The sequence below is a fragment of the Actinoplanes sp. NPDC020271 genome, assembly GCF_044388125.1.
In the GTDB taxonomy this organism is placed as follows: domain Bacteria; phylum Actinomycetota; class Actinomycetes; order Mycobacteriales; family Micromonosporaceae; genus Actinoplanes.
The window spans coordinates 1-57,671 of record NZ_JBIRWQ010000010.1 but is presented as its reverse complement, the minus strand read 5'-3'; the positions used below and the strand labels follow the sequence as shown (position 1 = coordinate 57,671).

At 70.5% G+C, this 57,671-nt stretch carries 48 protein-coding genes (1 of these 48 running past the window's edge); 26 read left to right on the top strand and 22 right to left on the bottom strand.

Going from position 1 to position 57,671, the window contains the following annotated elements:
* The 3 genes in view from ACH442_RS22720 to ACH442_RS22710 are tightly spaced (at most 10 nt apart) and all read right to left on the bottom strand, a layout consistent with a single transcriptional unit that may run on beyond the window.
* Positions 1–1,222, bottom strand: partial view of a S9 family peptidase gene (locus ACH442_RS22720; protein WP_396340079.1) — the 5' portion only. The gene continues 527 nt to the left of window position 1, outside the view; only the first 1,222 of its 1,749 coding nucleotides appear in the window; the start codon lies at positions 1,220–1,222; the stop codon falls past the left edge of the window.
* Positions 1,223–1,232: 10 nt separating this feature from the next.
* Entirely contained in the window at positions 1,233–3,020 is a 1,788-nt protein-coding gene (locus tag ACH442_RS22715) for an N-acetylglutaminylglutamine amidotransferase (RefSeq protein WP_396340277.1), read from the bottom strand.
* Positions 3,020–5,587, bottom strand: a complete 2,568-nt coding sequence (locus tag ACH442_RS22710; protein WP_396340078.1) for a glutamate--cysteine ligase — start codon at positions 5,585–5,587, stop codon at positions 3,020–3,022. The genes ACH442_RS22715 and ACH442_RS22710 overlap by 1 nt, the downstream gene beginning before the upstream one ends.
* A gap of 170 nt (positions 5,588–5,757) precedes the next feature.
* On the opposite strand from ACH442_RS22710, the gene ACH442_RS22705 reads away from it, so the two are divergent.
* Positions 5,758–6,828 (top strand): NAD-dependent epimerase/dehydratase family protein, encoded by a 1,071-nt coding sequence (locus tag ACH442_RS22705; RefSeq protein WP_396340077.1) that lies wholly within the window; start codon positions 5,758–5,760, stop codon positions 6,826–6,828.
* Between the two features lie 223 nt (positions 6,829–7,051).
* Positions 7,052–9,193 carry a bifunctional SulP family inorganic anion transporter/carbonic anhydrase gene (locus tag ACH442_RS22700; protein ID WP_396340076.1) on the top strand — a complete coding sequence of 714 codons (2,142 nt, stop codon included), beginning with the start codon at positions 7,052–7,054 and terminating at the stop codon, positions 9,191–9,193.
* A 239-nt stretch (positions 9,194–9,432) separates the two neighbouring features.
* Here the strand turns inward: ACH442_RS22700 and ACH442_RS22695 are convergent, their stop codons facing one another.
* The 5 genes from ACH442_RS22695 to ACH442_RS22675 all read right to left on the bottom strand — a co-directional run bounded on the left by ACH442_RS22695 (position 9,433) and on the right by ACH442_RS22675 (position 13,591).
* Positions 9,433–10,581, bottom strand: a complete 1,149-nt coding sequence (locus ACH442_RS22695; RefSeq protein ID WP_396340075.1) for an amidohydrolase — start codon at positions 10,579–10,581, stop codon at positions 9,433–9,435.
* On the bottom strand, positions 10,578–11,795 hold the full coding sequence (gene kynU, locus ACH442_RS22690; RefSeq protein ID WP_396340074.1) for a kynureninase: 1,218 nt from the start codon (positions 11,793–11,795) through the stop codon (positions 10,578–10,580). Before kynU ends, ACH442_RS22695 begins: the two co-directional genes overlap by 4 nt.
* On the bottom strand, positions 11,792–12,643 hold the full coding sequence (gene kynA, locus ACH442_RS22685; RefSeq protein WP_396340073.1) for a tryptophan 2,3-dioxygenase: 852 nt from the start codon (positions 12,641–12,643) through the stop codon (positions 11,792–11,794). Before kynA ends, kynU begins: the two co-directional genes overlap by 4 nt.
* A 33-nt stretch (positions 12,644–12,676) precedes the next feature.
* Positions 12,677–12,952 (bottom strand): YchJ family protein, encoded by a 276-nt coding sequence (locus ACH442_RS22680; protein WP_396340072.1) that lies wholly within the window; start codon positions 12,950–12,952, stop codon positions 12,677–12,679.
* Between the two features lie 129 nt (positions 12,953–13,081).
* Positions 13,082–13,591: a methyl-accepting chemotaxis protein gene (locus tag ACH442_RS22675; protein ID WP_396340071.1), complete on the bottom strand. Its 510-nt coding sequence runs from the start codon at positions 13,589–13,591 to the stop codon at positions 13,082–13,084.
* A gap of 187 nt (positions 13,592–13,778) precedes the next feature.
* Here ACH442_RS22675 and ACH442_RS22670 point away from each other — a divergent pair, with 187 nt between their 5' ends.
* The 7 genes from ACH442_RS22670 to ACH442_RS22640 all read left to right on the top strand — a co-directional run bounded on the left by ACH442_RS22670 (position 13,779) and on the right by ACH442_RS22640 (position 26,257).
* On the top strand, positions 13,779–14,774 hold the full coding sequence (locus tag ACH442_RS22670; RefSeq protein WP_396340070.1) for a LacI family DNA-binding transcriptional regulator: 996 nt from the start codon (positions 13,779–13,781) through the stop codon (positions 14,772–14,774).
* A gap of 262 nt (positions 14,775–15,036) precedes the next feature.
* Positions 15,037–16,419, top strand: coding sequence for an ABC transporter substrate-binding protein (locus ACH442_RS22665; RefSeq protein ID WP_396340069.1), 1,383 nt, complete (start codon positions 15,037–15,039; stop codon positions 16,417–16,419).
* A 56-nt stretch (positions 16,420–16,475) separates the two neighbouring features.
* Positions 16,476–17,414 (top strand): carbohydrate ABC transporter permease, encoded by a 939-nt coding sequence (locus ACH442_RS22660; RefSeq protein ID WP_396340068.1) that lies wholly within the window; start codon positions 16,476–16,478, stop codon positions 17,412–17,414.
* A gap of 14 nt (positions 17,415–17,428) precedes the next feature.
* A complete protein-coding gene (locus ACH442_RS22655; protein WP_396340067.1) occupies positions 17,429–18,316 on the top strand; it encodes a carbohydrate ABC transporter permease in 888 nt (295 codons plus the stop codon).
* A gap of 73 nt (positions 18,317–18,389) precedes the next feature.
* Positions 18,390–19,943: a glycoside hydrolase family 13 protein gene (locus ACH442_RS22650; RefSeq protein WP_396340066.1), complete on the top strand. Its 1,554-nt coding sequence runs from the start codon at positions 18,390–18,392 to the stop codon at positions 19,941–19,943.
* An 82-nt stretch (positions 19,944–20,025) separates the two neighbouring features.
* Positions 20,026–22,320, top strand: coding sequence for a discoidin domain-containing protein (locus tag ACH442_RS22645; protein ID WP_396340065.1), 2,295 nt, complete (start codon positions 20,026–20,028; stop codon positions 22,318–22,320).
* Between the two features lie 115 nt (positions 22,321–22,435).
* Positions 22,436–26,257 carry a discoidin domain-containing protein gene (locus tag ACH442_RS22640; RefSeq protein WP_396340064.1) on the top strand — a complete coding sequence of 1,274 codons (3,822 nt, stop codon included), beginning with the start codon at positions 22,436–22,438 and terminating at the stop codon, positions 26,255–26,257.
* A 384-nt stretch (positions 26,258–26,641) separates the two neighbouring features.
* Here ACH442_RS22640 and ACH442_RS22635 read toward each other — a convergent pair whose 3' ends face one another.
* Both ACH442_RS22635 and ACH442_RS22630 read right to left on the bottom strand, forming a co-directional pair.
* The gene (locus ACH442_RS22635; protein WP_396340063.1) at positions 26,642–27,667 is read right to left on the bottom strand and encodes a Gfo/Idh/MocA family protein; all 1,026 of its coding nucleotides are present in this window, start codon (positions 27,665–27,667) and stop codon (positions 26,642–26,644) included.
* 97 nt (positions 27,668–27,764) lie between these two features.
* On the bottom strand, positions 27,765–28,616 hold the full coding sequence (locus ACH442_RS22630; RefSeq protein ID WP_396340062.1) for a hypothetical protein: 852 nt from the start codon (positions 28,614–28,616) through the stop codon (positions 27,765–27,767).
* Positions 28,617–28,743: 127 nt separating this feature from the next.
* Here ACH442_RS22630 and ACH442_RS22625 point away from each other — a divergent pair, with 127 nt between their 5' ends.
* Positions 28,744–29,604, top strand: coding sequence for a methyltransferase domain-containing protein (locus ACH442_RS22625; protein WP_396340061.1), 861 nt, complete (start codon positions 28,744–28,746; stop codon positions 29,602–29,604).
* Positions 29,605–29,705: 101 nt separating this feature from the next.
* Here the strand turns inward: ACH442_RS22625 and ACH442_RS22620 are convergent, their stop codons facing one another.
* The 4 genes from ACH442_RS22620 to ACH442_RS22605 all read right to left on the bottom strand — a co-directional run bounded on the left by ACH442_RS22620 (position 29,706) and on the right by ACH442_RS22605 (position 34,738).
* A complete protein-coding gene (locus ACH442_RS22620; RefSeq protein ID WP_396340060.1) occupies positions 29,706–31,193 on the bottom strand; it encodes a glycoside hydrolase family 130 protein in 1,488 nt (495 codons plus the stop codon).
* Entirely contained in the window at positions 31,190–32,254 is a 1,065-nt protein-coding gene (locus ACH442_RS22615; RefSeq protein WP_396340059.1) for a glycosyltransferase, read from the bottom strand. The genes ACH442_RS22620 and ACH442_RS22615 overlap by 4 nt, the downstream gene beginning before the upstream one ends.
* A 156-nt stretch (positions 32,255–32,410) precedes the next feature.
* Positions 32,411–33,577 carry a glycosyltransferase gene (locus ACH442_RS22610; RefSeq protein ID WP_396340058.1) on the bottom strand — a complete coding sequence of 389 codons (1,167 nt, stop codon included), beginning with the start codon at positions 33,575–33,577 and terminating at the stop codon, positions 32,411–32,413.
* Between the two features lie 159 nt (positions 33,578–33,736).
* On the bottom strand, positions 33,737–34,738 hold the full coding sequence (locus ACH442_RS22605; RefSeq protein WP_396340057.1) for a glycosyltransferase family 4 protein: 1,002 nt from the start codon (positions 34,736–34,738) through the stop codon (positions 33,737–33,739).
* Between the two features lie 82 nt (positions 34,739–34,820).
* Between ACH442_RS22605 and ACH442_RS22600 the strand changes: the two genes are divergently transcribed.
* Positions 34,821–36,527: an alpha-glucosidase gene (locus ACH442_RS22600; RefSeq protein WP_396340056.1), complete on the top strand. Its 1,707-nt coding sequence runs from the start codon at positions 34,821–34,823 to the stop codon at positions 36,525–36,527.
* Here ACH442_RS22600 and ACH442_RS22595 read toward each other — a convergent pair.
* Positions 36,517–36,663: a hypothetical protein gene (locus ACH442_RS22595; RefSeq protein WP_396340055.1), complete on the bottom strand. Its 147-nt coding sequence runs from the start codon at positions 36,661–36,663 to the stop codon at positions 36,517–36,519. The two genes, ACH442_RS22600 and ACH442_RS22595, sit on opposite strands and share 11 nt — an antisense overlap.
* Before the next feature lie 60 nt (positions 36,664–36,723).
* Positions 36,724–38,280, bottom strand: coding sequence for a CocE/NonD family hydrolase (locus ACH442_RS22590; RefSeq protein ID WP_396340054.1), 1,557 nt, complete (start codon positions 38,278–38,280; stop codon positions 36,724–36,726).
* Between the two features lie 84 nt (positions 38,281–38,364).
* On the opposite strand from ACH442_RS22590, the gene ACH442_RS22585 reads away from it, so the two are divergent.
* Positions 38,365–38,991: a TetR/AcrR family transcriptional regulator gene (locus tag ACH442_RS22585; RefSeq protein WP_396340053.1), complete on the top strand. Its 627-nt coding sequence runs from the start codon at positions 38,365–38,367 to the stop codon at positions 38,989–38,991.
* Between the two features lie 117 nt (positions 38,992–39,108).
* Positions 39,109–41,163, top strand: coding sequence for an N-acetylmuramoyl-L-alanine amidase (locus ACH442_RS22580; protein WP_396340052.1), 2,055 nt, complete (start codon positions 39,109–39,111; stop codon positions 41,161–41,163).
* Here the strand turns inward: ACH442_RS22580 and ACH442_RS22575 are convergent.
* Positions 41,151–42,347, bottom strand: coding sequence for an FAD-dependent monooxygenase (locus ACH442_RS22575; RefSeq protein ID WP_396340051.1), 1,197 nt, complete (start codon positions 42,345–42,347; stop codon positions 41,151–41,153). The genes ACH442_RS22580 and ACH442_RS22575 overlap by 13 nt on opposite strands.
* 104 nt (positions 42,348–42,451) lie before the next feature.
* Between ACH442_RS22575 and ACH442_RS22570 the strand changes: the two genes are divergently transcribed.
* From ACH442_RS22570 to ACH442_RS22550, 5 genes are all read left to right on the top strand, one after another.
* Positions 42,452–43,342, top strand: a complete 891-nt coding sequence (locus ACH442_RS22570; RefSeq protein WP_396340050.1) for a TetR/AcrR family transcriptional regulator C-terminal domain-containing protein — start codon at positions 42,452–42,454, stop codon at positions 43,340–43,342.
* A 58-nt stretch (positions 43,343–43,400) separates the two neighbouring features.
* Complete coding sequence (locus ACH442_RS22565) at positions 43,401–43,967, top strand: hypothetical protein (RefSeq protein WP_396340049.1); 567 nt, start codon at positions 43,401–43,403, stop codon at positions 43,965–43,967.
* A gap of 61 nt (positions 43,968–44,028) precedes the next feature.
* The gene (locus ACH442_RS22560; protein WP_396340048.1) at positions 44,029–44,661 is read left to right on the top strand and encodes a bifunctional 4-hydroxy-2-oxoglutarate aldolase/2-dehydro-3-deoxy-phosphogluconate aldolase; all 633 of its coding nucleotides are present in this window, start codon (positions 44,029–44,031) and stop codon (positions 44,659–44,661) included.
* Positions 44,658–45,641 carry a sugar kinase gene (locus ACH442_RS22555; RefSeq protein ID WP_396340047.1) on the top strand — a complete coding sequence of 328 codons (984 nt, stop codon included), beginning with the start codon at positions 44,658–44,660 and terminating at the stop codon, positions 45,639–45,641. The genes ACH442_RS22560 and ACH442_RS22555 overlap by 4 nt, the downstream gene beginning before the upstream one ends.
* Before the next feature lie 375 nt (positions 45,642–46,016).
* Entirely contained in the window at positions 46,017–46,433 is a 417-nt protein-coding gene (locus tag ACH442_RS22550; RefSeq protein WP_396340046.1) for a PRC-barrel domain-containing protein, read from the top strand.
* A gap of 53 nt (positions 46,434–46,486) precedes the next feature.
* On the opposite strand, the gene ACH442_RS22545 is transcribed toward ACH442_RS22550, so the two are convergent.
* A complete protein-coding gene (locus tag ACH442_RS22545; RefSeq protein WP_396340045.1) occupies positions 46,487–47,188 on the bottom strand; it encodes a MerR family DNA-binding transcriptional regulator in 702 nt (233 codons plus the stop codon).
* Between the two features lie 61 nt (positions 47,189–47,249).
* On the opposite strand from ACH442_RS22545, the gene ACH442_RS22540 reads away from it, so the two are divergent.
* From ACH442_RS22540 to ACH442_RS22525, 4 genes are all read left to right on the top strand, one after another.
* Positions 47,250–47,702 carry a DUF6194 family protein gene (locus ACH442_RS22540; RefSeq protein WP_396340044.1) on the top strand — a complete coding sequence of 151 codons (453 nt, stop codon included), beginning with the start codon at positions 47,250–47,252 and terminating at the stop codon, positions 47,700–47,702.
* A 68-nt stretch (positions 47,703–47,770) separates the two neighbouring features.
* Complete coding sequence (locus ACH442_RS22535; RefSeq protein WP_396340043.1) at positions 47,771–48,355, top strand: isochorismatase family protein; 585 nt, start codon at positions 47,771–47,773, stop codon at positions 48,353–48,355.
* 7 nt (positions 48,356–48,362) lie between these two features.
* Positions 48,363–49,247: a GlxA family transcriptional regulator gene (locus ACH442_RS22530; protein ID WP_396340042.1), complete on the top strand. Its 885-nt coding sequence runs from the start codon at positions 48,363–48,365 to the stop codon at positions 49,245–49,247.
* Positions 49,244–49,909 carry an HAD family hydrolase gene (locus tag ACH442_RS22525; RefSeq protein ID WP_396340041.1) on the top strand — a complete coding sequence of 222 codons (666 nt, stop codon included), beginning with the start codon at positions 49,244–49,246 and terminating at the stop codon, positions 49,907–49,909. The genes ACH442_RS22530 and ACH442_RS22525 overlap by 4 nt, the downstream gene beginning before the upstream one ends.
* On the opposite strand, the gene ACH442_RS22520 is transcribed toward ACH442_RS22525, so the two are convergent.
* The 4 genes from ACH442_RS22520 to ACH442_RS22505 all read right to left on the bottom strand — a co-directional run bounded on the left by ACH442_RS22520 (position 49,900) and on the right by ACH442_RS22505 (position 53,786).
* Positions 49,900–50,703 carry a pectate lyase gene (locus tag ACH442_RS22520; protein ID WP_396340040.1) on the bottom strand — a complete coding sequence of 268 codons (804 nt, stop codon included), beginning with the start codon at positions 50,701–50,703 and terminating at the stop codon, positions 49,900–49,902. The two genes, ACH442_RS22525 and ACH442_RS22520, sit on opposite strands and share 10 nt — an antisense overlap.
* Before the next feature lie 73 nt (positions 50,704–50,776).
* Entirely contained in the window at positions 50,777–51,754 is a 978-nt protein-coding gene (locus ACH442_RS22515) for an XdhC family protein (protein WP_396340039.1), read from the bottom strand.
* A complete protein-coding gene (locus tag ACH442_RS22510; RefSeq protein WP_396340038.1) occupies positions 51,747–52,313 on the bottom strand; it encodes an NTP transferase domain-containing protein in 567 nt (188 codons plus the stop codon). Before ACH442_RS22510 ends, ACH442_RS22515 begins: the two co-directional genes overlap by 8 nt.
* A gap of 105 nt (positions 52,314–52,418) precedes the next feature.
* Positions 52,419–53,786, bottom strand: coding sequence for a hypothetical protein (locus tag ACH442_RS22505; RefSeq protein ID WP_396340037.1), 1,368 nt, complete (start codon positions 53,784–53,786; stop codon positions 52,419–52,421).
* Positions 53,787–53,945: 159 nt separating this feature from the next.
* Between ACH442_RS22505 and ACH442_RS22500 the strand changes: the two genes are divergently transcribed.
* From ACH442_RS22500 to ACH442_RS22485, 4 genes are read left to right on the top strand one after another with little or no spacing between them, the layout of a single operon-like run.
* Complete coding sequence (locus ACH442_RS22500; protein ID WP_396340036.1) at positions 53,946–54,860, top strand: hypothetical protein; 915 nt, start codon at positions 53,946–53,948, stop codon at positions 54,858–54,860.
* Positions 54,857–55,309 (top strand): ABA4-like family protein, encoded by a 453-nt coding sequence (locus ACH442_RS22495; protein WP_396340035.1) that lies wholly within the window; start codon positions 54,857–54,859, stop codon positions 55,307–55,309. The genes ACH442_RS22500 and ACH442_RS22495 overlap by 4 nt, the downstream gene beginning before the upstream one ends.
* Before the next feature lie 5 nt (positions 55,310–55,314).
* On the top strand, positions 55,315–56,496 hold the full coding sequence (locus ACH442_RS22490) for a sensor histidine kinase (RefSeq protein ID WP_396340034.1): 1,182 nt from the start codon (positions 55,315–55,317) through the stop codon (positions 56,494–56,496).
* Positions 56,493–57,119: a response regulator gene (locus ACH442_RS22485; protein WP_396340033.1), complete on the top strand. Its 627-nt coding sequence runs from the start codon at positions 56,493–56,495 to the stop codon at positions 57,117–57,119. The genes ACH442_RS22490 and ACH442_RS22485 overlap by 4 nt, the downstream gene beginning before the upstream one ends.
* Positions 57,120–57,671 lie beyond the last annotated feature (552 nt).

The window sequence follows — 57,671 nt, the reverse complement described above, 5'->3', positions numbered from 1 at the left end:
CGTTGACGAAGGTGTGGCCGAAGCCGGAGGAGCCGCGCACGTTGGGCGCGAACACCGCGATGCCGCGCTGGACGAGGGACTGGAAGAGCGGCCCGTGTCCGGGGCGTTCCTGTGCTTCGGGGCCGCCGTGCAGCCAGATGACGGCCGGGTGCGGGCCGGGGCCGGACGGCGTGAACAGCCAGCCGGTCAGTGTGAGCCCGTCGTGCGCGCTGAGTTTTTCCAGCGTCGGGTGCACCGCATCGGGGTCGGCCGGTTCGGCCGAGATCGGTCGCAGACCGGATCCGTCGCGGGCGCAGGTCCAGACGCCGTGCGGGCGGCCCGGGCCCTCGGCGGTGAAGGCCAGCGACGAGCCGTCGAAACTCCAGGTCAGCCCGGAGACCACGGGGGCCGGCAGCGGCACTTCGACCGGGATCGGTGATCCGGTGTGGTCGAGGTCGATCAGCGACAGCGCCGATTCGCCGCCGCGAACGTTCCACAGCACTGCCGCGGTTCGCCCGTCGGCGGTGACCGCGAAGGTTTCGACTTCGGCGTCGGCGGCGGCGGCCAGCACCTCGGTGGTGCCTCCGGCGACCCGTACCAGCGCCGGGAACTCCCCGTCCTCGCTGCGCGCGTAGACGCACCCGCCGCCGGGGCTGAAGACTGCCTGTTCGCCCCGGCAGATCACCTCGCCGGGCACCGACTCGATCCGGCGGTCGCCGCGCGGGCCGCGCCGGAGCAGAACCGACCGCCCGGCCGGGTCGACGTCACACAGCGAGATCAGGTCACCGGAGGCGATCTTGCTCCGGGTCCCGGCGACCACGTCGATCAGGATCGCGTCGGTCAGGTTCTCGGTGAGCGCCAGCACCGGCCGCCCCGGCAGCCACCGCATGTTGTCGGCGGTGTCCGCGCCGAACCCGGCCACCTGGTGCGGGTCCGACCCGTCCGGCCGGACCAGCCAGATCTCGTGCCGGGGCGCGCCGCCCGGGGCGACCTGGCAGGCGAGCCAGCCCCCGCCGGACGACCACGCCACTTCGCTGACCGGTTCGTCGAACGCGATCCGGAAGGCCAGCTCGCTGTCGACCGGCTGCACCCAGACGCCGGGTGTGCCGGCCCGGTCGGAGACGTACGCCGCGTGTCGCCCGTCCGGTGACAGCGTCACCGACCAGTTCCCGGCGACTGCCGAGGTGAACAGCGAGAACGCCGGCAGCACGGTCACGTCGACCCGGTGGAGCTGGCCCTCCAAGACGTACCTCCTAAAGCTTCTTGTCCTGCAACCACATCTCCAGCAGCGCGAGTTGCCACAGCTGGTTGGCCCCGAGGGTGGTCCGCGGCGTGTTCGGGTCGGCGAGCAGCGCCTCGACGTACTCCGGCCGGAACAACCCGCGGTGCCGCGCCTCGGGGGCGTGCAGCGCGTCGCGCACCTTCGCCAGCATCTCGCCCTCCAGATGCCGGATCCCGGGAACCGGGAAATAGCCCTTCGTGCGGTCGATCACCTCGTCGGGCACGAGGCCACGGGCGGCGTCCTTGAGCACCCCTTTGCCGTCCGACGCGAGTTTCAGCTCGGGTGGGCAGGCCGCGGCGAGCTCGACCAACTCGTGATCGAGGAAGGGTACGCGAGCTTCGAGGCCCCACGCCATGGTCATGTTGTCGACCCTTTTGACCGGATCGTCGACGAGCATCACCTGCGAGTCGATCCGTAGTGCGGCATCGACCGCGGTCTCCGCGCCGGGCCGTCCGAAGCTTTCCGCCACGAACTCGCGCGCGTGGTCCCGGTCGAGGTGCCAGGCCGGGTTGAGCTGCCGCGACAGGTCGCTGTGCGGCCGGTCGAAGAACTCTTGCGCGTACGCCTCGACAGCCCGTTCCCGGGCGATCCCGGCGAGTGGCGGGTACCAGCTGTAGCCGGCGAAGATCTCGTCCGCCCCCTGCCCGGACTGCACCACCGTGACCTGTTTCGCGACATCTTCACTGAGCAGGTGGAACGCGATGCAGTCGTGGCTGACCATCGGTTCACTCATCGCCGCGACGGTGCGGTCCACGGCCGGGAGGAAACGATCGTGTCCGATCCTGATCTGGTGGTGCTCGGTGTCGAACTGCTTGGCGATCAGGTCCGAGTAGACGAACTCGTCGCCGCTCTCCCCGCCGGCCGGCTCGAACCCGATGCTGAACGTGGTCAGCCCGTGTTGTCCCTGCTCGGCCAGGAGCGCCACGATGAGGCTGGAGTCGAGGCCGCCGGAGAGCAGCACGCCGACCGGCACGTCGGCGACCATGCGCCGTCGCACGGCGAGATCGAGCTTCTCCCGCACGGCGGCCGCGAATTCATCAGGGGCGATCGACGCCGTACGCCGGAAGTCCGCCTCCCAGTAGCAGCGATCCGTGACCGCGCCGTCGGCCCGGATCACCCGTACCGTCGCGGGCGGCAGTTTCCGGATCCCGGAGAGGATGGTCCGCGGCGCCGGCACGACCGAGTGGAACGTCATGTAGTGCTGCAATGCCACCTTGTCGATGGTGGTGTCCACCCCGCCGGCCGCGAGCAGCGCCGGCAGCGTCGACGCGAAGCGCACCCCGCCCGGCGTCTCGGCCAGGTAGAGCGGCTTGATCCCGAGCCGGTCGCGGGCCAGCACGACCGTCCCCGAGTCGTGCTCGGCGACCGCGAAGGCGAACATCCCGAGGAAGTGCGTGACGCAGTCCGCGCCCCACCGGTGGTACGCCTTGAGGATCACCTCGGTGTCCGAGGTGGAGAAGAAGCGGTAGCCGTGCCCCTGCAGTTCCTCCCGCAGCTCACGGTAGTTGTAGACACAGCCGTTGAAGACCACGGTCAGCCCGAGTTCGTCGTCGGTCATCGGCTGCGCGCCGTTCTCGCTCAGGTCGATGATCTTCAGCCGCCGGTGGCCGAGAACGATCCGCTGGTGCTCCCAGACGCCCTCGCCGTCCGGGCCGCGGGACGCCATCGAGGTCAGCATCCGGCGGACTGATTCCACGTCGGCGGCTCGATCGCCGTACCCGCGCTTGGAGTAGATCAGTTCTCCGGCTATGCCACACATCATTCGCCTCCCAATAGCCAGGTGTCCTTGGACCCGCCGCCGCGCGACGAGTTGACGATCATGGAGCCGGCCGGGGCCACCCGGGTCAGCGCGGCCGGCGCGACGACGGGCTCACCGGCGCCGCTGAAGACGAAGGCGCGCAGATCCACGTGCCGCGGCGCGAGCTGGTGCCCGTCGAAGACCGGGTGGGTGGAGAGCCGGACCAGCTCCTGGGCGACCCAGCGGTGCGGGGCGGTCCGGATCTGCCGGCGCAGCGCGTCCAGCTCGTCGGCGGTGGCGTGCGGGCCGATCACGATCCGGTCCCCGCCGTAGCCGTCGACCGGCTTGCAGACCAGCTCGTCCAGCCGGGACAGCACCTCCGACAGCTGGCCCGGAAGCCCGCACAGGTAGGTCGGCACATCCGCCAGCAGCGGTTTCTCACCCAGGTAGAACTCGATCATCTTCGGCACGTACGCGTAGACGGCCTTGTCGTCCCCGATCCCGTTCCCGAGGGCGTTCGCCAGCGTGACCGTCCCGGCGTGCAGCGCGGCCACCAGGCTCGGACCCAGCGGCATCCCGTCCGCGCCGGGGGAGTGCACCAGGCTGTCCTCGCCCATCCGCAGGTAGACGACGTCGACCGGGTACCGCTTGCCGTCCCGCAGCCGGTGCACGCGGCCGCCCTCGACGAACAGCTCGGTGCTGCGGACCACCGGGACACCCATCGCCTCGGCCAGCATCCGGTGCTCGAACCAGGCCGAGTCGTCCGGGCCCTGACTGAGCACGACCAGCGCCGGGTCGTCCAGCGGGGACGCGGCCAGCAGCGCCTCCTTCAGCAGGCGCGGGGTGTCCTCGACCGGGATCAGGCCGGCCGGGCGCGGCAGTTCGGGCAGGATGCTCTCGGTCAGCCGGCGGTTCTGCATCGCGTACGCGATCCCGGACGGCACCCGCAGGTTGTCCTCCAGCACGCACCACTTGCCGTCCGCGTCCCGGACCAGGTCGACGCCGGCCACCTGGGCGCGGATCGCCGCGCCGGACACCAGCGCGCCACTGGCCCGCAGTTCGGGGGAGCCGTCGATCACCCATTCCGGCACGACGCCGTCGGTGACGATCTGACGCTGGTCGTAGACGTCGGCCAGGAACGCGTTCAACGCCCGTACGCGCTGGGTCAGCCCCGTCTGCAGGCTCGCCCAGTCGTCGGCCGGGACCACGCGCGGAACCAGGTCGAACGGGAAGAGCCGGGTGGCCGCCTCGCCGGCGACACTGAACGTGACCCCGTTGGCCCGCTGCTCCTCGTCGCGCGCGTCCTCGCGGTGCCGCAGACCGGTCGCGCCGAGCGCGGTCAGCACCGGGACGATCCCGGTGTACTCCGGCATGACCTCGCCCGGGAACGCCTCGTCGCCCGCGGCCGCGTACGGGCTGACCCCGCCGAGCGTCACCGGGTCGCTCGTCGCGGCGCCGCCCCGCGTCTCGGCCACCAGCAGGTCGACGACGTCGGCGATCCGGCCGCGCCGGGCCAGGGCACGCCGCTGGCGGGATGCCGAACTGCCGGTGCTCAACGCCCGTACCGACAGATCGAAGACCTGCTCCCAGTCGCCGAGGGCCTCCAGGTGCGGGCGCAACTCGCCGACCAGGTGCTCGACCGCGACGGCGGCGGGCACGGGCACCGGCGAGCGGGGCAGGTCGAGCAGGTCGCCCTCCAGGCCGGAGCGCGCCGCCCGCCACATCGCGGCCCGGTGCAGCGGCGGACGGGCCGGAGGCAGCGGCTTCCCGGCCCGGTGTTCCTCCTGGGCGCGGTGGACCAGGGCCCGGAACAGGCCGGCCAGCAGCACCACGGTGTCCACGTCCGGGCAGGCGTCGGTGACCCGCAGCTCCACGGTGGGCACGTGCGCGGACGGGCGCACGTCGAAGTAGACCATCTTCGGGTCGCTGATCGTCCCGGACGCGATCAGGTCGTTGACCAGCATGTCGAACTCCTCGGCGGAGTGCAGCGCGCCGCTGTCCCCGGCGGTCGGCCAGCGCGTCCAGACCAGGGAACGGGAGCTGGCGTACCCCGAGTCCTCACCCATCCAGAACGGGGAACTGGTCGAGAGGGCCAGCAGCACCGGCAGAGACGGCGAGACGCGCTGCGCGACCGAGACCGCCTCGTCCCGGTCGGGCACGCCGACGTGCACCTGGGCCCCGCAGATCAGCTGCTCACGGACGAGCATCTGGTACTCGCTGAGCATCCGGCGGTACCGGGTCGTCGGGGTGACCTCCAGCGCGTCGACGTCGACCAGCGGGACCGTTCCGGCCGCGACCAGGCCGAGCCCGAGTGACTCGGCCACCCCGATCGCGGCACGGCGCCGGGCCGTGATGCCCTCACGCAGACCGTCCAGGGTGGTGCTGACCGGCGTGTTCGTCTCCACGACCGAGCGGTGCAGCTCGGCCGAGAAATGCTCCGGGTCGAGCCGGTCGAGCACCTCGGGCGCCCGCGGTACGAGCTCGCGCGTGGCCAGGTCGACCACGTGCAGCTCCTCCTCGGCACCGAGAGTGAGCGAGTCGGGGGCGTCGGGCGTGGGGGATTTCAGCGCCGGAAGGGACTCCGTCATAGCGACCGCCTTCATGTGGTGAACTCCGCCCAGCGTTTCGATCGGTTGTGGCAGATGTGTGACGTGCCCATTTCCGGCGCTCGCCAAGCATCGTGATCGCCCGGTGCCGAGGAGCCCCCGTCGCTACGGGTAACCTCCTGGGTCGGCACCCACAACCAGCGGAGGTCCTGATGGGCAGCGTCGTCGTCATCACCGGCTCGGCCGGTCTCATCGGATCGGAGTCGGTCCGTCACTTCGCCGCCCTCGGCATGGACGTGGTCGGTGTCGACAACGACATGCGCGGCTATTTCTTCGGCGCGGACGGCTCCACCAAGTGGAACCTGGACCGCCTCACGAAGGACCTCGGCGCCAAGTACACGCACTATTCGCTGGACATCCGCGACCGCGAGGGCCTGGGCCGGCTCTTCGCGGAGTACGGGAAGAACATCGGTCTGGTCATTCACGCCGCTGCGCAGCCGAGCCACGACTGGGCCGCCCGCGAGCCGTTCACCGACTTCGACGTCAACGCCGTCGGCACGCTCAACATGCTGGAGGCGGCGCGCCGGCACGCGATCGAGGCGCCGTTCATCTTCACCTCGACCAACAAGGTGTACGGCGACACGCCGAACTCCCTGCCGCTGATCGAGAAGGCGACCCGCTGGGAGCTGCCGGAGGACCACAAGTGGTTCGACGGCATCGACGAGACCATGTCGATCGACAGCAGCCTGCACTCGATCTTCGGCGCCAGCAAGGTGGCCGCCGACGTCATGGTCCAGGAGTACGGGCGCTATTTCGACATGCCCACTGCGGTGTTCCGGGGTGGCACGCTGACCGGTCCCGGTCACTCGGCGGCCGAACTGCACGGCTTCCTGGCGTACGTGATGCGCTGCGTCATGGAGGGCCGGCTCTACAAGATCTACGGCTACAAGGGCAAGCAGATCCGCGACGCGATCCACTCGCACGACCTGGTCTCGGCGTTCGAGGCGTTCCAGAAGGCGCCGCGGGTCGCCGAGGTCTACAACATGGGCGGCGGCCGGCACTCGCACTGCAGCGTGCTCGAGGCGTTCAGCATCGCCTCGGAGATCACCGGCATCGAGGCGAACACCGAATACGTCGACGAGAACCGGATCGGCGACCACCAGTGGTGGGTCAGCAGCACCGCCCGCTTCGAGGAGCATTACCCCGAGTGGAAGCTGACCTACGACGTTCCGGCGATCCTTCGCGAGATGTACGAGGCGAACCAGGACGTCTGGAAGGCATAGCGCGCGCGGAGGGTAGCGCAGCAGTCAGGCATAGTTTCCGGATCTGTTCCACGAAAAGGGCCGCGAGGCCCTTTTCCCATTTCCGGGGCACGTTTATCGCGGCGGCGCACACGGTGTGCGACTTTCTCCCGCTGGCTGAGAATGTGTCGGCAAATCGCTGTGGTTTACCTGGAAGTACGCGTCTCCTAATCCGCAGTTAATGATTTTTGAGTATTTTTACCTAATGTCCGACTTGACGCAGTTGTTGCGCCGGGACTTGCCGGCGTCCATCGTCGTTTTCCTGATCGCCATCCCGTTGTCCCTGGGTATCGCCGCGGCATCCGGAGCCCCGCTGCTGGCGGGGTTGGTCGCCGCGGTTGTCGGCGGCATCGTCGCAGGCGCCCTCGGTGGCGCCCCATTGCAGGTCAGCGGCCCGGCCGCCGGTCTGACCGTGATCGTGGCCGGAGCCGTGGCGGACTTCGGGTTCGCCGGCACCGCCGCGATCGTGGCCGCCGCCGGAATCGTCCAGATCCTGCTCGGCGTCTCCCGCCTGGGACGCGCCGCCCTCGCCCTCTCGCCCGCCGTCGTGCACGGCATGCTGGCCGGTATCGGCCTGGTCATCGCCCTCGGCCAGGTCCACGTGCTGCTCGGCGGAGCACCGCACAGCAACGCCTGGGACAACCTCCGGCAGTTGCCGGCCCAGATCGTCGACCACCACGGGCCGGCCGCTCTGCTCGGTCTGCTCACCGTGGGCATCCTGGTGCTCTGGCCGCGGGTGGTGAAGGTCTCCGTGCTGCCGGCCGCCCTGGTCGCGGTCGTCGGGGTGACGACGCTCGCCGCGGTCTGGGGCGCCGACGTGGTCCGGGTCGACCTGCCGGAGGAGCCGCTCGCGGAGCTGATCACCCCGGCCTGGCCGGACGCGCCGATTCACCGGATCACCGTCGCGGTGTTCACCATCGCGCTGGTCGCCAGCGTGGAGTCGCTGCTCTCCGCGGTCGCCGTGGACAAGATGCACGACGGGCCGCGCGCCCGGCTCGACAAGGAGCTGGTCGCTCAGGGCACCGCCAACACCGTCTCCGGCCTGCTCGGCGGTCTGCCGGTCACCGGCGTGATCGTCCGCAGCTCGACCAATGTCGCGGCCGGCGCCAGGACCCGGGCGTCGGCGATCCTGCACGGCGTCTGGATCGCGGTGTTCGTGCTGCTCTGCGCGTCGCTGCTGGAGATGATCCCGATGGCCGTGCTCGCCGCGGTGCTGATCGTGGTCGGGGTGAAGCTGATCAACCTCGCGCAGATCCGCACCTACGCCCGGCACGGGGAGCTACCGACGTACGCGGTGACCGCCTTGGGGGTTGTCTTCGTCGACCTGCTCACGGGCGTGGCGCTCGGCATGGTGACCGCCGCGGTCCTCATCCTCTGGCGCCTGACCCGATGCGAGATCCGCACCGTGCAGCGCGGACCGGACGCGTGGCTCGTCACGATCAGCGGCACCCTCGCGTTCATCGAGTCGGCCAGACTGACCCGCGAGTTCGGCGCGATCCCGCCCGGCGGGGACGTCGAGGTGGAGTTGCACCTCGACTACCTCGACCATGGTGCCTTCGAGACGATCAAGAGCTGGGAATCGGCGTACGTCCGGTCCGGCGGCCGCGTCCACATCCACGAAGTGCACGACTCGTGGTTCCACCGGGCCACCTCCGGGCGCCTCGGCGGTGGCAAGAGCACCCCGCGCCTGCTCGGCTCGTGGTCCCGCTGGCAGGGCATCAACGAGCAGCGGCGCGACGCGATGGCGGCCGGCATCGCCGAGTTCGAACGCAGCGTCGCCCCGATGGTCCGCCCGCACCTGGCCGCCCTGGCCCGCGACGGGCAACGCCCCGAGCAGCTCTTCATCACGTGCGCGGACTCCCGCCTCGTGCCGAACCTGATCACCGCCAGCGGACCGGGCGACCTGTTCTGCGTCCGCAACGTCGGCAACCTGGTCCCGGCGTACCGGCCGGGTCCGTCCTCGCCGCCGGGTGACTCCTCGGTCGGGGCGGCCGTCGAGTACGCCGTCGACGTCCTCGGCGTCACCACGATCACGGTCTGCGGCCACTCCGGCTGCGGCGCGGTCCGGGCGCTGATGTCCGGCGCGACGGCCCCCGGGTCCGCGCTCGGTGACTGGCTCGGCCTGTCCGGCGCCGACTTCTCCGACCCGGCCGACGAGGAGCGCTGCTGCACCGAGAACGTGGTCCAGCAGCTGGCGAATCTGCGGACCCACCCCGTGGTCCGGGCCGCGGAGTCGGCCGGTCGCCTCCGCCTGACCGGCATGTACTTCGACCTCGCCGAAGCTCGGATGTACGAGGTCGACCCCGTCCTCGGCGTCCGCCGCCCCGTCGAGACCCCCGCCGCCTGACCACCCCGCCACGCGAGGTAGGTGCTGGTCGGCGGGGTGCCGCGACTCACCGCCCCGGCCGGTTCCCATCGTGGTTGTCCGTCCTTGAGCACCACGGTGCGGGCCGGCCGGGAGCCGGCGCGGGCGGGCGGCCCGGATCCCCGGATTCTGTCCCGGATCACGCGGGGCTGCGGCGTGGCCCGGCCGGCACCGGCACCACCTGCACCTCGCCTCGCTCCCCGTGACCCGCGGGACGGAACCTAGCGGGGGTGGACCGTGTCGTCGAGGACTCGGGCGGTGGCCAGGGAGTCGGCGAACGTGTCGGGGGACAGGTCGAGGCCGCCCGGGATCCAGGTGATCCCGGGGCCGGTGGGTTCGGTCATGGACGTGAGGATCTCGTCCGGGGTGAGGCCGGCCGCCCGCAGCGCCCGCAGCTCGCGCGGGTTGACGCCCGGGACCAGCGGGCCGTTGCCGAGGTCGGTCCCGTAGCGGACGGTTCCGCCGTGTTCGACGAAGCGCCGCAGGTTGCCGACGGCCACCTCGCGGGCCGGGTCCGGGTCACCCCAGCCGTGGATGTCCAGGGTGCTGATCCAGGTCATCCGGGCGGCGCAGGCGCGGATCAGGCTGTCCGGGAGGGGTTCGGTCCACGGGGTGTGGGCCAGCAGGTCGGCGCCGGCGTCGAAGGCCGCGGCCACCGTGCCGGGGCCCTCGGCGTGGATGACCACCGGCAGTTCGGCGGCGTGCGCCGCTTCGACCAGGGCGCGCAGCGTGGGCTGGGGCAGCATCGGGCCGGCGGCGTGGGCGGTGACCTTGATCAGGCCGGCTCCGGCGGACCAGGCCTCGGCCACGGCGGTGCCCGCGTCGGCGGGAGAGATGATCTCCCGCCGGCTTCCGGCGGGCGCCCAGGCGCGGTCGCTCGGATAGCCGCCCGGCGCGATCAGGAACGGTCCCGCATAGCGGATCCGGGGCAGCCGCGGATTCCCCGAACCGGCGAGCTTCTGCACCTGCGCCGGGTTGCCGCCGAGGTCCCAGACGCCGGCGACACCACCGGCCCGGACGGTGGCCAGGTCGACCAGGGCCGAGTGCACGTGGGCATCGACCAGCCCCGGGAGGAGCGCGCCGGGGAAACGGCGGACCCCGTCGGGCGGGGCCAGCTCGGCGGGGACGGGCTTGACCACTCCGTCCGGGGCGACGCGCAGCGCCACGCCTTTGCGGACGCGGCCACCCCACCAGATCGCGTCGGCGGTCAGCCAGTCGACACGGGACTCCGGCACCCGGGTCACGGTCGGCCGGGGCTCGCCGGGGAGCGCGGCCCGGGCCGTACGGGCAAAGCAGTTGTCGCCGCCGCAGCCCGCACCGCCGCAGGGGCTCGGGGCGCAGGAGCCGGCGGGCGTGGGTGGAGTGGTCACCGGTGCTTCTCGACGAGGTCGCGGAGGACGGCAAGACCCTGATGGACCTCGGTGAAGCTGGTGCTCAGCGGCGCCGGCCCGATCCGCAGCCCGTCGGGCCGGCGGTAGTCGGGGATGACACCGGCCGCCCAGAGCGGTTCCAGCAGCTGTTCGAAGCCGGGCCGGCGCAGCGTGATGTGGCCGCCGCGGCGTTCCGGGTCGCGCGGGCTGACGATCTCGACGCCGAGCGGGACCAGCCACTCGTCGGCCAGTTCCAGGACGAAGTCGGTGAGCAGTAGCGACTTGGCCCGGACGGCGTCGATCCCGGCCGACGCGAGCATGTCCAGGCTGGCGTGCAGCGGGACCATGGCGAGGATCGGCGGGGTGCCGCTGAGCAGGGCACGGATGCCGGACGCGGCCTCGTAGCCGGGGCCCATCTCGAATGCCGCGCGGTGGCCCATCCAGCCCTGGATCGGCTGGCGCACCGAGTCCTGCAGCGACGAGCGCAGGTAGGCGAACGCGGGCGCGCCCGGCCCGCCGTTGAGGTACTTGTAGGAGCAGCCGACGGCCAGGTCCACGCCCCACGCGTCGAGTTCGATCGGCACCGAGCCGGCCGAGTGGCACAGGTCCCACAGGGTCAGCGCGCCGGCCTCGTGCGCGATCCGGTTGATCCGCGGCACGTCGGCGAGCCAGCCCGACCGGTACGCCACCTGCGAGAACAGGACGAGCGCCGTGTCCTCGTCGAGCACGTCCCGAAGTTGATCGGGCAGAACGCCGGCGGTGGGGTCCGTGGAGATCCACACCAGGTCCAGGTCGCGCTCGGCGGCGATGCCCTCCAGCACGTACCGGTCGGTGGGGAAGTTGTCCGTGTCCAGGACGACCTTGCGCCGGCCGGGTCGCGCGTCGACCGCGGCCCGTGCCAGCTTGTAGAGCAGCACCGTGGTCGAGTCGGCGACCACGGTCTGGCCGGGCGCGGCACCCAGCGCGATCGAGCCGAGCCGGTCACCGAGGGTGAGCGGCCACTCCAGCCAGCCGTCGGTCCAGCCCTGGATGAGCCGCCCGCCCCACTGGTCGCGGACGAAGTCGTCCATCAGCTCGGCGGTCGCGGCCAGGGGCCGGCCCAGCGAGTTGCCGTCGAGGTAGGAGACGACCGACGGCGCCGGCAGGAACCTGTCCCGGAACGACGCCAGCGGGTCGGCGGCGTCCAGGGCGGCGGCCCGATCGAGCAAGGTCAACGGGGGACTCCGATCTCGGTGCGTACGGCATACAGCTCCGGGAAGAATGTCAGATCGAGAGCCGCCTTCAGGAAGTTGACCCCGCTGGAGCCGCCCGTCCCGCGCTTGAAGCCGATCGTGCGTTCCACCGTCTTGAGGTGCCGGAAGCGCCAGAGCTGGAAGTTCTCCTCCAGGTCGACGAGTTCCTCGCAGGCCTCGTAGGCCTCCCAGTGCTGCTCGGCCTTCTCGTAGATCGTCGTGAAGACCGGGACGAGTTCCTCGGTGAACGACCACGCCTCGGTGACGTCCCGGTCCAGGACCGCCGCGGGGACCGGGTGCCCGTGCCGGGCCAGGTAGCGCAGGAACTCGTCGTAGACGCTGGGCGTGCCGAGCAGGTCGTCGAGCAGCGCGTGGGCCTCCGGCTGGTCGTGGAAGATCTGCAGCATCCGGCGGTCCTTGTTGCCGAGCAGGAACTCGACCGCCCGGTACTGGTAGGACTGGAAGCCCGACGACGTGCCGAGGAAGCTGCGGAACTGCGCGTACTCGGTCGGGGTCAGCGTCGCCAGCACCGACCACTGCTCGGTCAGCGTGCGCTGGATGTGCTTGACCCGGGCCAGGCCCTTGAGTGCCGGTCTCAGCTCGTCCTTGGCGAGATGCGCCAGCACCGCCCGCAGCTCGTGAATGACCAGTTTCAGCCAGAGCTCGGACGTCTGATGCTGCAGGATGAAGAGCAGCTCGTCGTGGTGCTCGGGCACGCTCACCGGGTGCTGGGCGTTCAGGATCTCATCGAGGTGCAGATATGCCCCGTACGAGAGATTGACCTTGAAGTCCTTGACGATCCCGTCCTCGATCGGCCGCACTGCCGACATGGTGATCACCTACCTCTGTTTCAGAACAGGAGATCACACCGGGCTGTGGTAGACCCAGCGGGCGTTGTGCCGGACGAACCTGCTCGTCTCGTCCAGCACGCCCGGGGTGCCGTCCTCCCGGAAGTGCGCACGGAACGTGACCGTTCCCTCCGCGTCGAAAAGCGTGCCGCCGGTGCTCTCCAGCACCTCGAGGCGTACCCACCGCAGGCCGGGATCACTCTCCAGGGTGGCCGGGCGGGTGTCCGGATGCCAGGTCGCCAGCACGTAATCGGTCAGGTCGAGGGCGAACGCGCTGAAGCGCGACTTCATGAGATCTCGCGGGTTCTCCGCCGGCTTGCCGTCGTGCAAAGGACCACAACATTGCGCGTACGTCGGTGAGCCGCACGGACATGCCCTCGCGCGCGGTGTTCGCTTGCCTGCCATGCCGGACAGTCTTCCTCAGCCGGCCTGCTGCTCCACGACGATCCCACTGATCACTTTCTGGCAGCGGTCCAGTTCCTCGATGAGGCCCTGCATCTCCTCGATCGCGTCGACCGCGTTCTGCGTGTCGTTGCGGATCCCGCCGACCTGGGTGCCGATCTCACTGGTCGCGGTGGCGGTCTCGTTGGCGAGGTCCTTGACCTCGCTCGCCACGACGGCGAAGCCGCGGCCCGCATCGCCGGCCCGCGCCGCCTCGATGGTGGCGTTGAGCGCCAGCAGGTTGGTCTGCTTGGCGATCGTCGCGATGAGCTGGACGACCTTGCCGATCTCGGTGCTGCTCGCCTCGAGTCGCTGGATCACCTGCACGGCGGTCTCGGCCGCCCGCACCGCGGCCTGGGTGGCGGTGGCCATGTCGTTGCTCACGTTGGCCAACCGGTGCACCGAGTCCCGCTGCCGGTCCTGCGCCGACCAGTCGGTCTGGGCGCCGCCGCCGGACGACCAGCTGTCGTTCTGATCCCAGTCGGTCATGTCGTGGTGATCCCTTTCTTACCGGTAGCTCACAACATCCCATCCGGCGCACCCGTCGCGGAGCGTTTTGCTCGATCTCCCTCCTCAGTGAGGAGTCCTGCAAAATCCAGCAAGCACTGCCGTCGATTTCCGGAGATCCCGCAAATAAAAGTTCGGTTTTTGCAACAAGCTGACGTAGGATTCCGTCGTGACCAAACGTCTTGCCGAGGTGGCGAAGAAGGCCGGGGTCAGCGAGGCGACCGTCAGCCGGGTGCTCAACGGGCGCGACGGCGTCTCCGAGGCCACCCGCGCGTCGGTCCTCACCGCCCTCGACGTCCTGGGCTACGAGCGCCCCACCAAGTTGCGCGGTGAGCGCGCCCGCCTGGTCGGCCTGGTGCTGCCCGAGCTGCAGAACCCGATCTTCCCGGCGCTCGCCGAGGTGGTGACCGCGTCGCTGGCCCAGCGCGGTTTCACCCCGGCGCTGTGCGCGCGCACGATCGGCGGCGTCCCCGAGTCGGATTACGTGGAGATGCTCCTCGATCACCAGGTCTCCGGCGTCATCTTCGCCGGTGGGTCCTACGCGCTGGCCGACGCCTCGCACGAGCACTACCGGCGGCTGACCGACCGTGGCCTGCCGGTCGTGCTGGTCAACGCGGGCGTGGACGAGCTGGGCTTCCCGCGGGTGTCGACCGATGACGCGGTCGCGGTCGAGCAGGCGTTCGGGCATCTGAGGTCGCTCGGCCACGAGCGCATCGGCATGGTGCTCGGGCCGGAGGGGCACATCCCGTCGCGTCGCAAGCTGGCCGCGATGATCCAGGTCGCCGGCTGGGCCGACGATGCCTGGGTGGAGCGTTCCAGCTTCTCCATGGAGGGTGCGCGGGTCGCCGCGACGAAGCTGATCGAGCGCGGCGCGACCGGGATCATCTGCGCCAGCGACGTGCTCGCGCTCGGGGCGATCCGGGCCGCGCGCCGCCTCGGCCGGTCGGTGCCGGCCGACGTCTCGGTGGTCGGGTTCGACGACTCCGCGTTCATGACCTGCACCGATCCACCGCTGACGACGGTCCGCCAGCCGATCGAGACGATGGGTCAGTCGGCCGTCGACATCCTGGTGAGCCAGATCGAGGAGGCCGGCGTGCTGCACGACGAGCTGCTCTTCGAGCCGGAGCTGGTGGTTCGCGGCTCCACGGGGCGGGCCCCGCAGTAAGCGCTGCAAAAACCGGACGGCCGCCCACCGCATCTTGCGGTGGGCGGCCGTTTTTTTGTGCCTGCCGGGCGGAGGAATCCCGGCATACCCAGTCAGACCGCTGGTCGACCACTATCTGCCACTACCTTGTCGTGTCTTTTCAGTGCTCAGTCGAAACCTTGCGGAAACGAGTTCGCCTCGCTACGGTGACTCCACTCACACGCTGAGAAACCAATGCAGATCAATGAACGTCCTGGATAACCGTTCCCGAAGGGATGGACAGATGTCCGCACCGCAGTACCGGAGGGTCGCGGCGTTTGCGCTGGCCGCCGGCCTGGGACTCAGCCTCGCGGCGTGCTCCACCAAGAGCGGCGACGACGACGGCACCAGTGCCGACGGCAAGGTCACCATCACGGTCGACTGCATGCCGGTCGGCACCGAGAAGGACCTGCTGGCCAACTGGAACGCCGACGTCGCCGCGTTCCAGCAGGCCAACCCCGACATCACGGTCAAGAGCGTGAGCGTCGGCACGCAGTGCAACAACCCGCCGGACTTCGCCGCCCGCCTCGCCGGTGGCACCACCACCGACGTCTTCTACGGCTACATGACCGACCTGCAGCAGGTGCTGGACTCCGGTCAGGCCGCGGACATCACGCCGTACCTGAACAAGGACAACATCAGCACCTGGGACGACGTCGACCCGGCGCTCAAGAGCGTCTTCACCGACGGCGGCAAGACGTACGCCGTGCCGGTGAAGAACTATTCGATGGGCCTGGTCTACAACAAGGTGCTGTTCCAGAAGGCCGGTCTCGACCCGGCCAGCCCGCCGAAGACGTGGGCCGAGGTCCGCGCCGCGGCCAAGAAGATCGCCGCCGCCGACCCGAGCGTCGCCGGTTACGCCGACTACAGCGCCGGCAACACCGGTGGCTGGCACTTCACCGCCGAGATCTACTCGCAGGGCGGCCAGGTCCTGAGCGCGGACGGCAAGAAGGCCGACTTCAACAACGCCCAGGGCAAGCAGGTCCTGCAGAACCTCAAGGACATGCGCTACACCGACAACTCGATGGGCAGCCGCCAGCTCCTGCAGTGGGGTGACCTGCTGACCAACGCGGCGGCCGGCAAGGTCGGCATGTTCATCGGCGCGCCGGACACCACCCAGGCGATCGTCTCCAAGTTCAAGGGCAAGTACGAGGACTGGGCCGTCGCCCCGCTGCCCGGTCAGGACGGTCTGGCCAAGGCCACGCTCGGCGGCGGTGAGGGCTACTTCTTCAAGAAGGGCCTGACCGACGCGCAGATCAAGGCCGGGCTGAAGTGGGTCGCCTACGAGAAGCTGACGGTCGGCAAGGGCCAGTTCGACTACCCGCGGGCCAAGCCGCAGAACTACCCGGTCGGCGTGCCGCAGCCGCTGTTGTTCGCCAAGGACAGCGCGACCGCCAAGGCCGAGTTCGACCTGCGCAAGGCGAACGCGAACGTCGACCCCTCGATCTACTCCCAGTTCGAGGCGCAGCAGCTCCCGATCAAGGGTGAGCCGGCCAACGCCCAGGCGATCTACGCGGTGCTCGACTCGGCGATGTCCGGGGTGCTGACCGACCCCAACGCCAACATCGACACGCTGCTCAAGACCGCCGAGGACAAGGTCAACCAGCTGCTGGCCGCCGGCAGCTGATCCGAGCGGGACGGGGGCCCGGGCCCCCGTCCCCCTTCTCTCCCAGGAGTCTTCCCTTGGCGATCATCACCGCCACCCGGCCGGTGGACCGCAGCGCGGCGGCGGCACCGGCCAAGGCCCGCCGCGGCCGCCGGATCCGCGACAACCTCACCGGCTACACGTTCCTGGCCGGCGCGATCCTCTGCTTCGCGGTCTTCACCTGGTACCCGATGGTCCGCGGGATCATCATGAGCTTCCAGCGGACCCGGCGCGGCGTGACCACCTGGGTCGGCTGGGACAACTACACCCGGATCCTCGCCGACCCGAGCTTCTGGCCGGCCTGGAGGAACACCGTCTACTTCACCGTGCTGGCCCTGGTCATCGGGTACGCGGTGCCGTTCTTCGTGGCGATCCTGCTCAACGAGCTGCGCCACGCCAAGGGCTACCTGCGCATCCTGGTCTACCTGCCGGTGATGCTGCCCCCGGCCTCGGCGCTGTTCCTGTTCAAGTTCTACGCGTACGACCCGAGCGACGCCGGCCTGTTCAACGCGATCCTCAGGTTCCTGCACCTGCCCACGTCGCAGTGGATGCAGTCGCCGAGCGCCACGATGCCGGCCATGGTGCTCGCCTCGACCTGGATGAACCTGGGCAGCGCGGTGCTGATCTACCTGGCGTCGCTGCAGAACATCCCCGGTGAGCTCTACGAGGCGGCCGAGCTGGACGGCGCCGGGCTCTGGCGGCGGATCTGGAACGTGACGATCCCGCAGACCAAACTGATCCTCGGCCTGCTCGCGATGATGCAGATCGTCGCCACCATGCAGGTCTTCGTCGAGCCGCTGATCCTCGCCAACGGCGCCGGCACGCAGGACTCGGCGACCACCGTGGCGTACCTGATCTACCAGCACGGCTTCTTCCAGAACGATCTCAACGGCGCCGCGGCGCTGGGCGTGATCATGCTCGGGGCCCTGGCCGTCTTCTCGGCGTTCTACCTGCGCCTGACCACGAAGAACGATTGAGGACGGACACGACGATGGCTCACGACTCCGGCTCCCGCACGCTGATCTCGGCGGCGCAGCTACGGCGCGGCAAGGGCAGGTATCTCTACTGGGCGCTGGTGACGCTCGTCGTCCTCGGGTTCACCCTGGTCTTCATCGGCCCGCTGTACTGGATGGTCACCGGCGCGCTGAAGACCGGTCAGGAGGTGGCGCAGACCCCGCCGACGCTGTGGCCGCGGCACCCGGACTTCAGCAACTACGTCAGCGCCTGGCAGAACCTGAACCTGGGCAAGCTGTTGTTCAACACGTTCTACTACGCGGCGGGCGCGGTGCTGTTCCAACTGGTCCTGGACACCGCCGCGGCGTACGCCTTCTCGAAGCTGCGCCCGGCGCTGGGCAACGTGATCCTCGGCGCGATGCTCGCCACCCTGATGATCCCGACCATCGTCCTGGTCGTCCCGCAGTACGTGACCGTGATCGACCTGCCGGTCCTGCATCTCAACATGCTGGACTCGCCGTTCGCGATCTGGCTGCCGCTGGTCACCAACGCGTTCAACATCTTCCTGCTGAAGCGGTTCTTCGACTCGATCCCGGACGAGCTGATGGCGGCCGCCCAGGTGGACGGCGCCGGTCCGCTGCGCACGCTCTGGTCGATCGTCCTGCCGATGTCGCGCCCGATTCTCGGCGTGGTCTCGATCTTTGCCGTGACCTACGTCTGGAAGGACTTCCTCTGGCCGAAACTGGTCATGCCGTCCCCGGAGACGCGGACGGTCAGCGTCGGCATCTACGCCTTCTCGGGTGGCTCGTCGCAGAACGAGATCATCGCGGCTTCGGTGATCGCGGCGATCCCGACCGTGATCATCTTCCTGATCTTCCAGCGGAACATCATGTCCGGCCTGACCGCGGGCAGCGTCAAGGGCTGAGCCCGGGCCGGGGCCCTCGCTCGACCCGCAAAGCGCAAAAAATGCTGCAATAATACGCAGAAAGTGAGTTTTCGTGTCCGCAAAAGACAGTGCGTGGTGGCGCGACGCGGTCATCTACCAGGTGTACCCCCGGAGTTTCGCCGACTCCGACGGTGACGGCGTCGGCGACATCGACGGCATCCGGGCGCACCTGGGCCACCTCCGCGACCTCGGGGTGGACGCGATCTGGATGAGCCCGTGGTACCCGTCGCCGATGGCGGACGCCGGATACGACGTGGCCGACTTCCGCGACATCGACCCGGCCTTCGGCACGCTGGAGAGCGCGGAGGCGCTGATCGCCGAGGCGCACGAGGCCGGCATCCGGATGATCGTCGACATCGTCCCGAACCACATCTCCTCCGAGCACCCGTGGTTCAAGGCCGCCGTCGCCTCGCCGGACGCACCGGAGCGGGACTACTTCTGGTTCAAGCCGGCCGCCGAGAAGATGCCGACCGGCTGGACGGGGGAGTTCGGCGGGACGACCTGGTCGAAAGCGCCCGACGGCTCGTGGTACCTGCATCTGTTCACCCCGGAGCAGCCGGACCTGAACTGGGAGCATCCGGACGTCAAGGCGGAGTTCGAGGACATCCTGCGGTTCTGGTTCGACCGGGGCGCCGACGGCATCCGGATCGACTCGGCCGCCCTGCTCTTCAAGGACACGACCTTTCCCGAGGTACGGGCGGGGGAGCCCCACCCGTTCCACGACCTCGACGCGGTGCACGACGTGTACCGGGCCTGGCGGCGCGTCGCCGACGAATACCAGGGCCGGGCGCTGATCGGCGAGGTGTGGATGCCGGAGGTGGACCGCTTCACCAACTACCTGCGCGCGGACGAACTGCACGCGGCGTTCAACTTCGACTTCCTCGGGTGCGCCTGGGACCCGGACCTGATGAAGGCCTGTATCGATCGGACGCTGGACGCGCACGCGAAGGTCGACGCGCCACCGACCTGGGTCCTGTCGAACCACGACGTGACCCGGCACGTGACCCGCTACGGCCGCACCGACACCACGTTCAGCTTCGAGAACAACCTCGACGGCACCCCGGTCGACCTGGAACTCGGCACGCGCCGGGCCCGGGCGGCCGCCCTGCTCTCGCTCTCGCTGCCCGGGGCGACCTACGTCTACCAGGGCGAGGAACTGGGCCTCTGGGAGAACGAGAACATCCCCGAAGACCAGATCCAGGATCCGATGTACGCGCGCCGGGGGCACACCCGCGACGGATGCCGGGTGCCGCTGCCGTGGTCGGGCGACGAGCCGCCGTACGGATTCACCACCGCCACTCCATGGCTCCCACAGCCCGCGGAGTGGAAGGACCGCACGGTCCAGGCGCAGACCGGTGACCCCAGCTCGATGCTGGAACTCTATCGCTCGGCGATCCGGCTACGACGTACGCAGAAATCGGGTTTTGCCTGGTTGGACCTCGGCGAGGGGGTGCTCGCCTGGACAAGGGGCGACGACTTCGCGTGCGTGCTCAACCTTTCCGGTGCTCCCGTTCCCCTGCCGGAGCACCGGACCATCCTGCTCGCCAGCGGCCCTCTCGACGGTGACCTCATCCCCCAGGACACCGCGGTCTGGCTGCAGTCGTAGGCGATCGGCGCGCCTCCGGTTCCACCGCCGGGGGCGCACCTGGAGTAACACCCGGGGGCCGGCCACACCAAGGAAGGGACCCATGGCCAACCGCACCGCCCCACTCGCTGTCGCCGCCGCCGTCCTAGCGGCTGCCGTCACCACGATGGTGACCTGGCAATCCACCCCGGCGCAGGCCGCCGGACTCTCCCCGTTCGACGTCGCCGGGCGCGGCGCGACCGTGCCGTTCACCGAGATCGAGGCCGAGAAGGCCGCGACGAACGGCACGTCCACCGGCACCGACCGGACCTACGGCACACTCTCCTCCGAGGCCTCCGGCCGGGAGGCGGTCACCCTCGACGCCGCGGGTGAGTACGTCGAGTTCACCCTGACCAAGCCGGCCAACGCGGTCACCTTCCGGTACAGCGTGCCGGACGGCAGGAGCGGGTCGCTGGACCTGCGGACCGGCTCGACACTGATCACGACCGTGCCGGTGACCTCGAAGTATGCCTGGTACTACGGCTACTACCCGTTCACCAACAACCCGGGGGACGGGCGGCCGCACCACTTCTACGACGAGGCGCGGGCGCTGTTCGAGACGACGTACGCGGCCGGCACCAAGATCCGGATCCAGGTGAGCTCGACCGCGCAGTCACCCAGCTTCACGATCGACCTGGCCGACTTCGAGAACGTGCCCGGCCCGATCGGCAAGCCGTCCGGCGCGATCGACGCGGTCGCCGACTACGGCGCCGACCCGACCGGCGCCACCGACTCCACCGCCAGGATCCAGGCTGCGGTGAACGCCGGCTCGGCCGCCGGCCGGGTCGTCTACCTCCCGCCGGGCAACTACACGCTGTACAGCCACGTGATCGTCGACCGGGTCACCCTGGCCGGGGCCGGCCCCTGGTACACCGTGCTCGGCGGGCGCCACCCGAGCCAGCGCAACCTGGCCGCCGGGATCTACGGCAAGTACACCGGACAGGGCGGCCCGAGCCAGAACGTCACCGTCAAGGACCTCGCGATCATCGGCGACATCCAGGAACGGGTCGACGAGGACCAGGTCAACGCGTTCGGCGGCGCCATGTCGAACTCGACGATCGACAACGTGTGGATGCAGCACACCAAGGTCGGCGCGTGGATGGACGGGCCGATGGACCGGTTCACGATCAGGAACAGCCGGATCCTGGACCAGACCGCGGACGGCGTGAACTTCCACATCGGCGTCACCAACTCGGTGGTCACCAACACGTTCGTCCGCAACACCGGGGACGACGGGCTGGCCATGTGGGCCGAGAACACGCCGAACGTCGGCAACTCGTTCACCCACAACACCGTGGTCGCGCCGATCCTGGCCAACAACATCGTCAGCTACGGCGGGCGGGACATCACGATCAGCGACAACGTGCTGGCCGAGACCGTCACCAACGGTGGTGGCCTGCACGTCGGCAACCGCTACCCGGGGGTGCAGGGCGCGACCGCGGTCGCCGGCACGTGGACGATGGCGCGGAACACGCTGATCCGGACCGGGAACTCCGACTACAACTGGAACTTCGGGATCGGTGCGCTCTGGTTCTGGCCCGACTCGGGCGCGATCAGCGGGGCGACGCTCAACGTGACCGACACCGACATCCTGGACAGCTCGTACGCCGGGATCCAGTGGATCGGGAACAGCACCAGCGGGCTGAACCTGACCAACGTGAACATCGCCGGGGCCGGCACGTTCGCGCTGCAGGCACAGGCACCGGTCACCGCGACGTTCACCAATGTCAGGGCGACCGGGATCGCGCAGAACCCGCCGACGTACAGCTGCGTGGGTTCGGGTCTGGCGATCACCGACGGTGGTGGCAACTCGGGGTGGCAGACGGCCAGTCCCTACTGCGGGCCGTGGCCGGCGCCGCAGTGGAACAACTCCACCACCACGCCGTCGAATCCGCCGACCTCCGCACCGACGCCCAGCACCGGTCCGAGCACGCCGACGCCGACCGGCAACCTCGCGGCCGGCCGCCCGGTGACCGCGACCGGTCAGGCTGACGTCTACGGGCCCGGCAACGCCACCGACGGCAACGCGAACACCTACTGGGAGAGCACGAACAACGCGTTCCCGCAGTCGATCACGGTCGACCTCGGACAGAGCCGCGCGCTCACCCGGATCGTCCTGAAGCTGCCCCCGGCCACGGCCTGGGCCACCCGGACCCAGACGCTGTCCGTCCTCGGCAGCACCGACGGCTCGGCGTACAGCACGGTCAAGGCGAGCACCGGTTACACCTTCAACCCGGCGAGCGGTAACACCGTCACCATCCCGGTCACCACCACCCAGCGCTACCTGCGACTCACCTTCACGGGCAACACCGGCTGGCCCGCGGGTCAGCTCTCCGAGTTCGAGGCGTACGCCGGCTGAGCCGGCCGCGCAGCAGAAGACCCGTAACAGAAGCCCGGTAGTCCCCGCCGGGCGGCCATCCACCAGGTCGCCCGGCGGTCCTCGTATCACCTCTCGAAGGAAGGTGCGCTCCCGCATGTCCAGATTCAGGCTCATAGCCGCCGCGGCGGCCGCGAGCGTAGTCGCGGCGCTCGTCCATGCGCCCGCCGCGCTGGCCGCCGGCCCCGACCTCGCCGCCGGTAAGACGTTCAGCGCCTCCAGCTACACCGACGTCTACCCGGCCGGCAACGCCGGTGACAGCAACGCCAACACCTACTGGGAGAGCAGCAACAACGCCTTCCCGCAGTGGCTGCAGGTCGACCTGGGTACGTCCACCCAGGTCAACCAGGCCGTCCTCAAGCTGCCCCCGGCCACCGCCTGGAGCACCCGCACCGAGACGCTGTCGATCACCGGTAGCACCGACGGCAGCTCGTTCAGCACGCTCAAGGCGAGCGCCGGCTACACGTTCAACCCGGCCTCGGGCAACACCGTGACCGTCGACCTGACCACGGTGAGCACCCGGTTCCTGCGGTTGAACTTCACCGCGAACACCGCGTGGCCGGCCGGTCAGTTGTCCGAGCTGGAGGTCTACGGCCCGGTCAGCGGGGACAGCCAGGCGCCGAGCGCGCCGGGGAACCTGACCTGGACCCAGCCGGCGAGCGGGCAGATCCGGCTGAACTGGAACGCCTCCACCGACAACGTCGGCGTGACCGGTTATGACATCTACGCCAACGGCCAGCTCCGGACGTCGGTGGCCGGGAACGTGCTCACGTACACCGACAGCCAGCCGGACTCGGCGACCGTCGCCTACTACGTCCGGGCCAAGGACGCGGCCGGGAACGTCTCCGGCGACAGCAACACCGTGACCCGCACCGGCGCGACCGGGGACAGCCAGGCGCCGACCACGCCGGGGACGCTGACCTACACGACGCCGGCCAGCGGGCAGATCAGGCTGAGCTGGGGTGCGTCGACCGACAACGTGGGGGTGACCGGCTACAACGTCTACGTCAACGGGGCGCTGAAGACGACGGTCACCGGGACGACGTACACCGACAGCGTGGCCGACACCGCGACCGTGTCCTACTACGTGAAGGCGCGGGACGCGGCCGGCAACGAGTCGGCGGCGAGCAACACCGTGACCCGGACCGGCGCCCCGCAGACCGGCACGAACCTCGCGGTCGGCAAGCCGATCGAGGCCAGCTCGTCGGTCTTCACGTTCGTCGCGGCCAACGCGAACGACAACGACACCGCCACCTACTGGGAGGGCTCGGCCTACCCGGCGAACCTGACCGTCAAGCTGGGTGCGAACGCGACCGTCTCCTCGATCGTCGTCAAGCTGAACCCGGGGACCGACTGGGGGACCCGGCAGCAGACGTTCGCGGTGCTCGGGCGGGAGCAGTCCTCGTCGAGCTACACCACGATCGTGGGATCCACGACGTACACCTTCAATCCCTCGACCGGCAACACGGTGACCGTTCCGGTCTCCGCGACCACCGCGGACGTCCGGCTCTCCTTCACCGCGAACACCGGCGCGCCCAGCGGCCAGGTCGCGGAACTGCAGGTCATCGGCACCGCCGCGCCGAACCCGGACCTGACCGTCACCGGCCTGGCCACCTCCCCGGCGTCGCCGGTGGAAACCGACGCGATCACGCTGTCGGCCACGGTCCGCAACGCCGGCACGGCCGCCTCGGCCGCCTCCTCGATCAACTTCTACCTGGGTACGGCCAAAGCCGGCACCGCCACGGTAGCCGCGCTCGCCGCCGGAGCCGGCACGACCGTCACCACCTCGATCGGCGCGCGCGACGCCGGCACGTACGCGGTCAGCGCGATCGTCGACGAGGCGAACACGGTGATCGAGACCAACGACGCCAACAACTCCTACACCAGCCCGTCGAACCTGGTCGTCGCCCCGGTCAGCAGCTCCGACCTGGTCGCGTCGGTCGTCTCGTGGTCGCCCGGCAACCCGTCGGCCGGTCAGACGGTCACGTTCGCGGCGACACTGAAGAACCAGGGCACCGCGGCCACCGGCAGCGGCGCGCACAACGTCACCGTGACCGTGCTCAACGGGTCGACGACGGTCAAGACGTTCACCGGGTCGTACACCGGCACCCTCGCCGCCGGCGCGTCCTCGCCGTCGATCAGCCTCGGTACCTGGACCGCGGTGAACGGCAAGTACACGGTCCGGACCGTGGTCGCCGCCGACCCCGACGAACTGCCGGTCAAGCAGGGCAACAACACCAGCGAGAAGCCGTTCTTCGTCGGGCGTGGGGCGAACATGCCGTACGACATGTACGAGGCCGAGGACGGCACGACCGGTGGCGGCGCGACGGTCGTCGGCCCCAACCGCACGGTCGGTGACCTGGCCGGCGAGGCGTCCGGGCGTAAGGCCGTGACGCTGAACCAGACCGGGTCGTACGTCCAGTGGACCACCCGGGCGGCGACGAACACCGTGGTCGCGCGCTTCTCGATCCCGGACGGCACCACCAGTTCGATCAACGTCTACGTCAACGGGTCGCTGGCCAAGACCCTGCCGCTGACCTCGAAGTACGCCTGGCTCTACGGCAACGAGACGGCGCCGCAGAACTCCGGCAGCGGGCCGCGGCACATCTACGACGAGGCGAACACCCTGCTGAGCGGGTCGTTCCCGGCCGGCAGCACGATCAAGCTGCAGAAGGACTCGGGCAACAGCGGGACCATCGCGATCGACTTCATCAACCTGGAGCAGGTCGCCCCGATCGCCAACCCGGATGCCTCTCGTTACGTGGTGCCGGCCGGTTTTGATCAGCAGTCGGTGCAGAACGCGCTGGACGCCGCGCGGCAGGACACCACCAAGCTCGGTGTCTACCTGCCCGCCGGTGACTACCAGACGTCGAACAAGTTCCAGGTGTACGGGCGTTCGGTGCGCGTCGTCGGCGCCGGCCCCTGGTACACCCGCTTCTACACCCCGTCGACACAGACCGAGACCGACGCCGGGTTCCGGGCCGACGCCACCGCCAACGGCTCGACGTTCGCGAACTTCGCGTTCTTCGGCAACTACACGATCCGCATCGACGGCCCGGGCAAGGTGTTCGACTTCGCCAACGTCGCGAACGTCACGATCGACAACATCTGGGCCGAGCACGTGGTCTGCCTCTACTGGGGCGCGAACACCGACAACATGGTGATCAAGAATTCCCGCATCCGGGACACGTTCGCCGACGGCGTCAACATGACCAACGGCAGCACCGGCAACCTGGTCGACAACAACGACGCCCGGGCCACCGGGGACGACTCGTTCGCGCTCTTCTCGGCGATCGACGCGGGTGGCTCCGACGAGATCAACAACACCTACTCCAACCTGTCCACCACGCTGACCTGGCGGGCCGCCGGTATCGCGGTCTACGGCGGGTACGCCAACACGTTCAAGAACATCTACATCGCCGACACGCTGGTCTACTCGGGCATCACGATCAGTTCGCTGGACTTCGGGTACCCGATGAACGGCTTCGGCGCCAACCCGCCCACGGTGTTCGACAACATCTCGATCGTCCGGGCCGGCGGCCACTTCTGGGGCGCGCAGGTCTTCCCCGCGATCTGGCTGTTCAGCGCATCCAAGGTGTTCCAGGGCATCCGGGTCAGCAACGTCGACATCGTCGACCCGACGTACTCCGGGATCATGTTCCAGACCCAGTACGACGGCGCCGGCCGGCCGGTGAACCCGATCACCGACACGGTCCTCACCAACGTGACCATCACCGGCGCCCAGAAGAGCGGCGATGCCTACGACGCCAAGAGCGGCTACGGCATCTGGGCCAACCCACTGCCCGAGTCGGGCCAGGGGCCGGCGGTCGGCTCGGCCACCTTCACCGACCTGACCCTGAGCAACAATTACAAGGACATCGAGAACCCGACGTCCACGTTCACCATCACGCGCAACTGATCGGTCGGTCCTGCGTGCCCGCGGTCGTCTTCCGGCCGCGGGCACGCTCGCTTTTCCCGCAGTACGCCCGTGACCCCGCCTGGCCGCAGCCGCCTCGCGCGGCTCGCGGTGTCCGGCTGGTCCCACCGTGATTGATCGGGACGAATAACCACGGTGGGACCAGCCGGAAAGCGGGAGGCGCGCTGAGGGTCCGAGGGCGGCGGAGGTCGCGTGGCGGGGCGCGGGCGGGCGGCGGTGGTCACTCGGCGGCGGTGCTCCGGGCGTACCGAATCGGGGTCTGGCTCGGGGAAAGAAGCGGCCCGCGGCCGGGAAGGGCAGCGGGCCGAGTGGAGGTCCGGACTCGAGAAGCGGCCCGCCGCCGAAGGGCAGCGGGCCGAGTGGAGGTCAGGCGAGGGGGACGGAGCGGCCGGTGGAGGCGCTGACGCGGGCGGCGTCGAGGACCTCCATGGCGCGGACGGTGTCCCACGGGTCGACCGGGAGCGGGCCGTTGCCGAGGACGGCGTCGGCGAAGGCCGGATAGAACGAGTCCCAGCGGCCGCGGCTGCTCTCGACCGGGGCGCCGGTGGTGCCGCGCCACAGGTGGCCCCAGCGGTGCTGGTGTTCGATGCCCCAGCGGTCGCCGAGCTTGGCCGGGGTCTTGCCGGCCTTCAGAAGTTCCTCCTGGCCGTCGAGGTCGGCCGAGATGAACGTGCCGGCCGTGCCGGTGACGCGGAAGCGCGGGCCGGGGCCGCCCTGGCGCCAGCTGCCCCACAGGTGCGACTCGACGCCACTCAGGTGGTGAACGGCCAGGAAGAAGTCGTCGTCGAGCTCGGTCTCGCCGTGCATCTCGGCGTAGACGCGCTGGGCCGGGCCGTGCAGCTTGAGGGCCTGGTCGACCAGGTGGGAGCCGAAGTCGAGCAGGGTGCCGCCGCCGGCCGGCTTGATCCGGCGGTCGGGCGCCCAGCGTTCCATGCGGGACTCGAAGCGGCGGATCGTGCCGAGCGAACCCTTCTCGATCAGCTTCTGGATCGTGAGGTAGTCCGAGTCGAAGCGCCGGTTCTGGTAGACGGTGAGCGGGACCTCGGCGGCCTCGGCGGCCTTGACGACCTCGCGAGCGGTCGGCGCGTCCAGCGTGAACGGCTTGTCGACGACCACGGCCAGGCCCAGCCGGACGGCTTCGAGGGCCAGCTCGGCGTGGGTCGCGGCGGGCGTGGAGATGGCGACGGCGCGCACCCCGTCGGCGGCGAGCGCGGCCAGGGAGTCGTAGGCCCCGACGTCGGGGAGTGTCTCCGCGAGCTGGGCGCGGCGCTCCTCCGAGGTGGTGACGACACCGGCGAAATCAATGTTCGCCGCCGACGCGATCAGGGGGGCGTGGAAGATCCGCCCGCCGCTGCCGTACCCCACCAGCCCGAACCGCACCTGCTCGATCATGCCGGAAGTTTTTCACATCGATTGCCGGACCGTTACGGGTGCACCCGGCAGTTACTTGTGATAACGGCCGCATGACACGCCGTCACGAAATGTGGTATCAGCGGCGCAGTCCCAGTGCGGTGCGCACCACATTCCCGGCCGGGCGGAAGATCTCGTCGCGCATCCAGCGGCCGGTGACCGCGAGGCCGTGGAAGAGCGCGCCGAACGTGTACCGCCAGGCGAACGCGGCCGCGAGCCCGATCGGGCGCAGCAGATAGCGGTAGATCATCCGGGACGCCCAGGTGACGGCGAGCCCGATCGGGCGCAGGACCCACCGGTAGAAGGCGACGACGGTCCACGCGAAGCCCAGCCCGAGCGGGCGCAGCACCCAGCGGTAGAACGCGACGGCGGCCACGGCGATCCCGATGCCGAGGGGGCGAATGATCCAGCGGTACGACGCCCGGACCGTCCACTCGATGGCGACGCCGGACATCCGGAACGCCCAGACGAGCGCGTGCCCGATCGGTGACAGCACCCAGTCGTAGAACGCGGTCAGCAACCACACCAGCCCGCGCCCGACCGGCGACAGCACCCAGCGATAGAGCACCCGCCCGACCGGCACGAGCACCCACATGATCGCCATCGCGATCGGCCGCAACAGGTAGCGCAGCATCATCCGCAGCACCCAGGCGACGCCGGTGACCAGCGCCGCGGCCGTCCAGCGCAGCGCGTGCCAGATCGGCAGCAGCACCCACTGCAGGAACTGCCGGAGCAGCCAGAGCAGCGGCGCCAGCAGGAACGTCCGCAGCAGCCAGCCCAGCGCCCGCACGACCGGCACCAGGACGAACCGCTGGACCAGGACCGCGAGCTCCCAGAGCAGGCGGAAGGGGAACACCACGATCAGGGCGACAGCCCGGATCGGCCAGGTGATCCAGGCCGGCGTCTCAGGTGCCGGCTGGGGTGTGGTCATTCGCGTGCTCCTCGTTCACAGGCCGCCTCACGGTACTGGAACGGATCACAAGAAAAGCAGGTGGAGCCCCCTGTCGGATGCTTGACGAGGGCCAGCGAATCGATGCGCGCCGGAGAACAATCGCGGCATGGAACCCGCGCAGAAGGAACGTACGCCGTTCTCCGACATCGACGGACTGACGACCGAGATGTCGGAGGTCGTGGTGACGGTGCTGACCGAGATGGGCCGGCACTCGGAGATCCGGCGGGTCCGCCGCACCGGGTTCGACGCGCTCCACCCGGCGCCCGGCGCCCGGCTGCTGGACGCGGGCTCCGGGAGCGGTGAGGTCGCCCGCACCCTCGCCGCCGAGGTGGGGCCGCGCGGTGCGGTGATCGCGCTGGACCATTCCGCGGCGATCACCGCGGCCGCGGTCGCCCGGCACGACGACAGCAGCGTGACATACGTGACAGGTGACGTCGGCGCGCTGACCCTGCCCGACGACAGCCTCGACGGAGTGTGGTGCGAGCGGGTGCTGCAGCACGTCGACGACCCGGATCGCGCGATCGCCGAGCTGCGCCGGGTGACCCGCCCCGGCGGGCGGATCTGCCTGATCGACACGGACTGGGACTCGCTGGCGTTCGACGGGGTGCCGGAGGGTCTGCGGGACACCGTCATGTCGTACGTGCGAAAGCATTTCGTCCCTCCGCACCGGGACATGGGACGCACCCTGCGGCGGCGGCTGCTCGGGGCCGGCCTGACCGATCTGACCGCGACCCCGGTGACGTGCCTGTTCGGCAGCCCGGAGTCGGCGGCCGTGGTGCTCCCGATGGTCAGCCCGAGCGTGCCGGCCGACGCCTGGCACACCCCGCCGGGGCTGCGCGAGCAGTGGCTGGGCTCCGTGGAAGCCGCCGGCACCCGCGGCGACTTCCTCGCGGTCCTCACGATCTGGGTAGTAGCCGGGACTGTGCCTGATGGCCTCGCTCCGCTCGGCGGCATTTCGCCCCTTTGAGTCGATGACGAGAGTGCCGGAAAACAACTGCGCTTCGCTTGTCGTTTCCGGCACTCGTCGTCATCGACGGGCGAAACGCGCTGTGGTCACGGCTGGACCAATCACCGCTCCACCGGCTGCATGCGGTGCAGCAGGCGGTCCAGCGGCATGCTGGCGAAGCTGATGCGCACGTCGCTGGAGGCGTACGGCAACCAGAACCGTCCGTCGTGCACCAGCCCGCCGCAGGAGTAGAGCACGTTCGGCACGTACCCCTCGCGCTCGCTCTCGTCCGGGTCGATCAGGCCCTGCGGCAGATCGGCCAGCACCTTGGACGGGTCCTCGAGGTCGAGCAGCATGGCGCCGATCGCGTACCGCCGCATCGGCCCGACCCCGTGCGTGAGCACCAGCCAGCCGGCTTCGGTCTCGATCGGGGAGCCGCAGTTGCCGACCTGGATCAGGTCCCACCCGCGGTGCGGGACGAGCAGCGGGCCGGCCGGCTGCCAGCGGTGCTGGTCGTCGCGGACGGCCAGGCCGAGCGTCTCGCCGTCGGAGCGGCAGAGCGCCATCTTCTTGCCCTTGATGTAGCGCGGGAACAGCGCCATCCCCTTATTGCGCGCGGCCGGCCCGTGCAGCGCGGTCACTTCGAAGTGCCGCAGGTCACGGCTGTAGATGACCCGGCCGGAGATGTTGAACCCGTCGTACGCGGTATAGGTCGCCTGGTACGCCGGCCGCCCGTCCGGGTCGATCACCTGCACGAACCGGGCGTCCTCCATGCCCCGGCTCTCGCTCGGGGTGGCCGGCCACAGCACCCGTTGGTGCAGCGGCATGGTGGCCGGGAACGTGACCGCGTAGTCGTCCATCACGATGCGCCGGATCAGTTCCATCGTCATCGGGGTGGTCGGCCGGGCCTGCAGCTCGTGCGGGAGGTGGCTGAGGACGTCCTCGAACTCGGCGTCGTCGTACCGGTCGGGCAACGCGTTGAGGATGTACGCCGAGCACTCGTTGTCGATGTCCTCGTCTCCGAGCGCGGCGAAGAGCTGGTGTTTCATGTGCTTGGCACCGACCCGGGTGCCGATCGCGAGCGGGCCGTCCCGGTCCTCCAGGCGGAGCGCCGCGCCCGGCCCGATGATCAGGCTGCAGAACCCGATCGACGAGATGTGCCCCTCGCCGATCTGCCGCAGGCTCAGCGCCGCCCGCAGCTCGCCGGGGGCCAGATCGCTCTGGTCGGGGTGCGGGACGATCGACGGGTTGCAGAGCGCCGCCGCCTCGACCGAGAACTCGTGGCTGAAGTAGGCGCCGATCAGCGTCCGCGCCTGCGGCGACAGATCAATTTCCGGCGGTACGCGGTGCTGGACCACCTCGTAGTGGTGCTGGAAGACCGACAGGATGTCGTGGTGCCGGCCGGAGAAACGGTTCAGCACGTCCTCGAGCAGGGCGTTGATGTCGCTCTCGTCGAGCTGCAGCATCCGCTCGATCATGCACGCGGCGCGGTTGTGCGTGGCGTGCGCGTCCTCACCGGGGACGAACAGCTTGATGACGACGCGGCGGCCGTCAGGCTGCATGGTGATGTTGTGGCGGGTGATGTCGGTGGAGTTCACGGTAGCGGTCACGCGGGGGTCCTCCGGCTGGCCAGGGTGCGGGCATGCTGCAGCGTGGAGACGAGCGCGAGAGTGGATTCGGCTCCTTGGTTCAGATTAGGTCCATCCGCCGTCAATCCGTCATAACAACCGCAAGTCTCGCTGTCGTACATCACCGATCCGGTGTCGTTGTCACCCAGGAACCACGTGATCGACTGGAACAGCGGGGCGTCCCAGCGCTCGTCGCCGGTCACCGCGGCCGCCGTGGCGCAGGCGTCCGCGGTCGCCGCCGCCTCGATCGGCTGCTGGTCGTGCCGGTGCCGCGGCTCGCCCGCCCGCCAGCCCCCGACCGGGACGGTCGACAGATGACCGTGGTGCTCCTGCAGGTCACACAGCCAGGAGAGCATCCGCAGGCCGTCGCCGAGCAGAGCCTCGTCGCCGAGCAGATCGCCGGCCGCGATCACCACCTCGGCCAGGGCCGGATTCGCGTACGTCAGTTCGCGTTCCGGCCACACCCACGCGGGATCCGACCCGGGCAGGCCGACGACCGTGGCCGCGTCGCCGAGCAGTTCCGCGGCGAGCCGGTCGCGCGGGTCGGCCCGCAACACCTCGGCCGCGCCCAGCCCGGCGAACGCCATCGCCCGGGGCCAGGTGGAACGCCGCCCGGCGCCGAGACGGAACGCGAACAGCGCCTCCCGCCGGATCCAGGCGGCGCTGCTGCGGGCGGCGGCGGTGCCCAGCCCCCAGAGCGCCCGCCCCCAGCAGTCGCCGAGGGTCGGCTCGTCCTGCCAGCGCCGGTCGTAGCTCATCCGGTTGCGGAACGACCCGTCGGCGTCCTGCGCGTGGGTGAGGAAGGCCAGGTAGCGCTCGGCGGCCCGGAGCAGCTCGGGGCCCGGCCGTGGCTCCCGGCTGACCACGAGCAGGCCGCGGGCGACGTCGTCGACGCAGTAGCCGTGCTCGCGGCGGACGATCGCGGTCCGGGCGTGTTCCAGCAGTCCGGTGTCGTCGGAGAGCCGCAGCACGTGATCGAAGCGCGGCCCGGGAACGTCGGCCAGCCGGATGGGCGGCGGAATCAGCCGCAACCCCTGGCTCATGACCCCACTCCGCTTCGCTCCGCGGCGTCATGAGCCATGACGGGACTGTGCTCGATGATGAGCTCCCTCCGGTCGCTCATGCCGCCACTCCGCTTCGCTCCGCGGCGTCATGAGCCATGACGGGACTGTGCTCGATGATGAGCTCCCTCCGGTCGCTCATGCCGGAATCGTCGCAGTGGCGAGCGGCGCCCGGTCGGCCAGCAGGCGGGCGGCCAGGGACTGGTAGCGGGCGGCCACCGCCGGCCAGCGCAGGGTCGGCCCACCGGCGAGCCCGGCGAGGCGACCGGGCAGCCCCGGCTCGGCCAGCACGTGCCGGATCGCGAGGGCCATCGCCTCCGGGTCCTGGTGCGGCACCAGCAGCCCGGGTCCGTCCGCGAGCAGCTCGACGGCGTGCGGGAACTCGGTCGCGACCACGGGGATCCCGGCGCCGACGGCTTCGATCAGCACCCCCGAGGTGACCTGCTCGGTCGAGTCGTACGGCAGCACCACCGCGTCCGCCGACCGGATCAGCCGGGACAGTTCGGCCGGTTCGAGGTACGCGTCCACCCAGCGCACCGATTCCGTCACGCCGAGCTCCTCGGCCAGGTCCACGAGGGACTTGCGGTACCCGTCGCCCTGCTGTTCCAGCACCTTGGGGTGGGTCCGCCCGGCGACCGTGTAGACCGGCTCGGGTCGCACGTCGCCGACCAGGGCCAGCGCCCGCAGCGCCCATTCGATGCCCTTGCCCGGCCCGAGCAGCCCCCAGGTGAGCAGGTTGGGCCGGTCGTGGTCCTCGCGCGGCACCCCGGCGTGGCTGGCCGCCCCGTGCGGGATCACCGTGATCTTGCGCGGGTTCACCTCGTAGTTGGCGGTCAGGCGCTGCCGGGCGGTGTCGGTCATGGTCACGATCGCGTCGGCGAGGTCGGCGATCTGTTCCAGGACGGCGCGTTGCAGCCGGTCGGGCTGGGTGAGGACGGTGTGCAGAACCACGACGGCGGGGACTTTGAGGGCGCGCAGCAGCGGCAGCACCTCGGCGCCGGCGTCACCGGGGTAGATGCCGTACTCGTGCTGGAGGACCGCCACGTCGAAACGGTTCAGGGCGTCGGCCGAGGCGGCCCAGCCACCGGGCGTGTCGGTGTGCCACGTGTGCACGACCCGCGGTGCGGCCCGGTCGAGTGCGATTCCGCCACCGGCATTGTCCGGGCTGAGCAGGCGGACGACGCCCGATCCGACGGCCGCTCCGGGTGTTCCGGCGGTGAGGTGCGTGGCGAGTGCCGCATTGAATGTCGCCAAACCGCATTGAGTGGGCGGATAAGTACTCAAAAACCCGTATGTCGCGGGCATGACTGGCCTTTCTCTTCTCGGCCGGCTGCCTCCCGCAGCGCGGACACCGCGCGCGGGCAACACTACGGGCACCGCGCGTGAACGGCTCTGAGGCGCTTCGGGAAATAGTCCCCCGTTTAACGCGCAATTCACATGGGGACCGTAACAAGATCAAGCTATTCAGCTGATGATTTTTCGGTAAATCGCCAGATACTCATCGACCATCCGATCCGCCGAGAACCGTTCCCGCGCACGATCCGAGCATGTTTTCCGGTCGAGGCGCGCGACCTCGCCGACCGCGGCGACTGCCTCGTCGATCCCGTCGACCAGGCGGCCGGTGACGCCTTCGTCCACCACTTCGGCCATGGATCCTCTCCGGTACGCCACGACCGGCGTACCGGAGATCATCGACTCCACCACGGAGAGACCGAACGGCTCGGCGAACCGGATCGGGTGCAGCAGCGCCGCCCCGGACCCGAGGATCGCCCCGCGCTCGGCCGGTCCCACCGAGCCCAGGTAGACGACCGAGTCCCCGTCGATCAGCGGTTCAACCTCGGACTCGAAGAACGCCTGGTCCTGCACGATCCCGCAGATCACCAGCCGCCGACCGGCCCGGCGCGCGATCTCGATCGCCAGGTCGGTGCCCTTGTCCGGGTGGATCCGGCCGAACACGACCAGATCGTCGCCGCCGTCCGCGTGGAACGGGAGCCCGCCGAGGTCCACGCCATGGTGCACGGTGGCCAGGTAGTCCAGTTCGGGCGAACGGTCGCTGTCGGAGATGGACACGAACTGCGACCTGGCTCGCGCGTACGCGGGAAGGATGTTCTGTCCGGAGAATCCGTGCACGGTCGTCAGCATCGGCGCCCGGCTGTGCGCGGAGAACGCCAGCGGCAGCCAGTCCAGGTGGTTGTGGATCAGGTCGAACTCGCCCGAGCGGGCCAGCACGTGACTGACGTGGATCGCCTCCCAGACGCGCCCGTCGAGGTCGTCGTTCTCGGCGTAACCGGTCGGGGCGACGCCGTCCAGCGTGGCCCGGGTGACCGAGTCGAGCGTGGCGAAGAGCGTGACGTCGACACCACGCTCGATCAGCCCCTCGGCGAGCAGGCTGGTGATCAGTTCCCAGGGTCCGTAGTGCAGCGGCGGAGTGCGCCAGGCGATCGGCCCCAGGAGCGCCACTTTCATGACAAAGGCTGCTTCTCGGTAATAACCACGTGGTAAGTATGCCCGCCCGATACCGGCCGCGTTCTCGTGTTAGAGAAGAGCAATGACGGATTCGTGGTGGAAGAAGGCTGTCGTCTACCAGATCTATCCGCGGAGCTTCGCGGACTCGGACGGCGACGGGATGGGTGATCTGCGCGGGGTCATCAACCACCTCGATCACCTCGCCGAACTCGGCGTGGACGTGCTGTGGTTGTCCCCGATCTACCCGTCGCCGCAGGACGACAACGGGTACGACATCAGCGACTACCAGGACATCGAGCCGATGTTCGGCACGCTGGAGATCTTCGACGAGCTGCTCGCCGGTGCGCACGAGCGCGGCATGAAGATCGTCATGGACCTGGTGGTCAACCACAGTTCCGACGAGCACCCGTGGTTCGCCGAGAGCCGCTCGTCGAAGGAGAACCCGAAGCGCGACTGGTACTGGTGGAAGCCGGCCCGCGACGGCATGGAACCGGGCACGCCCGGCGCCGAGCCGACCAACTGGGGTTCGGTCTTCGGCGGCCCGGCCTGGGAGTTCGACGAGACGACCGGCGAGTACTACCTGCACCTGTTCTCGACGAAGCAGCCCGACCTCAACTGGGAGAACCCGGAGGTCCGGCAGGCCGTCTACGCGATGATGCGCTGGTGGCTGGACCGGGGTGTGGACGGCTTCCGGATGGACGTCATCAACATGATCTCGAAGGTCATCCCGCTGCCGGACGGACGGCTGTCGGCCGGTTCCGCCTACGCCGACGGCTCGGCCGGCTTCGTCGGCGGGCCCCGCCTGCACGAGTTCCTCCAGGAGATGTACCGGGAGGTCTTCGAGGGCCGCGAGGGTCTGCTGACGGTCGGCGAGATGCCCGGCGTCACCGTGGACGAGGCGCGGGTGCACACCGACCCGGCCCAGCACGAGATCGACATGGTCTTCCAGTTCGACCACGTCTGGGTCGACCGTGGCCCCGACCCGTGGCTGCTGCAGCCGCTGAAGCTGAGCAACCTCAAGGCGATCCTCGGGCGCTGGCAGGCCGGGCTCGCCGACGTCGGGTGGAACAGTCTCTACTGGAACAACCACGACCAGCCGCGGGTGGTCTCCCGGTACGGCGACGACTCGCCGGAACATCGGGTGGCCTCGGCGAAGATGCTCGGCACCGTGCTCCACCTGCACCGCGGGACGCCCTACGTGTACCAGGGCGAGGAACTCGGGATGACCAACTATCCGTTCCGCGACATCGGGGACTTCCGCGACATCGAGGCGCTGGGGCAGTACAAGCAGGCACTCGAGTTGGAAGGCCGTACGCCGGCAGAGGTTCTGACCGTGCTCCGCGCGCGCGGCCGGGACAACGCGCGCACCCCCATGCAGTGGGACGGGTCGGAGAATGCCGGCTTCACCAGCGGGACGCCGTGGCTGGCGGTCAACCCGAACTACCCGGAGATCAACGCGGCCGCCCAGCGCAAGGACCCGGACTCGGTCTTCCACTACTACCGGCAGCTGATCGAGTTGCGGCACGCCGAACCGGCCGTGGCCGACGGCGACTTCACCATGCTGCTGCCGCACGACGAGCGGCTCTACGCCTTCACCCGCCGGCTCGGGGACACCGAACTGCTGGTGATCGGCAACTTCACCGGCGAGACCGCGACGGCCGAGCTCGACGACGCGGCCGGCTGGGCCGGGGCTGAGCTGCTGCTGACGAACCTGCCGGGGGCGTCAGCCTCGTCGCTGACACTCGCCCCCTGGCAGGCCGTGGTCTACAAGCGGACGGTCACGCGGTGAGGACCGGCCAGGCGTACCCGAGCAGCGCGAACGCGGCACCGAGCAGGGCCAGGCTGAAACCGCGGCTGGGGATCGGCAGCGCGGCCAGCACCAGCAGGATCACCGCGATGATGTAGAGAATGCCCTGAGTGGACATGGAAACTCCTCGAAGCCGTGGGGATGGGGCGGCGACGCATTACCCCACGGCTTCCAGGCCCTAAACCACCGGGATTTCCAGTACGGACGTGTGCCGCACGGTCGTCTCGGTCGCCACCAGCCGGGTCGCCGTGGCGATCGGCTCGCCGGTGCCGTAATTGCGCATCCAGCGCGGATAAGCCCCACCGGCCACCAGCAGCCGGATCCGATGCCCGGCCCGGAAGCGGTGGGCGGTGGAGCCCATCGCCACCACGGTCGGCCCGTGCGCCGCGATCCGGGTCAGGCCGTCACAGATGTTGATCGACTTGCCGGCCGGGTCGACGTCACAGAGCCGGGCGAACAGATCGCCGCCGGCCGCGCTGGTCGTGGCGTCGAACGAGGCGTGCACCGGGCCCATCACCTCCACCGCCCCCGCCAGCGGTGGCGAGGTGAAGACCAGGACGTCGCCACGACGCTCCAGCGCGGCCATGTCGCGGGTGCCCTGCGTGGAGGACTGCAGGGCACCGCCGATCGACGGGGTCGGGTCCTCGGGGTCGTACCGGAAAATGCTGTAACCCGGACCCGGGATCTCGGTGAGGGAATCGGGGCCGAGGTGCAAGCGCCGCGGGCGGATGCTCGCCGGCGGCCAGTCGGGCAGGTCGCGCCACTCGTCGGCGCCGCCGACGTGGACCCGGACGGGCAGCTCCGGCGAGTCGCCGCGCATCCGCCGCAGCGCCTGGGTCATGAACGCCTCCCAGTCCCGCTCGTAGCCGTTGGTGTGCGTCCACGGGCCGATCAACAGATCCGTCTCCAGCCCCGCCGCCCGCCGGGCCTGGTAGAGCTCGATGACCTGGTCGGTGCCGAGATCGTGCCAGCCGGTGGAGAGGCTGACCGGGATCGGCAGCGTGGCGCCGGCCGGGCCGGTGTCGGTGCCGGCCCAGAACGGGTCGCCGGCCGACGGGCTCGTCATCGCCGCCTCGATCGCGGGCCGGGGGCCGGTGAAGAGCGACCGGTAGGCGTCGATCAGCGGCACGCGTCGCAGCATCCGGCCCAGGCGCAGCTGCATCCGGACGACCGCGCGCAGGTTCGCCCCGAACGAGTTGCTCTGCGGGTACATGGCGACGCCGCCGACCAGCGCCCGTTCCAGGGCGAACCGGCCGCCGGCCCAGTAGAACCGGTACGGGTCGACGACCGCGATCTGCATCACCGCGGCCCGCCACTCCGGGGGCGGGGCGTGGGCCAGCGCCAGCTGCGAATAGGCCATGTAGCTGCCGCCGACCGTGAACAGGTCGCCGGTGAAGAACTCCTGCTCGCGGATCCACTCGACCGCGGCCTGACCGTCGCGCCCCTCGTTGCTCCAGGCGTCGAACTCGCCGGTGGAGCCGCCGGTGCCGCGGCTGCTCTGCATCAGCACGTGGTAGCCCTGCTCGGCGAAGAGGACGCCGAACAACCAGTTCCACGGGAAGCCGCCGCGGATGTAGGGCGCGCGGATCAGGATCGTCGGGACCGGCTCGGTGGTGACCGGGGCGTAGTGGTCGGTGAGCAGCGTGGTGCCGTCGGCGCCGGGCACCGGCCGGGCCGGTGCCCAGCGGACGTCGTACCGTGCGGCGGGGCCCTTGCGGGTCCGTCTCCGCATCATCCGGAGGTGCCAGGGAAGTTCGCGCATAAGAACCCAACCCCTTTCCCGTACGTTGTACCGAAAATACTAGCAGGAGGAACGTCGATGCCGCGAGGGCGACCACCGGCCTATACGCGTGACCAAGTCCTGGCGGCGGCGGTCACGGTGGCCGACGCCGAGGGACTCGAAGCGGTGACCATGCGCCGGATCGCGACGGAGATCGGCGCGGGCGCGATGTCGCTCTACACCTACGTGCCGGACCGCGACCACCTGATCGATCTGATGGTCGACCGGGTCGCGGGGGAGCCGGCCCCGCCCCCGGTCACCGGCGACTGGCGGGCCGACCTGCTCGCGCTCAGCCTGGTGCAGCGGGACCTGATGCTGGCGCACCCGTGGCTGCCGACGGTGCTGGCCGGCCGGCGCCTGAGCGGGCGCAACCTGCTCGGCTTCCTGGAGCAGGGGCTGCACGCGCTCGAGCCGGCGGGGTTGCCCGGGGTCACCAGGATGACGCTGCTCGGGCTGCTCACCGGCTTCGTCGCGTCGTACGTGACCAGCGAGCTCGTCGGCGTGCCGACCGGCGACGCGGCCGCGGAGATCGGTGCGGCGCTGGCCGGCGGGGACTTCCCGTACCTGCGGGCCGCGCTGACCGAGCCGGCCGCGGTGGTGCCTGACTTCCGGACGATCGCGGACTGGATGATCACCGGTCTGGTCGAGTCGGCCCTGCGCGGATAAATAGAGCTTTTTTCACAGAAAGCCTCACAAGCCACTCGAGTCCCCGGCAAGGTGTCAGATGGTCGCCGGTTCCATCCCGCTCTGACCCCTTCCGCCGGTGACCGGGGGAGCTCACGCATGCGCCGCAAACGTCTACTCGCCGCACTCGTCGCCGCCACCCCGGTGATCGCCCTGGCGGTCGCCGGAGGCCTGTCCCGGTCGCCCGGGGCGGCGCCGATGCTGCAGACGTACGCGTTCACCGGCGCCATGCGGCTCGTCGCCGAGACCGGCGCGAACCAGGGCGGGGTCGCCGCCGAGGTGCCCGAGCGCGACACCAGGCGGTTCAGCCTGGTCGGCGTGACCTGGGACGACCCGCACGCGGTGGCCGACGCGCGGATCGAGGTGCGGACCCGGCCGGTCGGCTCCCGGACGTGGACGTCGTGGCAGAGGTTGGAGACCGACGCGCCCGACGAGTCCGGCGGCGTCGACGGCGGCTCGACCCGCGGCGCCAGCGACCCGCTCTGGGTCGGCCCGTCGAACGGCGTACGGGCCCGGGTGGTCACCGCGGCCGGGGTGCGGGCGCTGCCGGCCGGGATGCGGGTCGACCTGATCAACCCGGACGTGGTGGGCGAGCCGCGAACCGGGATGGTCGAGGCCGCGCTGCAACGGCCGCGGCGGGTCAACGGCGTGGCGATCCCGGCCCGGCCGATCCCGCGACTGATGACCCGGGCGGCGTGGGGCGCGAACGAGAGCATCGTCAAGGAAGCGCCCACCTACACCGGGCCGGTCCAGGTCTTCTTCGTGCACCACACCGCGACCGGCAACGACTACAGCTGCGCGAGCTCGACCAGCGTGGTGCGCGGGATCGAGGCGTACCAGGTGAAGAGCAAGGGCTGGAACGACATCGGCTACAACTTCCTGGTCGACAAGTGCGGCACGATCTTCGAGGGACGCCGCGGCGGCGTGGACCGCAACGTGCTCGGCGCGCACACGCTCGGTTTCAACACCGGCGCCAGCGCGGTCGCGGTGATCGGGGACTTCCGGACCGCGGCGGTGAGCGCGGCCACGCAGCTGTCGGTGGCGCAGCTCGCGGCGTACAAGCTCGGTGCGGCCGGGAACGCGCCGTACAGCCGGGTGGCGCTGACCTCCGGCGGCGGCCCCAAGTTCACGGCCGGCCGCCGGGTGGTGCTGAACCGCATCTCCGGGCACCGCGACGCCGGGCTGACCGAGTGCCCCGGCAACCTGCTCTACCGCCGGCTCACCGCGATCCGGCAGCTCGCCGGCGCGGCCCCGGCCGGGCTGCACCTGACCGGGCTGAGCGGCGCCCAGGCGTGGGGCCGCACCTGGTTCACGCGGGGCTCGGTCGCCGCGCTCTGGCGCCTGACCACCCCGAGCCGCATGATCAACCGATTTGACGTGTACGTCGACGGCGAGCTCGCCGCGTCCCGCAGCAACGGAATGCGCAGCGGCTCGCTGCGGCTCGCACCGGGCGCCCACACCGTCGAGGTACGCGCGTTGCACCTCTCCGGCCGGACCAGCAGCGCCGTCGCCAAGGTCTTCGCGGACGACGAAGCACCCGAGTTCGCGTCCCCGCCGCAGGCCTACCTGACCGCGGGAACGGTCGGGACCACCGCCCCGATCCGGCTCGGCTGGTCCGCGACCGACCCGTCCGGCATCCGGTCGGCCGCGGTGACCGGGGCCGGGGCGGCCGTGCTGGGCGGGACCGTCAGCAGCCTCACCGGGACCGCGCCGCTCGGGACCGCGAGCACCTGGACCGTCGGTGTCACCGATCACGCCGGGAACAGCGGATCGGCCTCGGTGACCCGTACCCCTCAAGCCTTGTCGGAGGGTGCGGCGACGCGGACCGGGACCTGGCGGGGAATCCGGGACGACAAGCACCTCGACGGCACGGCCGGCGCCGCCTCGGCGCCCGGGTCGAAGTTGAGCTGGACCGTGACCGGCCGGTCGGTCGGCTTGATCGCGGCCCGCTCGTCGACCTCCGGCCGGGTCAAGATCACCATCGACGGCGAGGCCATGGGGTACGCCGACCTGCACGCCGACCTGCCGCAGTACCGCCGCCTGGTGTTCAGCAAGTCGTGGCCGGAGTCGGCCACCCGCACGGTCACCATCGAGCCGGAGGGCACGCCCGGCCGCCCGACGGTGATCATCGACGGGCTCGCCTACCTCAGCTGAGGGTTGCGCAGTCCGTAGTCCTGGAGGGTGATCGCCTCGGCCTTGCCGAACTGCTTGGCCACCAGGTTGCGCATCGGCCAGGAGGTCACCATCGACATCGACTTCGCGCGCAGGCGGATCATCAGCCGGCTGTACGGCGCGAAGCCCTTCGCCCCGCCCGGCGGCAGCTCCAGCCCGGCGGCGACGTAGTCGGCCATCGCGTTCTGGTAGGCGGCGAACGCCCGCTCCGGGTCGGGGTCGCGGGTCAGTTCGCCGGCCAGGACGTACGCGCCGACCAGGCTCATGCTGGTGCCGAGCCCGGCCAGCGGCGACCCGCAGTAACCGGCGTCGCCGACCAGCGCGACCCGGCCTCGCCACCAGCGGTTGACATGCACCTGGTTGATCGAGTCGAAGAAGAAGTCCGGCGCGTCGGCCATCTGGGCCAGCAGCTGCGGGATCTTCCAGGCGCCACCGGCCATCCGCTCGGCGGTGACGCGTTTCTCCTCGTCCACGGTCAGCCGTTCGTAACGGGCCTGCGGCTCGCGGAACCCGAAGTGGGCCTTGGCGGTGCCGCCGCGCTCGGGCCGGATCCCGGCGACCCGCCCCGGCTCGTTGTACATCAGGTACCAGTTCTCCAGGTCGCCCGGATCGGTCACGGTGAAGTACGCCGAGTAGACGCCCAGGTAGCGCACGTAGTCCGAGTCCGGCCCGAAAGCGAGCGAGCGCACCCCGGAGTGCACGCCGTCGGCGCCGATCACCACGTCGTACCGTTCCTTGCGGCCGTCCGCGAACGTGACGTCCACGCCGGTGCCGTCCTGGGCCAGCTCGGTGACGCGATCGCCGTACCGGTACTCGGTGAAGCCCGCCGTCGCGTCCCGCAGCACCTCGGCCAGGTCCCCGCGGGCGATCTCGATCTCCGCGACCATGCCCTCCCCGCCGAACGCGTCCGCGGGCATCCGGCCCATCGGCCGGTTCCGCCGGTCGACCAGCAACCAGCCACGCTCGTCGACCTGCCGGGCCCGGATCGCCTCGCGGATCCCCATCCATTCGACGATCTGCCGCGCCACCCCCCGGATGTCCACCGCGTGCCCGCCCGGCCGCGGACGCCGCGACTTCTCCACGACGGTCACCTCGGCGCCGGCCCGGTGCAGCCAGAACGCACAAGCCGGCCCGGCGATGCTGCTGCCCGAAATCAGTACCCGCATGTCCCCGCTCCTTTGCGTACCCTGTATATCGATGTACTAGGGACGCTAGGTGCGGGGCTTTGACCAGGGCAAACCGCACTAGTACAGGGAAGCGGGTGTACTAGGTGGCGGAGGCGGCCTACACGAAGATCGTGGCCGAGCTGAGACGCCGGATCGAGGCCGGTGAGCTGCGTCCGGGCGAGCGGATCCCGTCCGCGCGGGCGATCACCCGGGAGTGGGGTGTCGCCATCGCGACCGCCACCAAGGCGCACGCCGTCCTGCGCGACGAGGGCCTGACCGTGGCCCGTCCCGGCGTCGGCACGGTGGTCGCCGGCCCGGCCCCGCGCCGCGACACGGACCTGAGCCTCGACCGGATCGTGACGGCCGCGCTCGCCGTCGCCGACGAGCACGGCATGGCCGAGCTGTCCATGCGCCGGATCGCCGCCACGCTGAACGTGGCGACCATGTCGCTCTACCGGCACGTGGCCGGCCGGGAGGAGCTCGAGGTCGCGATGATCGACGCGGCGCTCGGCGAGCTGCGGGTGCCGCCGCGGTACTCCGGCCGGTGGCGAGCCGACCTGGAACAGTGCGGGCGGGCCATGTGGGCGCTGTTCCAGCGGCACCCGTGGCTGGGCGAGACGATGTCGCTGACCCGCCCGCAGCTCTCGCTGAACGCCATGCGCCTCGGCGAGTGGATCATGGGGACGCTCACCCCGACCGGGCTCGGCGCCTCTGACCGGATGATGGTGCAGGTGCTGCTGTTCAGCTTCGCGCGCGGGATCGCCGACGCCATCCAGCCCGAGACCGAGGCGATGCGCGACACCGGGATGACCGGCGACGAGTGGATGGAGACCCAGGAACCGGCGTTCCACCGGCTCATCGAAGGACGGGCATCACCGACGTACGAGGAGTTGTTCCTCCGTACGCCCGACTTCGAATTTGATCTTGATGTGCTGTTCGAGTTCGGACTGGCGCGCTTCCTCGACGGGATCGAGGTGTGGATCGGCCGCTCATGATCCGGTCGGGGTGGGATGGTTGACAGACCGCCCGGCGCGGGCTCGATACGGTAGGCGGGTGTCTCAGATCCCGTGGTGGGGACTGCCCCTCGTCGCTGCCGTGTTCGCCCTGGCCGGCGCCGTTGTGGTGCGCTACCTCGCCGCTCGTGACAACGCCCTGCTGAGTCGCCGGCGGCGCACCCGCCGGTGGTACGAGGAGCGCAAGGAGGCGTATGTCACTCTGCTCTCCGGCTTCGAGCGGGCCACCGTGCGGCTGCGGGCGAGCTTCGAGGCGGGAGAGAAACCGCCGACCGCGCTCAACTACGTCGACGAGATCGGCCCCGCGCTGATGCCGGTGCGGCTGCTCGCCTCCGGCCCGGTCCGCAGTGCTGCCCTCGCCGTGCACCTGCAACTCGAGCGCCTGCACGGCCCGATGAACCCGGCCGGCGTCAGCGGGGTCCGGCCGGAGACCCACTTCCGGGAGTTGCTCGCGCAGGTGCCGCTGGTCATGCAGCAATTCGAGGCCGCGATCCGGGAGGAGCTGGGGATCGAGGAGGCGCCGCCGGCCGCGCTGCCGCACACCGCCAACGGCAAGGCCCTCCGGCTGCCCCGCAAGGCCGGGGCCACCGAGTCGGAGGGGCGTTAGCTGCCAGCGGGAATGCGCTTTCCTCTGGTGTCCCGGCCGGACATCGGGCAGGATCGAAGTCGTGACCGACTCGCTTGATCCCGTTTCCGCCGCCATCGTCGACAGTGGCATCGTCGCCGTCCTCCGCGCGCCCACCGCCGCCGGGTTCGCCGCCGTCGCCGACGTGCTGGTCGCCGCCGGCATCACTGCCCTCGAAGTCACCCTCACCTCGGCCGGCGCGCTGCAGGCGATCACCGAGCTGCGCGACCGGTTGCCGGCCGGGACGATCGTCGGCGCGGGAACCGTGCTCACGGCCGCCGACGCCACCGCGGCGGTCGATGCGGGCGCGTCCTTCCTCGTGTCGCCGGTGCTGGACACGCTCGCCGGGCAGGCGGTGCCCTGCTACCCGGGGGCGTTCACACCGACCGAGGTGTACTCGGCGCACCGGGCGGGTGCGCCGCTGATCAAGCTGTTCCCGGCCGGAGGGCTCGGCCCGGGATACCTCAAGGACCTCCGCGGTCCGCTGCCCCAGGTGAAGATCATGCCGACCGGGGGTGTCGGCCTCGACGACATCCCCGCCTGGATCCGGGCCGGGGCGGCGGCGGTCGGGCTCGGCGGGCCGCTGATCGGGGACGCGGCCGACGGCGGCGACCTGAACGAGCTCGCCGACCGTGCCAAGCGGGCGGTCGGCGCAGTCACCAGCGCCCGCTCATGACCACCCCTGCCGGCGCCGCGGCCTCTTCGCTCGGCTCGTCACCCGATTCGTCCGGCGGCGGTCTGCTCACGCTCGGTGAGGCCATGGGGATCTTCGTGGCCGACGGGATCGGGCCGATCGAGCACGCCCGCGGGTTCACGCTCGCGGTCGGTGGCGCCGAGACCAACGTCGCGATCGGCGTCGCTCGCCTCGGCGGCCCCGCCGCCTGGCTCGGCCGGCTCGGTCCCGATTCCGCCGGGTCGCTGATCACCGGCCGATTGAGAGCTTCCGGCGTACGCGTTCTGGCCGTCCCGGACGACGCCCCCACCGGCCTGATGATCCGCTACCGCCGGTCGGCCCAGTTCATCCACGCCGACTACCACCGGGCGGGCAGCGCCGGCTCCCGGCTGACCCCGGCCGACCTGCCGCTGACCGAGGTGCAGTCCGCCGGGGTACTCCACGTCACCGGCATCACCCCGGCCCTCGGCGACACTGCTCGTGCCACGGTCTTCGCCGCGATCGAAGCCGCCCGTGCCGCCGGGGTCCCGGTCTCCCTCGACGTCAACTACCGCGCCAAGCTCTGGTCCCGCCTCGACGCCGCTCCCGTCCTGCGCGACCTGGCCTCCCGCTCCGACATCGTCTTCGCCGGCCCGGACGAAGCCGCGATCTTCGTCGACGGCGAGGACCCGCTCGAGGGCCTGGCCGAACTCGGCCCGGCCGAGGTGATCCTCAAGGACGGCGCCCGTGGATGCGTCGCCCTCATCGACGGCACCCACTACACGGTCCCGGCCCTCCCGGTCACAGCGATCGACCCCGTCGGAGCCGGCGACGCCTTCGTAGCCGGTTACCTCGCCGACCGCCTGACCGCCGCCCCGCCGTCCCGGCGCCTGCAGACAGCCATCGCCGCCGGCGCCTTCGCGGTGACCGTCCCCGGCGATTGCGAAGGCGCCCCCACCCGTACCGAACTGGCCGCCCTCACCGGCACCGACATCCACCGCTGACCCGTAGTGCCGCGACCTTCGCCGTGGTCGGGCTTCGCGGCGCGCCTCGCGCGCTCAGCCGGCCGACCGCGAGCGCCTCGCGCGCTCAGCCGGCCGACCGCGAGCGCCTCGCGCGCCCGGCCCCGCTGCGCGGCTCGCGCCCGGCCCCGCTGCGCGGCTCGCGCCGGGGCCGCGTGCGCATGCCGAGTATCCGGCCCCGTGCGGTGGTGACACGATCTCCGCTGTGGGCCGGGAGAGGGGCGCGTTGATCGCTCGGCCCGGTGCGGGCCTGCGGAGTGGCCTGTTGGGGGCTGGTCCGTGCCAGTTGTGATTGGACCGTGGGAGAGCGGGTAGCGAAAGAGAAGCGGCAATTTCATCGATTCCGAGGAGGCCGTGATGCAACCTACGCCGTTCACTCCGTGGTCCTGGCGGGATCCGTCCTACGGCGCCGGCGGGTACGACCCGGCTGGTGAGGACGTGGTCGACGAGGCCGGGCGAATCGGCGTGGATCTGGTCGGTTTCAAGGTCGAGGCCACCGATGGTCACATCGGTTCGATCGACCAGGCCAGTTACGACGTCGGAAGCTCTTATCTGGTGGTGGACACCGGGCCGTGGATCTTCGGCCGCAAGGTGCTGCTGCCGGCCGGCACGGTGCAGAACGTGGACCGGGCCGAGCGCAAGGTCTATGTGGACCGCACGAAGGACCAGATCAAGGCGTCCCCCGAGTACGACAAGGACACCTTCGAGACGGCCGCGTACCGCGAGCAGGTCGGTGACTACTACACCGGCAGCTACCGGGATTACCCGCGCTGATCCGCGGTTGATGCCCGCCGCCCCGGCCCGGACCCCCACGGGCGGGGGCGGCCCTATGTCTGCAGGAAGTCGGAGAGGCGGGCCGCCGCGGTGAGCATCGCCTGTCCGCGGTCAGTGAGGCGGGCACGCCAGGCGGTCAGGGAGGCGGCCAGCGTTTCGGCGCTTCCGGCCGTACGCACCTGGCGCAGCACCGTCGCGATGTGCGCGAGCCCGTATCCGCCGCGTCGCAGCAGGTGGGCCAGGTCGGCGTCGCGGATGTCGTCGGCGGAGTAGAGCCGCTGACCGCTGACCCGGTCACGGGCCGGCACGAGAATCCCCGCCTCTTCCCATTTTCGCAGCGTGGCCGGGGTGACGCCGAGCCGGTGAGCGATCGCGCCGACCGGCAGCCCACGCTCGCCGCCGGGTGCGGGCACGGCGCGGCCGAGCAGTCCCGCGGTGGCTTCGACCGCGGCCAGTGTCTCCCGGTCCCGGATCAGCGCCGCGTGACCGGCGTCGATCGTCGCGAACGCGCTGTCCAGGTCCCCCGCGAGCACCGCGCGCATGATCGCCGAGGCGGATCCGTGCCCGTATGCGGAAGCCAGCGTGAGAAAGGCCGTGACCGCGACCATGTGCCGTTCGCCGTAGGCGCGGTATCCGCTCGCGGTGCGCTGTGCCGGCGGAATGACCCCGTCGCTCTCGTAGTTACGGATCGCCTGCGCCGACAGCCCGTGCCGCCGGGCCAGGTCGACCGGACGATAGGTTTGAGGCTTCGTCATCTCTGTCCAGGCAGTTCTCGGCTTGACCCTCACCGGGTCATTCAACGATACGGTGAAGGTCATGACTGAGCGCCACGCCGACCCCGTCGATGCCCTCGCCGAGTTGATCCTGCGCCTGCCCGACGTCTTCCAGCTGGTCGCCGGCCCGGGCACCGGCGCGCCCGAGCTGAGCTGGGGTGACCGGTTCTTCTTCGTCGGCGACGACCGGATGCGCCCGTTCGCCACGGTTGTCGTGCGGAACGTGCCGGGTTTCGACGAGCGTTCCGATCTGGACCGTCCGGGCCGTTTCCGGCTCAACGTCGAGCTCGGCCGCGTCCGATTCCGGGACCTTTTCGGGTACGGTCCGGAGGAGTTCCCCGCCCACCGGGCCGGGATCGACTTCGCGGCGGCGGGCCGCTGGTTCCCGCATCCGGTCTACGCGGTCCAGGGCTGGGGTTCGATCGTCAACCCGGGTCCGGAGGCCGAGCCCTTGATCGCGCACGCGCACGCCCGCTCGGTGAAGCGTTCCCGCTGACCGGATCGTTCCGCCCGCGGGCCGGATGATGCCTGTCCCGCCGGCCCCGCAACGGGTGGAATGGAGGCATGACCGAAGCGCTGATCGTCATCGACGTGCAGGAATCCTTCCGTGCCCGCCCGCTCTGGGCGACCTTGAACAACCCGGACGTGATCGCGAACGTCCAGCGCCTGGTCGACCACGCCCGTAACGCCGGTCACCAGGTCATCTGGGTGCTGCACTCGGAGCCCGGCAGCGGCGGCACGTTCGACCCGGTGAACGGTCACGTCCGCCTGGTGGACGAGCTGACCCCGGCCGACGGCGAGCCGACTCTGATCAAGTTCGTGCACAACGCATTCACCACCACTGACCTGCAGTTCCGTCTTACCTCGGCCGGAATCCGCAAGATCACCGTCTGTGGTCTGCGCACCGAGCAGTGCGTCGAGACCACCGCCCGGTTCGCCTCCGACCTGGGCTACGAGGTCACCTATGTCACCGACGCGACGGCGACGTTCCCGATCCCGCACCGGGACGCCCCGGCCGACCGAAGCGTGCAGGAGATGCTGGCCGACCCGCGTACGCTGGCGGCCGCGGACGTGGTCGCTCGCACGGAGTACGCGCTGGCCGGCCGCTTCGCCACGATCGCGTCGACGGCGGAGGTCGAGAAGGGGTGACCGGATCGTGAGCCGGGTGGTCTTCGTGCTGACCCCGCAGGTCCACCTGCTCGACCTGGCCGGCCCGGCCCAGGTCTTCTCCACCGCGCCCGGTTACACGCTGCACTACGTCGGCGAGTCCGCGAGCGTCCCCACCTGGCAGGGCGTCGCCCTGCACGCCGACCTTGAGTGGCCCGAGCTGAACCGGGACGACCTGGTCGTCGTCCCGGGCTGGCGCTCCGGCTTCGGCTACTTCCGCGCCGGCACGCTGGAGAAGATCAGCGCCCATCACGGGGCCGGCGGCACCGTCGCCAGCGTCTGCGCGGGTGCCGACGCCCTGGGCCGGGCCGGCCTGCTCGACGGCCGGCGATGCACCACCCATCACGATCTACAAGACGTTCTTGCCCGTACGTTCCCCCGGGCGACCGTGGTCCGCGACGTGCTCTACGTGTCGGACGACCGGGTGGTCACGTCGGCCGGCATTGCCAGCGGCATCGACCTCGCGTTGCACCTGGTCGCGCTCCGGCACGGCCCGGCGGTGGCCGCCCAGGTGGCCCGCGAGATGGTCGTCTACGCCCGCCGTAACGGCGACGAGCGGCAGGCCAGCGCGATGCTGCGGCACCGCGCCCACCTGTCCGACGTGGTCCACCGGGTGCAGGACCGGATCGACGCGTCGTTCGCCGAGCCGCTGCCCCTGGCCGACCTGGCGACCGCGGCCGGCGTCAGTGAACGCACCCTGACCAGGCTCTTCACCGCCGCCACGGGTCGCACCCCACTGCGTTACCAGCAGACTCTGCGCGTCGAACGCGCCGCATATCTCATCGGTCACGGCTCGACCGTGGACGCCGCCGCCCGGGCGGTAGGTTTCACCGACGCGCGGATGCTGCGGAAACTGCGAGCGAGGGTGACGTGACGCTGACCGGGGTTCTCTTCGATCTGGACGGCACGCTCGGTGATCACGACTCGTCGGTCACCGCGGCGCTGACGGCGTGGCTGCCGACGATCGGCATGGTCGCCGATCAGACGACGATCACCCGCTGGCACGAGGTCGCGGAAACGCATCTCGCCGCGTGGCGCCGCCGCGAGGTCGACTATGCGGAGCAGCGCCGGCGCCGGCTGCGGGACTTCGGCCTCGGGTACGGGAAAGAAGATCTTGATCTGATCTTCGCCGGTTATCTCGTCGAGTACGAGAAGGCCTATCACGCCTATGACGACGTGCCCGAGGCGATCGCCGCGGTGGCCGCGAAGGGGCTGAAGGTCGCCGTCCTGACCAACGGGTCGGCGACTCGGCAGCGGGGAAAACTCGCCCGGATGGGCCTGGCCGATCTCGGGCCCGTGTGGACTCCCGACGATCTGGGGACGGCCAAGCCCGATCCGGGCGCGTTCCGCGGGTCGGTGACCCGCTGGGGGCTGAGGCCCGGGGAGGTCCTCAGCGTTGGGGACAGGCATGATCTTGATGTGCTCGCCGCGCGCGAGGCCGGGCTGCGGGCGGTTCACCTGGACCGGCGGGGGATCGGGCCGGTCGGCGAACCGCACCGCATCGGCTCACTGCGCGAGCTGGCCGATCACTTGTAGGTGACGTTGGCCGTGGTGAACTTGCAGTTGGTGCCGTCACCGCCGGTCGCTCCGGTGAAGGTCTTCAGCTTGGTCGGCTCGGCGCCGGTGTTGTTGCCCTTGAACGTGATGCAGGCGGCCAGCTTCTTCTTCGTGTCGTTCACGATCGTGATGTTCGACAGCGTCGCGGTGTCGCCGTAGTTGGAGTTGATGCCGACCAGCGACAGCCCCGGGTAGGTCGCGGTGATGTTGTCCAGGACGACCTTGCGCTTGTACTGCGTCTTGCAGTTGCCGCACGACCGGTAGAGCTTGCCGAAGTCGTCGACCTGGAAGTTCTTGATCGTCACGGTGCCGCCGCCGTTGTGCTGGAACACCTTGTCGTCCGCACCCTTGGCGCCACCGCCGTTGACCGTGTAGACCGCCGACGAACCGCCCTTGAACGTGGCCGCGTCCTCGCCGACGTTCTCCCACCACACGTTGGTCAGCGTGCACGAGCCCTTGCAGTGGACGCCGTCCGCGGCCGGGTCACCGAGGATCACGTTCTTCAGCGTGGCGCCGTCGGCCAGCTCGAACAGCGGGTCCTGGCCCTCGTCCTGCGAGTCGCTGCCGAGCGCGCCGCTGCCGACGAACCGCTTCAGCCCACCGTCGAAGGTGCCGGAGACCGCCTTGGTCGCGGTGAGCTTGGTCGTGCCGGTGGCCGTCGGCCAGGTCGACGCCGAGGCGCCCTGCGTGTAGACGACCGCACCGAGACCGAGACCGAGCGCGGTGACCGCCACGAGGCCGGTGCGCCAGCGCTTCCGCAGATTCTTGAACACGTGAGGCCTTTCTCCGGATGGGGGAACGTTCACCCCTCAGTGGTCCGAGGCCCCGGAAAGGTTGCGCGGCCGGTCAAGATTTTTTCGCGGAACCGCCGTGGACCGGTCCCTCGCCCGCCGACAACCGCCCGCCCGAACCGCCGTGACGCAGCGCGACGATCTCCGCCGCGATGCTGACCGCGGTCTCCTCCGGGCTGCGCGCGCCCAGGTCCAGGCCGATCGGCGAGCAGAGCCGGGCCAGCTCCGCCTCGGTCAGCCCGGCCTCGCGCAGCCGGTCCAGCCGGTCGTCGTGGGTGCGCCGGGAACCCATCGCGCCGACGTAACCGACGTCGAGTCGCAGCGCCAGCTCCAGCGTGGGCACGTCGAACTTCGGATCGTGGGTGAGCACGCAGAGCACCGTGCGCTCGTCGACGCGGTCGGCCGCGACCTCGGCGGCGAGGTAGCGGTGCGGCCAGTCGACGACCACCTCGTCCGCACCCGGGAACCGGCGGGCGGTGGCGAAGATCGGCCGGGCGTCACAGACCGTCACCCGGTACCCCAGGAAGCCGCCGACCCGGGCGACCGCGGCGGCGTGATCGGTCGCCCCGAAGACGATCATCCGAGGTGGCGGGAGGAAACGGACGGCCGCGCGCGGGTCGCCGGCCGCTGTCACGAAATATCCGGCCTCGCTGATCCCCACCGCGACCGGCTGATCGGCCGCCACGGCTTCGACCAGGGCCGGCAGATCCGGGAACGTCGTGTGATCGACCCGCCCGATCGCCAGATCGATCGTGCCGCCGCAGGGCAGCCCCACCCCGATCGCCAGATCGTCGGCCACGCCGAAACTCGCGGTGTGCGCGACGCCGGACTCGGCGGCCTCCAGGCACAGGTCGTAGACCGCGGCCTCGACACACCCACCGGACACGCTGCCCACCGCCACGCCGTCCGGCCCGACCGCCATCGCCGCACCCGCCTGCCGCGGCGCGCTCGACCAGGTCGCGGTCACGATCGCCAGCCCAACCGGCGTCCCCGCCGACCACCAGCGCAGCAGATCGGCGAGCACGTCACGCATCGAGATCCTCCGGGTGGTCCAGATCCTGATCGCCGGCCACGTCGCCGACCTCCACCACCAGTACCTCGTGAGCACGCAGGTAATCCCGTGCGCCCCGATCACCCGTCGCGCTCGCCGCGACACCGGCCCAATGCGCCCGCCCGAGCAGCACCGGATGCCCGCGCCGCCCCTGATAACCACCCGTCACCAGCGCGCCCGGCGCCGCGTGCGCGGCGACCCGCCGCACCGCCTCGGCCGTCACACCGGGCATGTCGACCAGCAGCACCACCACCGCGTCGATCGCGTCGTCGCCGGCCAGCGCGGTCAGCCCGGCCCGCAGCGACGAGCCCATGCCGGTCGCCCACTCCGGATTGATCACGGTCTCCGGAAGGCCGCTCGCCGTGGCGCGCACCTCCTCGGCGCGGGCGCCGAGAACCACCAGGCGCCGCTCACATCCAGCGATCCGGAGGGTCTCGGCCGCGTGTTCCACCAAAAGCCGATTACGGTACGGCACGAGCGCCTTCACCCGGCCGAAACGGCGTCCCGCTCCGGCGGCTAGGACGAGGCCGGCCGCTGTCATCCGACGAGCCTAGCCACGTGGTGTTTCCGCCGTGCTTCCCTTCGTCGCAGGAAACCGCACGCGGCGGTGCGCGGCGCTGTCACCCGGGCCCGGGCACACTCCGGCTCACAGGAAGCCTCGCACCGCGGCGAGCGGCAACGCCGTACGCGGGAAATAGGCCGTGCGCCAGAGCCCACCGTGAGCCGCGGCAATCGCCTCGTCCCGCCACGCCGCCGCGTCCGCCGACCGGGGCTTGCGGATCTGATGAACCATCAGCACCGCCATCAACCGGCTCGCCGTGGCCGGGTCGAAGACCTCCACGTCGAACAGATGCGCCCCGGCATAGGCGGCCTTGAGCAGCCGGTTGCCGAGCACCGACCGGGTCCGCGTCGGCGGCGCCACCGCGAAACTCGCCATGCCGTCACGCCGTGCCAGCGACGCCCGCCACCGGTGGATCCGCTTCGCCAGCGCGTAGTTCGGCCCCTGCTGAGGCACCAGACTGTCGTTGATCCCGGGCGCCGCCGCCAGCGGATAGTTCGGCCGCAGGAACTGCCCGCCGGAGAGCGGCGAGGTCAGCTTCGCGCGCAGGCCACGCGCCGCGAACCGGGCGCGCGAGTCGTCGACCGCTTCGCGCGGCACCGCGTACACGTCGGTGGGGGTGGCCAGCACGGCGAGCGCGGTGTCCGGCCGCTGCTGCCGCAGATGTACTGCCAGCGCGTCGACCGCGGCGGCCAGCTTCGGGTAGGAATTGCCCGGCGCGTACCCGTAATTGCCCAGCACCAACTGCCCGTCGAACCCGAGCAGCCAGCTCGCCACCTGCGGGAACTCGGCGATCAGATCCGTGCCGGGAGTGCCGTCCTTCCCTGTGGGGGCCACCAGCCGGCCCGCCGACGCGCTCGCGACCCCGGCGATCCGCTCCCACAGTTGCGGCCGGGGCAGGTCCACCGCCAGGACGGTCGCACCCCAGTTCAGCAGCCACGTCAGCGGACCCATCTCGGCGCCCGCGCCCAGCAGCGCGAACTTCAGATCGCCGAGGTCCAGCCAGTCCGGGTTCGCGGCCACCTCCCGGACGGCGTCCGCGCACGACTCCTCGATCACCCCGGCCGCGACCCAGGCGTCCAGGCGCGGGACCAGGTCCAGCTCACGGTCGGGTCTTCCGGAACCGATGACCTCGATCGACTCGTACGGCCGCTCCGGCTCGGCCAGCAGCGCCTGCGCCAGGGTGAACTCGCCGTCCTCGCGGACATACCGCATCCGGGCGTGCAGCGAGAGCAGACCGGCCTCGGCGATCTCGTAGCCGGCCGCGCCGTCCGCGCTCAGCCCGGCCTCCACCAGCGCCCGGAAATGCCGCAGGTAGCCGCGCCGCCAGTCGGTCTCGCGCTCGGCCGCCGCGGCCGCCGCCGGATCGACCGGGCGCAGTGCGTCGGCGACGATCGCGCGGCCCAGCGCCGTGCTGCTGCGGCGGCCCTCGTCGTCGGCAGGGAAATCGGTCACGCCAGGGGATGCGGGGTGCACCGCGCCAGTATGGGGTCCATCGTCGAAGTCCCCAGGGGCCGGGTCTCCTACCACGGTAGGAGACGACCTCGGCCCCGCGGCCGCAGGTCCGGCTCGCGGACGGGCGAACCCGGGCGAGCGAGAAACGAGTCTGTGGGCATGACCATCGCCGAAGTTGTGAAGCCGCCCGGCGGGCATCGGCCGCTGACCGTCCTGACCTGGGCCTCCGTTGCCCTCGTGGGGGTCACCGCCGTCGGGTTGCTCGCCGACCCGCGGATCCTGACCGGGGTGCCGATCTGGCTCAAGCCGTTCAAGTTCGCCGTCTCGTTCGTCGTCTACGGCTGGGCGCTGTCCTGGCTGCTCTCCGTCCTGCCCCGGCGCAGCCGCGTCGCCGCCTGGTCCGGCACGATCATCGTCGGCAGCCTGGTGGCCGAGATGGCGGTCATCGTGGCCCAGGTGATCCGCGGCACCACCAGCCACTACAACCAGACGACGCCGCTGAACGCGACCCTCTGGTCGATCATGGGCGCCTCCATCATGATCCTGTTCCTGGCCCAGCTGGTCATCTCCGTCGTCGCGCTCCGCCAGCGGATCCAGGACCGGGCCACCGCGTACGCGATCCGCCTCGGTCTTCTCGTCTCTCTCCTGGGCATGGTGGTGGCGTTCGCGATGACGTCGCAGAAAACCGTCGCGGGGACGATCGGCGCGCACAGCGTCGGCGTGCCGGACGGCGGGCCCGGCCTGCCGGTCACCGGGTGGAGCACCACCGGTGGGGACCTGCGGATCGGGCACTTCGTCGGACTGCACGCACTCCAGGCGCTGCCGCTGCTCGCGTACGCGCTGACCCGCTGGACCCGCCTCGACGAGGTCAGCCGGGCGCGGGTCGTGCTGGTGTCGGGCGCCGGTTACGCCGTACTGGTGCTGCTTCTGACCTGGCAGGCCCTGCGGGCGCAACCGCTGCTGGAGCCGGACGGGACCACCCTCGCCGCGTTCGCCGCCCTGGCCGCCGCAACCCTGATCGGTATCGGTCTGGTCGTGTCCCGCAGGCGCAGTCCTGAGATGGTGACGGCATGACCGGGGCGCTGTTCTCCCTCACCTTCCTGCTGGCCGCGCCGTTCTGGGCGCTGATGATCCTGCTCCCGGGCTGGTCCTGGACCCGGCGGATCATCGCGTCACCGCTGATCGTCCTGCCGGTCGTGGCGATCTACGCGCTGCTGATCATCCCGGCGTTCGGCGACGTGCTGCCGGCCGTCACCAGCCCGACCCTCGGCGGCGTCCGCGAACTCCTGGGCAGCGCGACCGGCGCCGCCGCGGGCTGGGCCCACATGCTGGCCTTCGACCTGTTCGTCGGCCGCTGGGCCTGGCTCGACGCCCGCGAACGCGGCATGCCGCACCTGGTCGTCGCGCCGATCCTGCTGCTGACCATCCTGCTGGGACCGTTCGGCCTGGCCGCCCACCTGGCCGCCCGCACCCGCTGGCCGCTCCTGGCGGCTCCCGCCCGGGAGAAGCAGGTCCTACGCTGAGCGCCATGGCCAAGTTTCTCGATGCGCGGGACACGCTTCCGCGCATGGTGCTGCTCGACTGCAGCGGGCTGGCCTACCTGCTCGTCGTCAACCACACCCAACACCCGCCGACCCCGCTGCAATGGCTGCTCGCGGTGCTGGCGTTCGCCTCGGCACTGCTGCTGCACCGCCGCCCGCCGATCAACCTGCTGGTCCAGACGGCGCTGTTCGCGGTCGCGATGATCAAGCTCGACGACGCCACGATCAACCAGGTCGGCACCGCCTGGGCGGTCGGTGAGCTGGCCCTCTGGGCGCCCCGCCCCCGTTACCTGATCGGCGGTCTCGCCCTGGTCACGGCCACCTACGCCGTGTGCGACCTACCGCAGCAGGCCGGCCAGATCATGCCGTCGCTGGTCGGCCTCGCGATCAATCTCGGACTGCCGACACTGCTCGGCCTGGTCGTGCGCACCACCCGGGAACTGGGCCTGCGAGCCGAACAGCAGACCCTCACCGAGCAACGCGCGGCCCGGGCGGACGAGCGCGGCGCGATCGCCCGCGAACTCCACGACGTCGTCGCGCATCACGTCGCCTCCATGGTCCTGCGGGTCGGCGTCGCCCGGCACGTGCTGCCCGACGTCGACCCGCGCGTCGCGGAGGTCTTCGACGACGTGCACGGGACGGGCACGGCGGCGCTCGCCGATCTCCGCCGGCTGGTCGACGTTCTTCGAGACCCCGATGGCGTACGCGGTGACGCCGCCCTCACCGCGATCGACCCGACCGCGTTACCGGCCGCCCTGGACGGGGCGGTCGAGACAGCCCGTCGCGCCGGCGTGATCGTCGAGGCGGAGATCGACCCGGCGATCGTCACGCTGGACGCCGTGCGGGGCCTGGCCCTGCTGCGCCTGACCCAGGAGAGCCTGACGAACGTGGCCAAACACGCCGGCCCCGAGCCACGCGCCGCCCTGCACGTCGCGATGGACGGCGCCGACCTGCACTGGTCCGTCACCGACGACGGAGGCCACACCCCTCCCGCCTCGGCTGTTCCCGGCGGCGGGCACGGGCTGACCGGGATGCGGGAACGCGTCGCTGTCCTCGGCGGGTCGCTCACCTTCGGGCCGCACGGGCCGGGCTGGCGTGTCGCCACGGTGCTGCCCGGAAGCGTCCCTGCCGCCTCCGGTTCGGTCCCCGCTGGTAAGGAGAAGTCGTGATCCGAGTTCTCCTGGTCGACGACCAGCAACTGATCCGTGCCGGCCTGCGCATGCTCCTCGACGCGGAGGACGGGATGGAAGTGGTCGGCGAAACCGGTGACGGCCGCACCGCGGTCACCCTCGCCGCCCAGCTCGTCCCGGACGTCATCGTCATGGACCTGCGCATGCCCGGCGTCGACGGCATCACCGCCACCAGCCGCATCATGTCCGAACGCCCGTCCACCCGGGTCCTGGTCCTGACCACCTTCGGCGACGACGACCACCTCTACCCCGCGCTCCAGGCCGGCGCCTGCGGCTTCCTGCTGAAGGACGCGCCGCCGACCGAACTGCTCAACGGCATCCACCAGGCGGCCGCAGGCGAAAGCCCCTTCAGCCAGGAGGTCCTGCGGCGCCTCGTGCGCCGGGCGGTGGACGCCCGCCCGGAAGCCCCGGCGCGCAGAGAAGGGCTCACCAGCCGGGAACTCCAAGTGCTGGACCTGGTGGCGGAAGGGCTCACCAACACGGAGATCGCCGACCGTCTGCACATCGGCATCACCACGGTGAAGACCCACATCACAGCGCTGATGACCAAGACCAACAGCCCCAATCGCGTACGTCTTGCTCTGGCCGCCCACCGCTCCTGAGTCCCGGAGCGCAGGAGAGCACTGCCGACCGGGGTTGTCCACACTGGCGCTTCGTCCACAGGCCGGCGGCACGATCCCGGAGTTCCCTGCCACGCTGGAAAGCGGCTCCTCCCCCTGGGTGGGCGGGTCGTGTGGTGGCGTTACCTCTTCTGGGGGGTGTGACGGGCGTCGCGCGACCCCCGATTTGAAGTTGCGGGAGCCGTTGGGTAATGTTTTCCGAGCCGCCAGGGAGACGGGCGAGCGAGCGAGACCCGCGAGGGGCTCGGAGCGGCCGTCCTGACGGAAACCCAGAGAAGATCGCAAGGCCGACGGTCGTGCGTTCATGTTCTGGGTTGCTCGACCATTCCTGGTTGGTTGAATTCGGGTTGCGAAACACGGATTTGACGAACTGAGAATGGCGGGTAAAGTAGAGCGAGTGCCCCGGAGGGCGGGCCGCAGGAATGCGGTTCGGACGCGGTGTGCGGTTGTTCTTTGAGAACTCAACAGGGTGCTTTAAAAGCCAGTGCCAATTATGGCAATACCCCGGCTGATCGCTTTGGTGGTCAGTGGGAG

Bases quoted from the DNA above. Each gene is read 5' to 3' on its own strand.
- ACH442_RS22715 (WP_396340277.1), bottom strand. From the start codon at position 3,020: ATGTGTGGCATAGCCGGAGAACTGATCTACTCCAAGCGCGGGTACGGC.
- ACH442_RS22710 (WP_396340078.1), bottom strand. From the start codon at position 5,587: ATGACGGAGTCCCTTCCGGCGCTGAAATCCCCCACGCCCGACGCCCCC.
- ACH442_RS22705 (WP_396340077.1), top strand. From the start codon at position 5,758: ATGGGCAGCGTCGTCGTCATCACCGGCTCGGCCGGTCTCATCGGATCG.
- ACH442_RS22700 (WP_396340076.1), top strand. From the start codon at position 7,052: ATGTCCGACTTGACGCAGTTGTTGCGCCGGGACTTGCCGGCGTCCATC.
- kynA (WP_396340073.1), bottom strand. From the start codon at position 12,643: ATGTCGGCAGTGCGGCCGATCGAGGACGGGATCGTCAAGGACTTCAAG.
- ACH442_RS22680 (WP_396340072.1), bottom strand. From the start codon at position 12,952: ATGAAGTCGCGCTTCAGCGCGTTCGCCCTCGACCTGACCGATTACGTG.
- ACH442_RS22675 (WP_396340071.1), bottom strand. From the start codon at position 13,591: ATGACCGACTGGGATCAGAACGACAGCTGGTCGTCCGGCGGCGGCGCC.
- ACH442_RS22665 (WP_396340069.1), top strand. From the start codon at position 15,037: ATGTCCGCACCGCAGTACCGGAGGGTCGCGGCGTTTGCGCTGGCCGCC.
- ACH442_RS22655 (WP_396340067.1), top strand. From the start codon at position 17,429: ATGGCTCACGACTCCGGCTCCCGCACGCTGATCTCGGCGGCGCAGCTA.
- ACH442_RS22645 (WP_396340065.1), top strand. From the start codon at position 20,026: ATGGCCAACCGCACCGCCCCACTCGCTGTCGCCGCCGCCGTCCTAGCG.
- ACH442_RS22640 (WP_396340064.1), top strand. From the start codon at position 22,436: ATGTCCAGATTCAGGCTCATAGCCGCCGCGGCGGCCGCGAGCGTAGTC.
- ACH442_RS22635 (WP_396340063.1), bottom strand. From the start codon at position 27,667: ATGATCGAGCAGGTGCGGTTCGGGCTGGTGGGGTACGGCAGCGGCGGG.
- ACH442_RS22630 (WP_396340062.1), bottom strand. From the start codon at position 28,616: ATGACCACACCCCAGCCGGCACCTGAGACGCCGGCCTGGATCACCTGG.
- ACH442_RS22625 (WP_396340061.1), top strand. From the start codon at position 28,744: ATGGAACCCGCGCAGAAGGAACGTACGCCGTTCTCCGACATCGACGGA.
- ACH442_RS22615 (WP_396340059.1), bottom strand. From the start codon at position 32,254: ATGAGCCAGGGGTTGCGGCTGATTCCGCCGCCCATCCGGCTGGCCGAC.
- ACH442_RS22610 (WP_396340058.1), bottom strand. From the start codon at position 33,577: ATGCCCGCGACATACGGGTTTTTGAGTACTTATCCGCCCACTCAATGC.
- ACH442_RS22605 (WP_396340057.1), bottom strand. From the start codon at position 34,738: ATGAAAGTGGCGCTCCTGGGGCCGATCGCCTGGCGCACTCCGCCGCTG.
- ACH442_RS22600 (WP_396340056.1), top strand. From the start codon at position 34,821: ATGACGGATTCGTGGTGGAAGAAGGCTGTCGTCTACCAGATCTATCCG.
- ACH442_RS22595 (WP_396340055.1), bottom strand. From the start codon at position 36,663: ATGTCCACTCAGGGCATTCTCTACATCATCGCGGTGATCCTGCTGGTG.
- ACH442_RS22590 (WP_396340054.1), bottom strand. From the start codon at position 38,280: ATGATGCGGAGACGGACCCGCAAGGGCCCCGCCGCACGGTACGACGTC.
- ACH442_RS22585 (WP_396340053.1), top strand. From the start codon at position 38,365: ATGCCGCGAGGGCGACCACCGGCCTATACGCGTGACCAAGTCCTGGCG.
- ACH442_RS22580 (WP_396340052.1), top strand. From the start codon at position 39,109: ATGCGCCGCAAACGTCTACTCGCCGCACTCGTCGCCGCCACCCCGGTG.
- ACH442_RS22575 (WP_396340051.1), bottom strand. From the start codon at position 42,347: ATGCGGGTACTGATTTCGGGCAGCAGCATCGCCGGGCCGGCTTGTGCG.
- ACH442_RS22555 (WP_396340047.1), top strand. From the start codon at position 44,658: ATGACCACCCCTGCCGGCGCCGCGGCCTCTTCGCTCGGCTCGTCACCC.
- ACH442_RS22550 (WP_396340046.1), top strand. From the start codon at position 46,017: ATGCAACCTACGCCGTTCACTCCGTGGTCCTGGCGGGATCCGTCCTAC.
- ACH442_RS22545 (WP_396340045.1), bottom strand. From the start codon at position 47,188: ATGACGAAGCCTCAAACCTATCGTCCGGTCGACCTGGCCCGGCGGCAC.
- ACH442_RS22540 (WP_396340044.1), top strand. From the start codon at position 47,250: ATGACTGAGCGCCACGCCGACCCCGTCGATGCCCTCGCCGAGTTGATC.
- ACH442_RS22535 (WP_396340043.1), top strand. From the start codon at position 47,771: ATGACCGAAGCGCTGATCGTCATCGACGTGCAGGAATCCTTCCGTGCC.
- ACH442_RS22515 (WP_396340039.1), bottom strand. From the start codon at position 51,754: ATGCGTGACGTGCTCGCCGATCTGCTGCGCTGGTGGTCGGCGGGGACG.
- ACH442_RS22510 (WP_396340038.1), bottom strand. From the start codon at position 52,313: ATGACAGCGGCCGGCCTCGTCCTAGCCGCCGGAGCGGGACGCCGTTTC.
- ACH442_RS22500 (WP_396340036.1), top strand. From the start codon at position 53,946: ATGACCATCGCCGAAGTTGTGAAGCCGCCCGGCGGGCATCGGCCGCTG.
- ACH442_RS22495 (WP_396340035.1), top strand. From the start codon at position 54,857: ATGACCGGGGCGCTGTTCTCCCTCACCTTCCTGCTGGCCGCGCCGTTC.
- ACH442_RS22490 (WP_396340034.1), top strand. From the start codon at position 55,315: ATGGCCAAGTTTCTCGATGCGCGGGACACGCTTCCGCGCATGGTGCTG.